General features: G+C 42.2%; 51 protein-coding genes and 4 pseudogenes (1 of these 55 running past the window's edge). 28 read left to right on the top strand and 27 right to left on the bottom strand.

Going from position 1 to position 57,671, the window contains the following annotated elements:
• Positions 1–961, bottom strand: the 5' portion of a protein-coding gene (gene bchI / locus V7K36_RS17510) for a magnesium chelatase ATPase subunit I (RefSeq protein ID WP_334830691.1). The gene continues 164 nt to the left of window position 1, outside the view; only the first 961 of its 1,125 coding nucleotides appear in the window; the start codon lies at positions 959–961; the stop codon falls past the left edge of the window.
• A 334-nt stretch (positions 962–1,295) separates the two neighbouring features.
• Here bchI and V7K36_RS17505 point away from each other — a divergent pair, with 334 nt between their 5' ends.
• The 3 genes from V7K36_RS17505 to V7K36_RS34160 all read left to right on the top strand — a co-directional run bounded on the left by V7K36_RS17505 (position 1,296) and on the right by V7K36_RS34160 (position 4,611).
• Positions 1,296–2,255, top strand: a complete 960-nt coding sequence (locus V7K36_RS17505) for a DNA cytosine methyltransferase (protein WP_335117766.1) — start codon at positions 1,296–1,298, stop codon at positions 2,253–2,255.
• Between the two features lie 526 nt (positions 2,256–2,781).
• Positions 2,782–4,005 carry a glycoside hydrolase family 10 protein gene (locus V7K36_RS17500; protein ID WP_335117765.1) on the top strand — a complete coding sequence of 408 codons (1,224 nt, stop codon included), beginning with the start codon at positions 2,782–2,784 and terminating at the stop codon, positions 4,003–4,005.
• A gap of 408 nt (positions 4,006–4,413) precedes the next feature.
• The gene (locus V7K36_RS34160) at positions 4,414–4,611 is read left to right on the top strand and encodes a hypothetical protein (RefSeq protein ID WP_442948478.1); all 198 of its coding nucleotides are present in this window, start codon (positions 4,414–4,416) and stop codon (positions 4,609–4,611) included.
• A gap of 16 nt (positions 4,612–4,627) precedes the next feature.
• Here the strand turns inward: V7K36_RS34160 and V7K36_RS17490 are convergent, their stop codons facing one another.
• The 6 genes and pseudogenes from V7K36_RS17490 to V7K36_RS17465 form a co-directional block, all read right to left on the bottom strand.
• Positions 4,628–5,692, bottom strand: a complete 1,065-nt coding sequence (locus V7K36_RS17490) for an RNA-directed DNA polymerase (RefSeq protein WP_335117763.1) — start codon at positions 5,690–5,692, stop codon at positions 4,628–4,630.
• 59 nt (positions 5,693–5,751) lie between these two features.
• Positions 5,752–6,105: pseudogene (avd, locus tag V7K36_RS17485) on the bottom strand (diversity-generating retroelement protein Avd).
• A 98-nt stretch (positions 6,106–6,203) separates the two neighbouring features.
• Positions 6,204–8,312 carry a caspase, EACC1-associated type gene (locus V7K36_RS17480; protein ID WP_335117760.1) on the bottom strand — a complete coding sequence of 703 codons (2,109 nt, stop codon included), beginning with the start codon at positions 8,310–8,312 and terminating at the stop codon, positions 6,204–6,206.
• Positions 8,313–8,705, bottom strand: coding sequence for a sugar ABC transporter permease (locus V7K36_RS17475; protein WP_335117758.1), 393 nt, complete (start codon positions 8,703–8,705; stop codon positions 8,313–8,315).
• A gap of 250 nt (positions 8,706–8,955) precedes the next feature.
• Positions 8,956–9,363: a type II toxin-antitoxin system VapC family toxin gene (locus V7K36_RS17470; RefSeq protein ID WP_335117756.1), complete on the bottom strand. Its 408-nt coding sequence runs from the start codon at positions 9,361–9,363 to the stop codon at positions 8,956–8,958.
• Positions 9,344–9,607 carry a hypothetical protein gene (locus tag V7K36_RS17465; protein ID WP_335117755.1) on the bottom strand — a complete coding sequence of 88 codons (264 nt, stop codon included), beginning with the start codon at positions 9,605–9,607 and terminating at the stop codon, positions 9,344–9,346. The genes V7K36_RS17470 and V7K36_RS17465 overlap by 20 nt, the downstream gene beginning before the upstream one ends.
• 54 nt (positions 9,608–9,661) lie before the next feature.
• On the opposite strand from V7K36_RS17465, the gene V7K36_RS17460 reads away from it, so the two are divergent.
• The 3 genes from V7K36_RS17460 to V7K36_RS17450 all read left to right on the top strand — a co-directional run bounded on the left by V7K36_RS17460 (position 9,662) and on the right by V7K36_RS17450 (position 10,594).
• Positions 9,662–9,895 (top strand): hypothetical protein, encoded by a 234-nt coding sequence (locus V7K36_RS17460; protein WP_335117753.1) that lies wholly within the window; start codon positions 9,662–9,664, stop codon positions 9,893–9,895.
• A 68-nt stretch (positions 9,896–9,963) separates the two neighbouring features.
• Positions 9,964–10,182 (top strand): hypothetical protein, encoded by a 219-nt coding sequence (locus V7K36_RS17455; protein ID WP_335117751.1) that lies wholly within the window; start codon positions 9,964–9,966, stop codon positions 10,180–10,182.
• Positions 10,175–10,594: a hypothetical protein gene (locus tag V7K36_RS17450; protein ID WP_335117749.1), complete on the top strand. Its 420-nt coding sequence runs from the start codon at positions 10,175–10,177 to the stop codon at positions 10,592–10,594. Before V7K36_RS17455 ends, V7K36_RS17450 begins: the two co-directional genes overlap by 8 nt.
• 53 nt (positions 10,595–10,647) lie before the next feature.
• Here the strand turns inward: V7K36_RS17450 and V7K36_RS17445 are convergent, their stop codons facing one another.
• Positions 10,648–11,385 carry a Ycf66 family protein gene (locus V7K36_RS17445; protein ID WP_335117748.1) on the bottom strand — a complete coding sequence of 246 codons (738 nt, stop codon included), beginning with the start codon at positions 11,383–11,385 and terminating at the stop codon, positions 10,648–10,650.
• Positions 11,386–11,601: 216 nt separating this feature from the next.
• Between V7K36_RS17445 and gndA the strand changes: the two are divergent.
• A pseudogene (gene gndA / locus V7K36_RS17440) lies at positions 11,602–13,023 on the top strand (NADP-dependent phosphogluconate dehydrogenase); the annotation flags it as partial.
• Positions 13,024–13,263: 240 nt separating this feature from the next.
• Here the strand turns inward: gndA and V7K36_RS17435 are convergent.
• From V7K36_RS17435 to cax, 3 genes and pseudogenes are all read right to left on the bottom strand, one after another.
• Positions 13,264–14,436, bottom strand: a complete 1,173-nt coding sequence (locus tag V7K36_RS17435) for a DarT ssDNA thymidine ADP-ribosyltransferase family protein (protein WP_335117746.1) — start codon at positions 14,434–14,436, stop codon at positions 13,264–13,266.
• Positions 14,433–15,581 carry a serine/threonine-protein kinase gene (locus V7K36_RS17430; protein WP_335117744.1) on the bottom strand — a complete coding sequence of 383 codons (1,149 nt, stop codon included), beginning with the start codon at positions 15,579–15,581 and terminating at the stop codon, positions 14,433–14,435. The genes V7K36_RS17435 and V7K36_RS17430 overlap by 4 nt, the downstream gene beginning before the upstream one ends.
• Positions 15,582–15,669: 88 nt before the next feature.
• Positions 15,670–16,770 (bottom strand): annotated as a pseudogene (gene cax / locus V7K36_RS17425) (calcium/proton exchanger); the annotation flags it as partial.
• Between the two features lie 452 nt (positions 16,771–17,222).
• Here cax and V7K36_RS17420 point away from each other — a divergent pair.
• Both V7K36_RS17420 and V7K36_RS17415 read left to right on the top strand, forming a co-directional pair.
• Entirely contained in the window at positions 17,223–17,564 is a 342-nt protein-coding gene (locus V7K36_RS17420) for an RNA-guided endonuclease InsQ/TnpB family protein (protein WP_335117741.1), read from the top strand.
• 182 nt (positions 17,565–17,746) lie between these two features.
• Positions 17,747–20,482: a DUF3536 domain-containing protein gene (locus tag V7K36_RS17415; RefSeq protein WP_335117739.1), complete on the top strand. Its 2,736-nt coding sequence runs from the start codon at positions 17,747–17,749 to the stop codon at positions 20,480–20,482.
• 163 nt (positions 20,483–20,645) lie between these two features.
• Here the strand turns inward: V7K36_RS17415 and V7K36_RS17410 are convergent, their stop codons facing one another.
• From V7K36_RS17410 to V7K36_RS17400, 3 genes are all read right to left on the bottom strand, one after another.
• A complete protein-coding gene (locus tag V7K36_RS17410; protein ID WP_335117737.1) occupies positions 20,646–20,891 on the bottom strand; it encodes an HNH endonuclease in 246 nt (81 codons plus the stop codon).
• A 4-nt stretch (positions 20,892–20,895) separates the two neighbouring features.
• On the bottom strand, positions 20,896–21,993 hold the full coding sequence (locus V7K36_RS17405; RefSeq protein WP_335117735.1) for a Gfo/Idh/MocA family protein: 1,098 nt from the start codon (positions 21,991–21,993) through the stop codon (positions 20,896–20,898).
• A 97-nt stretch (positions 21,994–22,090) separates the two neighbouring features.
• Positions 22,091–22,534, bottom strand: a complete 444-nt coding sequence (locus V7K36_RS17400) for a DUF4870 domain-containing protein (protein WP_442948477.1) — start codon at positions 22,532–22,534, stop codon at positions 22,091–22,093.
• A 221-nt stretch (positions 22,535–22,755) separates the two neighbouring features.
• On the opposite strand from V7K36_RS17400, the gene V7K36_RS17395 reads away from it, so the two are divergent.
• The 5 genes from V7K36_RS17395 to V7K36_RS17375 all read left to right on the top strand — a co-directional run bounded on the left by V7K36_RS17395 (position 22,756) and on the right by V7K36_RS17375 (position 28,472).
• A complete protein-coding gene (locus tag V7K36_RS17395; protein ID WP_335117731.1) occupies positions 22,756–24,267 on the top strand; it encodes a BamA/TamA family outer membrane protein in 1,512 nt (503 codons plus the stop codon).
• Between the two features lie 254 nt (positions 24,268–24,521).
• The gene (locus V7K36_RS17390) at positions 24,522–25,793 is read left to right on the top strand and encodes a hypothetical protein (RefSeq protein WP_335117729.1); all 1,272 of its coding nucleotides are present in this window, start codon (positions 24,522–24,524) and stop codon (positions 25,791–25,793) included.
• A 298-nt stretch (positions 25,794–26,091) separates the two neighbouring features.
• Positions 26,092–26,430: a 2OG-Fe(II) oxygenase family protein gene (locus tag V7K36_RS17385; protein ID WP_335117777.1), complete on the top strand. Its 339-nt coding sequence runs from the start codon at positions 26,092–26,094 to the stop codon at positions 26,428–26,430.
• A 318-nt stretch (positions 26,431–26,748) separates the two neighbouring features.
• On the top strand, positions 26,749–27,636 hold the full coding sequence (locus V7K36_RS17380; RefSeq protein ID WP_335117727.1) for an NAD(P)-dependent oxidoreductase: 888 nt from the start codon (positions 26,749–26,751) through the stop codon (positions 27,634–27,636).
• 161 nt (positions 27,637–27,797) lie between these two features.
• A complete protein-coding gene (locus V7K36_RS17375; protein WP_335117725.1) occupies positions 27,798–28,472 on the top strand; it encodes an O-methyltransferase in 675 nt (224 codons plus the stop codon).
• A 204-nt stretch (positions 28,473–28,676) separates the two neighbouring features.
• Here V7K36_RS17375 and V7K36_RS17370 read toward each other — a convergent pair whose 3' ends face one another.
• Together V7K36_RS17370 and V7K36_RS17365 are read right to left on the bottom strand one after the other, a co-directional pair.
• Positions 28,677–29,285 (bottom strand): hypothetical protein, encoded by a 609-nt coding sequence (locus V7K36_RS17370; protein WP_335117723.1) that lies wholly within the window; start codon positions 29,283–29,285, stop codon positions 28,677–28,679.
• A gap of 190 nt (positions 29,286–29,475) precedes the next feature.
• Entirely contained in the window at positions 29,476–30,063 is a 588-nt protein-coding gene (locus tag V7K36_RS17365; RefSeq protein ID WP_334830732.1) for a thylakoid membrane photosystem I accumulation factor, read from the bottom strand.
• A 280-nt stretch (positions 30,064–30,343) separates the two neighbouring features.
• Here V7K36_RS17365 and V7K36_RS17360 point away from each other — a divergent pair, with 280 nt between their 5' ends.
• The 4 genes from V7K36_RS17360 (at position 30,344) to V7K36_RS17345 (ending at position 34,116) form a co-directional block, all read left to right on the top strand.
• Positions 30,344–31,681 (top strand): Mur ligase family protein, encoded by a 1,338-nt coding sequence (locus tag V7K36_RS17360; protein ID WP_335117721.1) that lies wholly within the window; start codon positions 30,344–30,346, stop codon positions 31,679–31,681.
• Between the two features lie 377 nt (positions 31,682–32,058).
• Positions 32,059–32,550 (top strand): DinB family protein, encoded by a 492-nt coding sequence (locus V7K36_RS17355; RefSeq protein WP_335117719.1) that lies wholly within the window; start codon positions 32,059–32,061, stop codon positions 32,548–32,550.
• 38 nt (positions 32,551–32,588) lie between these two features.
• Positions 32,589–33,407 carry a type 1 glutamine amidotransferase gene (locus tag V7K36_RS17350; protein ID WP_335117717.1) on the top strand — a complete coding sequence of 273 codons (819 nt, stop codon included), beginning with the start codon at positions 32,589–32,591 and terminating at the stop codon, positions 33,405–33,407.
• Positions 33,408–33,492: 85 nt separating this feature from the next.
• A complete protein-coding gene (locus V7K36_RS17345) occupies positions 33,493–34,116 on the top strand; it encodes a Uma2 family endonuclease (protein ID WP_335117715.1) in 624 nt (207 codons plus the stop codon).
• A gap of 434 nt (positions 34,117–34,550) precedes the next feature.
• Here the strand turns inward: V7K36_RS17345 and V7K36_RS17340 are convergent, their stop codons facing one another.
• On the bottom strand, positions 34,551–34,736 hold the full coding sequence (locus V7K36_RS17340; protein ID WP_335117713.1) for a hypothetical protein: 186 nt from the start codon (positions 34,734–34,736) through the stop codon (positions 34,551–34,553).
• Between the two features lie 113 nt (positions 34,737–34,849).
• Here V7K36_RS17340 and V7K36_RS17335 point away from each other — a divergent pair, with 113 nt between their 5' ends.
• Positions 34,850–37,531 carry a COR domain-containing protein gene (locus tag V7K36_RS17335; protein WP_335117711.1) on the top strand — a complete coding sequence of 894 codons (2,682 nt, stop codon included), beginning with the start codon at positions 34,850–34,852 and terminating at the stop codon, positions 37,529–37,531.
• A 188-nt stretch (positions 37,532–37,719) separates the two neighbouring features.
• Here the strand turns inward: V7K36_RS17335 and hetF are convergent, their stop codons facing one another.
• Complete coding sequence (gene hetF, locus V7K36_RS17330; protein WP_335117709.1) at positions 37,720–40,242, bottom strand: cell division protein HetF; 2,523 nt, start codon at positions 40,240–40,242, stop codon at positions 37,720–37,722.
• Between the two features lie 1,563 nt (positions 40,243–41,805).
• On the opposite strand from hetF, the pseudogene V7K36_RS17325 reads away from it, so the two are divergent.
• The 4 genes and pseudogenes from V7K36_RS17325 to V7K36_RS17310 all read left to right on the top strand — a co-directional run bounded on the left by V7K36_RS17325 (position 41,806) and on the right by V7K36_RS17310 (position 46,975).
• Positions 41,806–42,424 (top strand): annotated as a pseudogene (locus V7K36_RS17325) (Uma2 family endonuclease).
• Positions 42,425–43,273: 849 nt separating this feature from the next.
• Entirely contained in the window at positions 43,274–45,913 is a 2,640-nt protein-coding gene (leuS, locus tag V7K36_RS17320; RefSeq protein WP_335117707.1) for a leucine--tRNA ligase, read from the top strand.
• A 390-nt stretch (positions 45,914–46,303) separates the two neighbouring features.
• Positions 46,304–46,567 carry a DUF433 domain-containing protein gene (locus V7K36_RS17315; RefSeq protein WP_442948476.1) on the top strand — a complete coding sequence of 88 codons (264 nt, stop codon included), beginning with the start codon at positions 46,304–46,306 and terminating at the stop codon, positions 46,565–46,567.
• A gap of 66 nt (positions 46,568–46,633) precedes the next feature.
• Positions 46,634–46,975 (top strand): DUF5615 family PIN-like protein, encoded by a 342-nt coding sequence (locus V7K36_RS17310; protein ID WP_335117705.1) that lies wholly within the window; start codon positions 46,634–46,636, stop codon positions 46,973–46,975.
• Between the two features lie 469 nt (positions 46,976–47,444).
• On the opposite strand, the gene V7K36_RS17305 is transcribed toward V7K36_RS17310, so the two are convergent.
• A complete protein-coding gene (locus V7K36_RS17305) occupies positions 47,445–47,621 on the bottom strand; it encodes a hypothetical protein (protein ID WP_335117703.1) in 177 nt (58 codons plus the stop codon).
• Positions 47,622–48,224: 603 nt separating this feature from the next.
• Here V7K36_RS17305 and V7K36_RS17300 point away from each other — a divergent pair.
• Complete coding sequence (locus V7K36_RS17300) at positions 48,225–49,379, top strand: pyridoxal-phosphate-dependent aminotransferase family protein (RefSeq protein WP_335117701.1); 1,155 nt, start codon at positions 48,225–48,227, stop codon at positions 49,377–49,379.
• A gap of 151 nt (positions 49,380–49,530) precedes the next feature.
• Here V7K36_RS17300 and V7K36_RS17295 read toward each other — a convergent pair whose 3' ends face one another.
• The 7 genes from V7K36_RS17295 to petM all read right to left on the bottom strand — a co-directional run bounded on the left by V7K36_RS17295 (position 49,531) and on the right by petM (position 54,342).
• Positions 49,531–49,758, bottom strand: a complete 228-nt coding sequence (locus V7K36_RS17295; RefSeq protein ID WP_334830755.1) for a DUF2949 domain-containing protein — start codon at positions 49,756–49,758, stop codon at positions 49,531–49,533.
• A gap of 516 nt (positions 49,759–50,274) precedes the next feature.
• Positions 50,275–50,775: a DUF192 domain-containing protein gene (locus tag V7K36_RS17290; protein WP_335117699.1), complete on the bottom strand. Its 501-nt coding sequence runs from the start codon at positions 50,773–50,775 to the stop codon at positions 50,275–50,277.
• Positions 50,776–50,874: 99 nt separating this feature from the next.
• On the bottom strand, positions 50,875–51,561 hold the full coding sequence (nblR, locus tag V7K36_RS17285) for a response regulator transcription factor NblR (RefSeq protein ID WP_334830759.1): 687 nt from the start codon (positions 51,559–51,561) through the stop codon (positions 50,875–50,877).
• A 137-nt stretch (positions 51,562–51,698) separates the two neighbouring features.
• A complete protein-coding gene (locus V7K36_RS17280) occupies positions 51,699–51,875 on the bottom strand; it encodes a hypothetical protein (protein ID WP_335117697.1) in 177 nt (58 codons plus the stop codon).
• A gap of 9 nt (positions 51,876–51,884) precedes the next feature.
• On the bottom strand, positions 51,885–52,802 hold the full coding sequence (locus tag V7K36_RS17275) for an NAD(+) kinase (RefSeq protein ID WP_335100100.1): 918 nt from the start codon (positions 52,800–52,802) through the stop codon (positions 51,885–51,887).
• 130 nt (positions 52,803–52,932) lie between these two features.
• Complete coding sequence (locus tag V7K36_RS17270; protein ID WP_334830764.1) at positions 52,933–53,931, bottom strand: SDR family oxidoreductase; 999 nt, start codon at positions 53,929–53,931, stop codon at positions 52,933–52,935.
• A gap of 306 nt (positions 53,932–54,237) precedes the next feature.
• Positions 54,238–54,342 (bottom strand): cytochrome b6-f complex subunit PetM, encoded by a 105-nt coding sequence (gene petM, locus V7K36_RS17265; RefSeq protein ID WP_334830765.1) that lies wholly within the window; start codon positions 54,340–54,342, stop codon positions 54,238–54,240.
• A 207-nt stretch (positions 54,343–54,549) separates the two neighbouring features.
• Between petM and pdxA the strand changes: the two genes are divergently transcribed.
• The 4 genes from pdxA (at position 54,550) to V7K36_RS17245 (ending at position 57,235) form a co-directional block, all read left to right on the top strand.
• Positions 54,550–55,641: a 4-hydroxythreonine-4-phosphate dehydrogenase PdxA gene (gene pdxA / locus V7K36_RS17260; protein ID WP_335117695.1), complete on the top strand. Its 1,092-nt coding sequence runs from the start codon at positions 54,550–54,552 to the stop codon at positions 55,639–55,641.
• Between the two features lie 39 nt (positions 55,642–55,680).
• Positions 55,681–55,911, top strand: coding sequence for a hypothetical protein (locus V7K36_RS17255; RefSeq protein ID WP_335117693.1), 231 nt, complete (start codon positions 55,681–55,683; stop codon positions 55,909–55,911).
• 8 nt (positions 55,912–55,919) lie between these two features.
• Positions 55,920–56,153 (top strand): hypothetical protein, encoded by a 234-nt coding sequence (locus V7K36_RS17250; RefSeq protein WP_335117691.1) that lies wholly within the window; start codon positions 55,920–55,922, stop codon positions 56,151–56,153.
• A gap of 578 nt (positions 56,154–56,731) precedes the next feature.
• Entirely contained in the window at positions 56,732–57,235 is a 504-nt protein-coding gene (locus V7K36_RS17245) for a hypothetical protein (protein WP_335117688.1), read from the top strand.
• A gap of 55 nt (positions 57,236–57,290) precedes the next feature.
• Here V7K36_RS17245 and V7K36_RS17240 read toward each other — a convergent pair whose 3' ends face one another.
• Complete coding sequence (locus tag V7K36_RS17240; RefSeq protein ID WP_335117775.1) at positions 57,291–57,572, bottom strand: protein rep; 282 nt, start codon at positions 57,570–57,572, stop codon at positions 57,291–57,293.
• Positions 57,573–57,671 lie beyond the last annotated feature (99 nt).

The following is a 57,671-nucleotide window of genomic DNA, read 5'->3' as shown; positions in this document are numbered from 1 at the left end:
TTACGCGATGGATATCATCAACTGTAACTTCAGTGCGTCCTTCATAAGCTGTTAAGGCTTTGGCAGCACGGTTACTAACGATGTCACCCCGCAAACCATCTACATCCAGTTCTGAGCAGACTTCAGAAATTTTTACCCGTAGATCATAGTCAATTTTCACTTCTGGCAAAAGCTGTTGAGCATTGACAATTTGCTCTTGCAATGCTTCCTGCTGGGGTTTGTAGTTTTCGAGAAATACTGGCGGATTTTGGTCAAAATCTGCCCGTTGTTCCACAATTTGCACCCGCAAGGCTGGTTCTTTGACTGTGTGAATTTCTGCGTGCATCCCAAAGCGATCGAGCAGTTGGGGGCGTAGTTCGCCTTCTTCAGGGTTTCCAGAACCCACAAGAACGAAACGCGCTGGATGACGGATAGAAATACCTTCCCGTTCTACAGTGTTCCATCCACTGGCAGCCGAGTCGAGTAGCACGTCTACAAGGTGGTCATCTAGTAAGTTGACTTCATCCACATAGAGAATGCCCCGATTAGCCTTTGCCAGCAGTCCCGGTTCAAAGGCTTTGACGCCTTCGGATAAAGCTTTCTCGATGTCGATTGTGCCACAAACTCGGTCTTCTGTAGCTCCTAGCGGCAGGTCTACCATTTGGACTTTTTTCTGAGTTACAGGAATTTCCGCCCCTTGTTCTAACAGTTGGCGGACTTCATCGCTCATCAAGTCGGGGTCGCTAGGATCACTACTGAAGGGGTCATTGGCAACCACAGAAATTTCTGGCAGCAGATCCGCCAGCGCCCGGATAGTTGTGGATTTCCCAGTGCCGCGATCGCCCATAATCATTACACCACCAATTTTGGGGTCAATCACGTTCAATAGCAGCGCCAGTTTCATTTCTTCCTGGCCCACAATTGCCGTAAAAGGAAATACTATGCGACGCACACTTGCCGTGGATTGAGCAGTTGGACTCACTAAATTACCTTAACAATATGTTTCTTATTACAATTCTTTATTGTGACACAGGTAGGGCATGGAATAGTTTAGTAAATTTAAAAGTCTTATTAAACACATATCATTATAAGTATATATATTAAAATGATAATCATTTAGTTAAGTATATAACCGAGAAACTAATGAATCAAAATAGAGTACAACCTGGTCTTTTTGGATTAGCTATATCTAATATAAATTTCTCTCGATCTAATACTTGGGGATAAAATTAATCAAGTATTGAGATAATATTTGATGGTATTATAAGTAATCTAGAGAGATTGGATTAAAAATTAAAATCCATATAAAATAAAGTATGAAAGAAAAATATAGAGATGAGATAAAAAACTCTTCAATTAGAGTTTTAGACCTTTTCGCAGGTTGTGGAGGGTTATCTTTAGGGTTTCAAAATGCTGGATTTAATATTCTAGCAGCATTTGATAATTGGAAACCAGCTATAGATGTTTATCAAAAAAACTTTAGTCATGAAATTTTTGATTACGATCTTAGTAATTTGAGGACAAACTATGAAATTTTTAGAGAAATGAGTCCTGAAATTATTATTGGTGGACCCCCATGCCAAGACTTTTCTAGTGCTGGTAAACGTGATGAAGATTTAGGAAGAGGGGATTTAAGTATTAAATTTTCTGAGATAGTTACAAGTGTTCTTCCTCAGTGGTTTGTGATAGAAAATGTAGAACTATTTCGTAAAAGCAATAAATATAAAGAGGCTAGACAAATTTTGAAAGCTGCTGGATATGGTTTAAGTGAAATAATTTTGGATGCTAGTCTGTGCGGTGTACCTCAAAAGCGAAAAAGATTTTTTTGCTTTGGAGAGTTACAAGGAAAAGACGAAAGTCTAGAACCTTACCTGAAAAAAAGTTTAGCAGATAAACCAATGACCATTAGAGATTATCTGGAAAATAAATTAGAAATTCAATATTACTACAGACATCCAAGAAGTTACCAAAGAAGAGGAATTTTTAGTATTGATGAACCTAGCCCAACAGTAAGAGGAGTTAATCGTCCTATTCCTAAAACCTATAATAAACACCCTAAAGATCCAGTCCCCGTTACAGAAAACTTGCGCCCCTTGACTACAATTGAAAGAAGCTACTTGCAGACTTTCCCTGAAACATTTATTTTTGAAGGGACAAAAACAGACCTGGAACAAATGATCGGAAATGCTGTCCCAGTCAAGCTTGCAGAGTATGTTGCTCAAAGTATCCTTGAATATATTAAAGATAATTTAAATAAATCTATAAGAATTACATAAAAAAATTATACTTCAGAATTCAGTTCCAACAAACTGAACACCTATATCTTTTCTAATAGTTGATTGAAGGTGATATCTAATATGCTAAAAAAATTAGATGTCAGTTATTAATATAAAATGGGAGATTCCATTAAGGAGTTTAAATCTCCCAAGGTGTTTTTACTTTAGTCATTAGTTTAACTCATACTTATTAAAGTGTACATCTAGTTATTAGCGGAACTTGATGCTTGAATGATTATCATTACTATATACTGGTGATTTTATTTTTTGAAAGTCCAATGGAGTATAAAATCCCTAATGCCAATGTCTGTTGGGCACTAATGACTACTAACTACGTCAAGCATCTTATAGTTTGCTAGGTCTGCTTTAGTTTTTATGGTGCAAAAGTTTCATAAGCAGGGAACGAACAACTACCAACTGATTAATCCTGTAGTAAGCATAAATACTTGTAAACTATATGGTTAGTAGATTGAATTATAAAAGCAAGCAATGACGTGTGTGGGTAGCTAATGCATCATTCAAATCTATGAAATTATCTTTTATTATTCAAAATTGGCGGCGTAGATGTACAGCAGCTTGTCGTCAGACATCGTTCAAGTATCTTTTTCCAATTCTCATTTTAATATCCTTTGTTACGGTATTGCTGGTAGACAGTTTCACCCCTGCGATCGCACAGTTACCTCGTCAGGAAATTCGCGGGGTTTGGATGACCACCAATGATTTTGACACCCTTAAGGATCGCGCCAAAGTGCAGGATGCCGTGAGTCAACTGCGGCAGATGAACTTCAATACAATCTATCCTGTGGTGTGGAATTCTGGCTATGTGATGTATCCCAGTGCCCTAGCACAACGAGCAGGTATTCAACCTTTTGTCTACAAAGGTTTAGATGGGCATGATATTCTAGCAGACCTCATTACCCAAGCCCATCGCCAAGGATTGTTGGTAATTCCCTGGTTTGAATTTGGTTTCATGGCTCCCCCAACCTCAGAACTGGCATTGAATTACCCAGATTGGTTCACACAAAAGCGGGATGGTAGCCAAACTTCGATCAGTGCTGGGGGTGAGGTTATGTGGCTTAATCCGTTCCATCCACAAGTGCAACAGTTCATCACCAATCTCGTGCTAGAAACTGTTACCCAATATAATGCCGATGGCATTCAGTTTGACGATCACATGAGTTTGCCCTACGAATTTGGCTACGATCAATATACAGTTGCCTTGTACACTCAAGAAACCAATAATGCTCCCCCAAGTAATCCCCAAGATCCGGCATGGGTACAGTGGCGGGCAGATAAAATTACGGCGTTCATGGTACAACTTAACCAAGCTGTGAAGCAGAGAAAACCCCAGGCAATTTTCTCCATTGCTCCCAATTACTATGATTTTGCTTACAAGTTTCACTTGCAAGATTGGCTTACTTGGATGCGGCAAAATATTGTAGATGAGTTAATTGTGCAAATTTATCGTCCGAATCTGCAAAGTTTTGTGGCAAATCTTTCTCGCCCAGAAATTCAAGAAGCGCAACAAATAATTCCAACTGGAGTTGGGATTATGACAGGGTTAAGAAATAATCCAGTTCCCCTGCAACAAATTAAGTCTCAGGTGCGGGCTGCTCAAGAACGCGGTCTAGGCATAAGCTTCTTTTATTATGAAAGTCTTTGGAACGAGGCCCCAGAACCTTTAAGCGAGCGACAAGCTGGATTTGAAACTCTCTTTCCATCTCCTGCACTCCGCGCCAGAAGTGAATAACTTTTCTGTTTAAGATGATGTCTATAAACAAGATTACCGACTTTTAAAATAAGTCGGTAATCTTGTTGTAACCGGGAGCATATCACTTTCGTAGAAAGCCTGTAAAACCTCACCCCAACCCTCTCCTTAGTAAGGAGAGGGAGCAGAAATCTTGTTTCCCCCCTTAACAAGGGGGGATTAAGGGGGGTCGATTTAGGATACATTTGCAAAACTGAGATGCTCCCGTTGTAACCACTTCAGATTAATGCTTCTACCGTTCTGAATTAGCTTTTGAAATTAGCCCTAAAATTGCATGAATCGGACAACTGTTCGACCTTGCAGCCTACCAAGCTATCCGACTCAGTTTGATATTCAGAGGTCGTCATCAACCTCACTGGATTAGGCTTGGACTCTTTTTTGGTACGCCCGATGAATTCCCATTCACCAGTTCTCACACAAAAGAGTACTGCCCCAAACCACCACAACCCGAAAACCCACGTTGTTGTTCCTGTTGTCACGCGCGTTATAGTTGCGATTCGCCGAGCGGCAATTCCTGGGATTGTTGTTCCACGAACCACCACGCAGCAGCCGGTGTTGCCTACCCTATTGTTCAGATTAACACGATAGACTCGAAATTAGAGAATTAACCAACAACATCTTCTAATTGCCAAGTAATAAATATTTGCTGGCGCAGCTGCCATGTATTACCATGCATTAAGTGGGCAACCCAACTCTGCATTGATTGACACATTTTTTCATATTCAACTTTTCCTTGATGATAGTCCCAGAGCATTTGTCGTAATCTTTTTTTTGCCAGACGCAGATTATCACTGCGTATCCTAATTCGGTCTGGTAAAATGCGAAACCCGACAAAATTAGCTCCGTATTTTGTTTCAAATAATTGGCTTTTTATGGGATGAATTTTAACTCTTAAACCAGCAAGGTATTCCTCTATTTCGATTCTGGCGTTTTCCAAAAACAGTTTGTCATCTGAAAATAGGGCAAAGTCGTCTACATAACGAATATATTGAGATGCTTTGATTTGTTCTTTAACAAAATGGTCAAAGTTGTTTAGATATACATTAGCAAAAAATTGGCTGGTTAGATTACCAATTGGTAAACCATGTCTTCTTTCAAGAGGTGTCAGTAAATCATCTCCAATAAAATAATTAAGTACTGGCTCTTGATGATTGCTGCTATCAATAATGGTATTAATTAGCCCAAGTGTATCAGAACATTTGATTTTACGTTGTACAAGGGACTTTAAAATTTCATGGTCGATACTAGGAAAATATTTACGAATATCAGCTTGCAAAACATAACGGTTTGAACGAGCAAATTTAGTAAAGCGACGTAAAGCGCGATGGGAGCCAAAACCAACACGATTGGCGTAGGAATCACTGATAAATGTACGTTCAAATATGGGAACAATTACGTTACAGAGAGCATGATGCACAACTCTATCACGATAGGGAGCCGCTGAAATCATTCGCGGTTTGGGTTCAAAAATTTGAAATGTGGTGTAGTTCCCAGGAGAGTATGTTTTTGAATGTAATTCTTCTTGCAGTTGAAATAACTCTTGCTCTAAATTGTAGTTAAACTCTAAAACATTTTCTCGGAAACGTTTACCCCGTTGTGCTTGCTGGGCGGCTGATAGCAAATTTCCAAATGCTATAATTTGATTCCAAAGATTTCCATATCGTTTCATTTAAATTAACCCGCGCAGGCAACTTTTGTCTGTGTAGCCGCGATTTCTAATCGCCTGGTTTAATTGGAAGTACTTGGTTTAATTTTTTGCTGTTTTATCCATCCACCCAAATCGATGCCAATATCATTTAAAAGTTTTTGAGCATATTCATAACGCTCTGTTTTAATTAAGTTAAACTCTAAAAGTAACCGAGTTTGATAACGTAAAATATCTAGCTAACTATTTAATTCTTCTAATTGAGCTAATTTTTGCCTCGCATACCGTGCTACAATTAAACTATCTAATAAGTCATATAGTTCTGTAATAATCCGATTTCCTAGCAAAAATTTATGATCTCTAGGCAGACGGTTTAAAATTGGCACATACCACTTGATTAAATCGTATGTTTTCTGTATTATAGGTAAATCATTCATCCGAGAACTAAGAAAAAATCATCGCGCAGAGCGCGAGACATTAAGAAGGGTAAAGAAATAAAGAGCAGAGCGCTAAAGGGCAAGAGTGTAAAGGGCTACTAAGTCCTGCCCCAAACCACCACAACCCGAAAACCCACGTGGCTGAACCAGCTGTCACGCGCGCGATAGCCGCGAATCGCCGAGCGGCAATTCCAGGGATTGAAGTCCCACGAACCACCACGCAGCAGCCGGCTTTGATTATCATTATCAACAATCCAAGCGCTTCCGTCTCTTGGCGCTCCGTTATAATTTTCGTGCCACTCATCCAGACACCATTCCCATATACTACCATGCATATCAAATAAACCAAAGGGGTTGGCAGGACATTTTCCCACATCTGTTGTTTGCCCACGATACTCACCCTTTGGCCCCTGAGCATAATTACCTGGGTATACTGTTCCGTTATAATCCCAGTCTGTCCCCCGATAATTCGCTAAATCCGTTGTAATCGTTTCGCCAAAATAAAACGGCGTAGTCGTTCCCGCCCGACAAGCATATTCCCATTCGGCTTCACTGGGTAAGCGATAGGTTTTCTCAGTCTTTTTAGATAGTCGAGCGCAAAACTCAATTGCATCATCCCAAGAAACCCTTTCAACAGGTCGATTAGCACCTTTAAAATTGGATGGGTCGGGATTTAAATCAACATCAACCTTGGGTAAGGCGGCAACAGATTTCCATTGACTCTGAGTTACCGGAAATTTCCCCATGAAAAAGGGTTGAATGGTGACACGATGCTGTGGACTTTCAGAGTCATATCGTTCTGGCTCATTGTCTGGCGAACCCATAAGAAATTTACCGCCCGGAATTGCAACCATATCCAGAACTACACCATTACCCAAGTTTTCTGTAAAAAACTCGGCGCGTCCACGACTGCGGTTAATTTCATAGGTTTTTTTCCCCATACCCAAAAATCCTGCTGATTTGGGGGTTAGGGTGGCGGTGTCAAACTCAAACGGCTGAGTTTGAATAGTTGGGGGAGATGATTCTTTTTCCCGTTCTTTTTTTAATTCTGCTTGCCGTCTTTGATTTTCGGCTGTTTCTTGTTCTTGGCGTAATCTTTGGGCTTCCTGCTGCTGGCGCTCATATTCTACTTGTTTTAGCGCAAACACTCGTTGTTCAATTGGTTCTATATCTTCATCCCGAAGATTCAAGATATTTTGTAAGCGTTTTAAGCCATTGCGGTCTTTGTTACTGAGTGGATATTGTTTTATCTGAGATAAAGCTTGCTGATAACGCAGCAATTTTTGCTGACGCTGGCGATAAGGTTCCAAAACCTCAAACTCAATTGCATCAGCCTCATCAGCAGATAACCTCAGATTATTCCGCAACTCATCCAGATAAAAGCGGCTTCCTACAGAAATCTCTCCTTCATCCTCAAGGGCAATATTATCAAATTCCTTGCGATATTTCAGGCTGGGGTCATCTTTGGGCGACTTTGCCAGAAAAATCCGAGAACCACCGTCCTTAAATGGATAAAATTCTGGTGTCATAGCGGGGGATGCTTCTTGCACTTTACTTTTCGCATACAAATGCAACTCTTCTACCGCAATCCAGCCATCCCCGTCTATATCGGCTGCACCTTTCTCAATCCCTTCTACCAGATAGTGAGTGTAAATCGAAAGCTCTAAGCCATTGGACTCAAAAGCATATTGCATCGATGTGGAAGCAGTAAGAATTGCCCTTCCCTCGCCCCCTAAATGCTGTTCCAGGTCAATAGTACCAATATCTTTAGCTGTCAAACCCTTGGCAAAAGCACCACTAAAGCAGCAATCTAAAATTACCACCAGTCGCCTCGACTTGCTCAGGTTCATATAATGATGCACATCTCTCGCTGCTACGGCTGTAGTTGGCACCAATTTCTCCTGATTTTTCTCGGTGTTGCGAGTTGAGAAGTAAAAGTCCCCGTCATCTACTTTCACACCATGACCAGAAAAATACAAAAGCAGTAAGTCATTTTTCTGACGATGGTCATACAAGTTATAAATAGCATTCTCCATGTCCTGCCGTTGGGGATTTTTCAGCATTGTGACATCCGCCTCAGCAAAATCACCCATTTCTGGGTTTACCAAAACTCGCCGCATCGCCTCGACATCTTTAACAGCATTTGGTAGCGGTGCTAATCCTGGCTCATATTCACTAATCCCTATCAGCAGTGCGACTTTTGCCATTTAGCTGTTTGATTTATTGTTCAAAAAATCTTGTGCTTTCTGGAGGGCAAATTCAAACTCTTCTCGACCGCTAGCTTCGATATTGAGTTCTCTGCCGTCAGGGGCTTTCACCCCAATTTTAATTGGTTTGTTGCCAAAGCGATCGCTCAGAAATTTAAACAAACTCTTAATATTAGAAGCGTTAATTTGTGCTTTTAACAATCCCCAGACAAAGCCGCTGATACTCTTTGTCCCCTTGGGTGCGTTTTCCACTGCAACTAAATCTGCATTTTCTACCCCATCCACTTCTCTTAACTGAGGTAATAAATTTTCTACTTCTGTTTGCAACTCCTCATCGTCTAAACCCAGTTCAGCTAGAGAAATCGTCACCTGAACGTTAGATGTCGCTGTCATGTGAATCGCTTAAGTATTTTTTGGGTCTTTTTTAATGATTGTATCGTTCATTCTAGCTAATTTAGTAAATATTCGGGAAGCGATGCCTATGGTAAAGACTTCTCCTGACGCTATTTTTGTGCCGTAACGCACTTACGCAACTAAAATATTTGAAGCTGGGGATATGGCATTGCAATCGCTATTCCATTTTGATGCTACTGCGATCGTTGCATAAAATCGACATGGTAACTTTAATTGCAATCAAACAACGTCAAGCTTGACTCCAATCTTCTAACTCTAGTGCTTCAATTCTACCAAAATGATGCTGATTATGAGTAATCATAACTCGATTATTGGCGATCGCAACCCCAGCAATGAGCAAGTCAATATCGTCGATGGGAATCCCTTGGAGCCGCAAATTGGCGTAGATATCTGCGGATAGGATGACTGATTGTTCAGTAAGGGGCAAGACAGTATTTTGGGCAACAAACTCCAAAAACAAAGCGAGTTGATTTTGGGCATCACGGTGCTTTAAGCCGCTGAGAATTTCGTAATAAGTGATGATACTAATGTTGATTTGACTATAGGTTATCAAGTAAGTCTGAAACTGAGCTACTACATTGGTATTGCCCCGGAAGAACAAGGACAGGATATCAGTATCAATCAATGCTGGTTTCACGGTTTCGTCTGTAAGAAAATGCTTGTTGACGACGGATAGCAATCTCATCTGAGAATTCGCCGTATGCTTCATCTGACATATCACTCCAGCAACCTGCGAACTGCATGATAGCAGCAGCGTTGTGGTTGTTAGTTTCTGAGCTAAGTCGAAATCCGTGAATCATCTCATAGAGTTGTACTAACTTAGCATCTGGGATTTGCTGCACTTCTTCTAAGACTTTAACTCTCCATTCAGAATGCTTCATTACCTAATCTCTCCTGATTTTCTAATTTTTAATTCTAATACAAGAAAGAGACTTATGACCCTAACCTTGAACTTGCCACCAGAATTAGAACAGTATCTTACACAAGAAGCGAAACAGCAAGGACTTTCTGTTGAAACATATACTTTGCAGATTTTGCAAGAATATCTTCTGCCAAAAGAGAAACAGTCTAAGGTGGTTAATGTACTTCAGTCTTGGATTGATGAAGGTGACACTGATGAGCAGCGAGAAACAGGAGAGTACTTAATTCATGCCTTAAAGGATATCTGAGAAGTTAGTTAAGAGCGTTTCCTAAACTATGCTCTAAAATTTATTTAAATTCATTAAAGCCTTAACTTATGCTTATTACCGAACTCATACCACTACTTAAAGAATTATCCGACACTGATAAACTCTTACTAATACATTTCCTGGCAACCGAATTGTTGAAGGAATCAAGTTTAGTCCCATTGGATGCTCAGGATAAAGTAGCAAGCCATGGCTTATATGATTCTTTTGAAGCTGCTGCTGTTTTAGCGAAGGCACTAGCAGAAGAAAAAACCGCAACACATGGTTGATAAAGTTAGACTTGCATTTACTGAGGTAAATCCAGAACTCGGTGCATTAAGTACCCTGCCTTATCTACCGCTAATTCTCACTTATCAGAATCCTTCTGTAAGTGTATCAGGCTTACTAGATACTGGTTCTAGTGTCAAGGTATTGCCCTACGAAATCGGGTTAAGGCTGGGAGCAGTTTGGGAGCGTCAAAGGCTCTCCGTTCCATTGGGTGGTAATTTGGCTAGTTTTGAGGCGAGGGCATTGGTGTTGATGGCAAATGTTGAGCAATTTCCGACAGTGGAGCTAGTTTTTGCTTGGACAAGAGATAGAAATGCTCCATTGATTTTAGGACACATGAATTTCTTTTTAGCGTTTGATGTGTGCTTCTATCGTTCTGAATTAGCGTTTGAAATTAGCCCTAAAATAGCTTGATAGAAATAGTGAAACCCAACATTATATTAGGTTAACGCTGGGTTTCACTGCATTCAACTAGCTTGATTCGGCGGTATTTGTTCCGGTGGCGTTTCTGCTGGGGGAGCGAGTACCGTATCCGGCACAATTTCTTCTACGGGAATCGGTTGTTTGTCCTCAGTCTCTACATTAGCTTGCGCTGCTTCCACCAATTCAGGAGATGGGGGATGTGGTGGAATCGCTTCCGGTACACTCTCGATTTTGGCTTCGGTGTCGGTAGTAACTGTCTCCTTTGCTGGTTGTTCTGGTATGACAATAGTTTTGTTGATAATCTCAACAGCAGGTTGCTCAGTCAGAACAGAGGTAATGTTTTCAGGTTTGGGAGTTGTGGGTGTCTTTTTACTCACAGTCTGTTGCACTTTGCCTTTCACGCCACTGAAGGTGCTACCAAGACCTTTTTGCAACTGGCCCAGCCGTTCCTGAAGGGACAACTTATTTACCTGTTCCTGAATGCCAGTTTTCACCGTCTCAGGACTGGGTACTTGGGTTTGTTGTGCCTGTGGGGTTAGTTGCCGACGTAATGATAGAGTTTGCCAGCCAAACCAGACCAAAAGAGCCACACTAGCTACATGACCCAGCAACAAACCCCCGGAAATGCGTGGTGCAAATACCCATAAGACTAAGGCGTAGAACAGTCCTACACCACTCCAGATAAAGTCATTCTTGCGGTGGATTTCTGGGAAAAAGAAAGCTGCTATATAAATGGCTAAACTACCAAAACCGACCACCAAAGCTAGGACATATGCCAGCATTATTTGGTTACTCCTTACTACGTCCTTTAATTATTTCAATTTTGCAAATTTTGCAAGTCAATTGTTGATTTAGATACAATTTAAAATTAATTATCCATGTTAGTTGTGGATTTTTGTCATTTATATCAACTCTTAAGGTCTTCTTTAGGGGAGAAGGGAAAATCTCAGACTACGCTTAGAGTAAAAGGATCTGCAAGAGTTAGCCAGAAATTTTTTATGACACTACAAAGCTTTGGTGTGATTGGATTAGCCGTTATGGGTGAGAACATCGCTCTAAACGTGGAGCGCAATGGCTTCCCGATCGCAGTATACAACCGCTCGCGCGATAAAACTGACAGATTCATGGTGGAGCGTGCGCCAGGACGGAACGTTAAAGCCGCCTTTACCTTGGAAGAATTTGTCGCTGCATTGGAACGTCCTCGCAAAATCCTAGTGATGGTGCAAGCTGGTAAGCCAGTAGATGCAGTAATTTCTCAACTCAAACCCTTGTTAGACGAAGGCGATATCATTATCGACGGTGGCAACTCTTGGTTTGAAGATACAGAACGACGCACTCAGGAATTAGAACCCGCTGGACTTCGGTTTATCGGTATGGGTGTTAGTGGTGGTGAAGAAGGTGCGCTAAATGGCCCCTCATTGATGCCTGGAGGTACAGAAAGTTCCTACGAGTATCTCTCACCAATTTTTAATAAAATTGCTGCCCAAGTTGACGATGGTCCTTGCGTAACCTATTGCGGTCCTGGTGGTGCCGGTCACTACGTCAAAATGGTACACAACGGCATCGAGTACGGCGATATGCAGTTAATTGCAGAAGCATACGACTTGCTGAAAAATGTTGCTGGACTAGACCATAATCAGCTACACGAAGTTTTTACCGAATGGAACACCACCGACGAACTCAATTCGTTTTTGATTGAAATTACAGCAAAGATTTTCCCCTACATTGACCCAGATACAAATCTACCCTTAGTCGATTTGATTGTTGATGCCGCAGGGCAAAAGGGAACTGGACGCTGGACAGTCCAAACTGCAATGGATTTGGGAGTTGCTGTACCAACAATGATTGCAGCGGTGAACGCCCGGATAATGTCTTCTTTCAAAAAAGAGCGGGTAGCAGCATCCAAGATACTCACAGGTCCTTCTGGCAAGTATGAGGGAGATACTAAAGCCTTTATCAACATGGTGCGAGATGCCCTGTATTGCTCGAAAATCTGTTCTTACGCTCAGGGCATGGCATTGTTGGCTACAGCTTCAAAAACCTACAATTTTAACTTGCATTTAGGTGAACTGGCGCGGATTTGGAAGGGTGGCTGTATTATTCGGGCTGGATTTTTGAATAAGATTAAGAACGCATTTAACGAAAATCCCGCGCCACCTAACCTGCTATTGGCTCCTGAATTCAGGCAGACAATTCTCGACAGACAAACAGCTTGGCGCGAAGTGTTGGCAACGGCAGCAAAACTGGGAATTCCAGTGCCAGCATTCAGTGCGTCATTAGATTATTTTGACAGCTATCGACGCGATCGCTTACCCCAAAACCTCACTCAAGCCCAACGCGACTACTTCGGGGCGCACACCTACGAGCGGCTTGATAAACCTGGAGCCTTCCACACCGAATGGACACCGATTTCTGAAGCATCCGTGCAAACTTCCACACCAGAACCGATGCAAGCTTCACAACCTACAACACCTACAACACCTACAACTTCTCCAAAAATTTAGAGAGTTTTAGTTTGTAAATTTGAAAGTGGCTCTGTTAGAGTCACTTTTTTTTGTCAATTATCACTGTTAATTGTTAATTATTCATTGTTAAGCTAATGCACATTTAATTTGCAGCTTTTTCATTTTAGAGAAAAGGCATCTAGGGCAACGTGCGAATCAAGAGCGATTTAGCAAGTAATCATTAGTTAAGTATTTGGAATCAATTTGGTGTTCCCGTGGAAGATAAATCGCAACCGGAATTCCTATATTATGCAAATAACGACACATTAGGGGTCCTACTTCAGCCCAATTTAAGTTGCCTAAACCACAACCCAAAGCTGGCATTGCCAAAGACTGAATACCAATATCATGACAATTTTTTCTAACCCAGTCTAAGCCACCTTCAATGTCTTCTAAACGAGAGTTTTCTCGCCATTGTCTTTTAGTAGCAAACGACAAGAACCACTTTACAGCATTGGAGTACACAAGCGGAAGACTAAGATCAGCTAGTTCTTGATCTAAAGAAGCTTCCCGTTTATAGAGATAGGGTTTTGTGGCAGTAAGCTGTTGATTCCGGCAAGCATCTTGATAAACTACATATACGTCAGGAAACTGATATTTTGCCCGTGACGCTAATCCTTTGCCCATTATCCCTTGAAGATTAACACTAATCGTCAGCGTTTGCATATTTGAAAAAAACATATCCCCATCAATCAAAGAAATATTAGTCCCGATACGGGCAGCAGATATGGGTTGGAAGAACATATTTGGTTCAGGAACAACAGGTATTTTAGCTGAACCTATAATTGTTTCGACTCGCTCTTTAGCCTTATAGTCTGCTACAAAAACTGAATGAACAAGTTCTGGGCTGATTTGCTCAGGAACCAGGCACTCAGCCATTATCTTTCGTTTGGAGCCATCAAGCTCATTCCACCACTCATTTTGAATAATTTTCCATTGTTTATGAAGTATTTCTATTCCTTCCTTAATAGCAAAAAATTGAGTTGGATCATTGGCAGCATTTCCATCTGTAATTAGTCCTCCTGCTGCTGCAAGTACATCCGGTTTGACTCCAACAACAGCAATATCTCTTTTATCCTTTTCATGAACCACCCGATACATCATTGGGTTACGTGGCTGAAAGTATAAGTTAGCGTATTCCCACAAACTATTCCTTGCAGACGTAGACTTATCTTTATGCTTGCTAACAATCCCACTATCGTAGATTGGTGTATATGAAACACCTAACTCCTCAACTGCTTTGTGAGATAAAATACCTCTTTGAAGTATTGAGGGCAGATTTTCAATGTGTGTGATGTAATAGAGGCTTTTTATATCTGGTTTTCTCATTGATTTGGCGTGTTATTATTCCCAAGGTATTTGGCTTTTAATTCTTCTAATTCTGCATCTATTTGGCTTTTGCTAGAAGGCTGGATTGATTGTGTTTTCGGTTGATTTTGATTGTTATTTTGGGGTTGAGCTTTGCCAAGAAATAGAGTTTTCATTTGCTCTAATTCTAAATCAATTTGGCTGTGAGTTTTCGGGACAACCGCAGGTGGAGAAGTCGGTTGTGTAGTCAAGGGTTTTGCTGATATCGCTGGGGTGGCTGCTGCTTGCGACTGTTGATTTAAGTCGTTGAGAAGTTCATCTACTGTTTGATAACGCCGAATTGGAATACTTTCTAACATCTTGTTGAGAATGCGACTCAACTGATTACTGACGGGAGTTTTCAAGTATTGCTGCCAAACCCATGTACCGTTATTGGTATCATAGGAATCGAAGGGCGATCGCACTGTTAATAAATTAATACAAGTAGCACCCAAACTATAAATATCGCTAGCGAAAACAGCCCTACCTCGCATTTGTTCAGGTGCAACATATTCTGGACTACCAATACTAGTACCAGTTTGATTTAAGGCAGTGCCAGTAGCAGATTTAGCAGCACCAAAATCTACTAATACTAGTTTGCGATCGCTCTCGCGTAAAATAATATTTTCTGGCTTAATATCGCGGTGAATTATATGTCTGGCGTGGCAAAATTGCAATACTGATAATAAATCATTTAGTAATTGCCAGATTTGCGTTTCACTAAAAGCACCTCTATGTGCCAATTCCTGGGCTAAGTTTTGCCCGTCGATAAATTCTTGTACAAGATACTGCCGATCTTCTTGGGTAAAATATGCCAATAGTTCGGGAATTTGGGGATGTTTGCCCAATTCATCTAACTGCACCGCTTCTTGGTTAAATAACTCTACGGCTTTTGCAATAGTGTTGGTACCTTGGGCTTGGGGATAAAATTGCTTAATTACGCAACGTGGTTTTGAGGGTTTATCCTCATCCACAGCTAAGAAGGTTTTGCCAAAACCACCTTGTCCGATTGGTTTGATAGCACGGTAACGTTCTTTGAGGAGTAACTTGGAACCGCAAGTCCGGCAAAACTTGACATCATCAGGATTTTTAGGCTTGGGACAGTGGGGATTAAGGCAGTAGCTCATATAGGCGATCGCTCTTATATCTCTTTATTTTCTCCTGTCCCAGGCAAAAGGGTGTAATCAAGTGCGGGCTACGTCTACGCGCTGCTAACTACCCCACAGCTTCCATAACTGGATGGAAGTAGAAGGCGAACCCCAACACTGTATAGGCAGCTAATAATAAAGTGCCTTCCAGCCAATTGGATCTACCATCGGAACTAATACTGTTTGCAATCAACACTGACACAACCACAGCTACTAATTCAAAAGGTTTGAAATCTAAATCCATTGGTTTACCCAATATCCGCCCTGCTATAACTAACACGGGCGCGACAAATAGTGCAATCTGCATACTTGATCCCACAGCCACAGAAAGGGAAAGATCCATCTTATCTTTCATCGCCACGGTGACTGCTGTGGCGTGTTCAGCCGCGTTACCGACGATAGGAACCAAAATCACCCCTGTAAACAGCGTCGTCAAACCTAGCTGAGATGTGGCCACCTGCAGAGAATCAACTAGCATTTCTGACTCAATTGCCACTAGCAAGGTACACACTAGCAACACGCCAACCCACAACGCCATATTTGGTTTAGCATGAGATATTTCCTCTGCTTCTGCTTCTGCCTCCGCTAAACCCACATCATATAGATAGGAGTGGGTTTTCATCGAAAATAGCAGTGTTAAGGCATAAACCAGGATTAATACTACGGCAACAGCAATAGAAAGATTTTGCAGTGTTTCTTCGTTAATTCCTTGAGAGGTGTAATTCATCGCCGTGGGCATTAAAATGGCAATCACTGCCAAATTCATCGAAGCCGCATTCACCCGCGCCACAATTGGCTGAAATGTCTGTTCTTTGTAGCGCAGTCCTCCCAAAAGCATGGAAAAACCCATCACCAGTAGTAAGTTGCTAATAATCGATCCCGTGATACTGGCTTTGACTACATCTATTAACCCAGCGTTCAGCGCTATTAGGGCGATGATTAGTTCTGTAGCATTGCCAAAGGTGGCGTTTAACAAGCCCCCCAATGATGGCCCCACTACGACAGCAATTTCTTCTGTGGCTGTACCCATCCAAGCTGCTAAGGGCAGAATTGCTAATCCAGCTGTAATGAAAACTATCAATTCTCCCCACTCCAGAAAGTGGGCTGCTAGAGAAACCGGGATAAACAGTAGTAAAACAAGAAGAATAATGTTTTTAGTTGACATTTGTTGTCTTGAGTTGAGGGTATCTTATCGGAGTTATGAATTAGGAGTTATGAGTTAGGAGGTATGAGTTATAAGGTGGTTATAAGTTATGAGTAAAACTTTTAATCAATTTTTGGGGTTTAAGTCCCCTGCTTCTACAAGCAGCGCGTTTGCTGTCGGGGTCTAAATCCCCCTCACCAAACGTAATTGCGAATTAGTTTAATCACTCTTCACTTCTAACTCCTCACTCCTAACTCCTCACTCTTAACTTCTGACTCAGCACTCCCATAGGATACTCTCAACCGTCTGTAGACCAATTCAGAAATTGTACTGTTTTCAGTTTACTGCTGCGGATGTTGTGTAAAATAATATTGCGATATAATGAGTTTTTGTAATCTTTTGTTGCAAAAGTATGAATTTGACCCAAAATTTTACACCAGAAATGGGGTTTAATTAATTAAAAGACAGTATCTGGAATGTTGGCTAACGATAAATTGGCTAAAGCTATTGCTGATATGGGTTTTTATGAGTTCCGCAGACAGTTGGAATACAAAACCCAACTCTACGGCAGCTTCTTAGTAGTTGTGGATAGGTTTTATCCCAGTAGTAAAACTTGCTCTCACTGCGGAATCAAAAAAGAATCTCTATCACTGGCTGAACGTGTGTTCAAGTGCGAACACTGCGGCTTTGAGTGCGACAGAGATTTAAACGCTTCAATTAATTTGAAGCAGGCGGCCAGATCGGTCGTGTCAGCTTGTGGATTGGAGAGTGCCGACACTTCCAAGTTGAAGCAAGAAAGAAATGTGAGCAATTATTAGCATTTTTGGATCGGCTATGCGATAACGCAGATTTCCCACTACAATAAAACCGCTTTGTCGAAAATTTGCTTGGATTCCATAGTTGTTGTTTATAGCGGATTTTGTGTGAAAACCATTGTAGAAAAGGTTACACACAACATTTTCAGTGCAACTGCAAGTTTTTTGTTTTTGGATAAATATACATGACTTCTGCTGACCAAATGCCAGCTAGCTCTGGCTCAACGTTAATATTACATTCAGATCCCAATAACACCAAAGAAACCGATCCCCTGAGAAAGGCCAATGGTGTTTATGTGACGGTGCATGGTCATTTTTACCAGCCACCAAGGGAAAACCCTTATCTGGACGCAATTGAACGCCAACCGAGCGCTGCACCTTTCCATGATTGGAATGAGCGGATTCATTGGGAATGCTATCGCCCGAATGCCTTTGCCAGAGTCTTAAATGACCAAGGTGAAGTGGTGAAGATCGTCAATAATTATGAGTATTTCAGTTTTAATATTGGGCCAACGCTGATGTCGTGGCTAGAACGCTACGATGTGGAGGTTTATCAGCGAATTTTAGAGGCGGATACGAAGAGTAGCGATCGCTTGCATGGTCACGGCAATGCGATCGCGCAAGTATACAATCACATCATCATGCCTCTGGCGAACGAACGCGACAAACATACCCAAATTCGCTGGGGTAAAGAAGATTTCCGCTCCCGCTTTGGACGCGATCCCGAAGGGATGTGGCTAGCGGAAACTGCTGTAGACTACGCCACCCTAGAAGCTCTTGTGGCTGAGGGTATTCGCTTCATTATCCTTGCACCGTCTCAAGCGCTGCGTTGTCGTCCCCTTCCCACTCAAGATCATCCCCATCCTGAATGGCACGAAGTTGGTGGTAGTCAGATTGATTCCACCCGTCCCTATCGTTGTTATTTGAAGCCCACACTAGACACTTCATCTTCACCTCTGAGTGCGATCAAGGAAGGGAGTAGGGATAGTAACCACTCCCCACTCCCCACTCCCCACTCCCCCCCTTATATTGATATCTTCTTCTACGATGGTCCGATATCGCGGGATATGGGTTTTAGTGATGTCGTTTATAATTCGACTCGCTTTGCCGGACGTATCGGTTCAGCCGTGCGTGGGGATCATCGGCCAACACAGTTAATCTCTGTGGCGACGGATGGGGAAACCTTCGGACATCATAAGAAGGGAACTGAGAAAACTTTAGCCTACGCCTTTACCAAAGAGTTTCCTCAACAGGGTTGGACGGTGACAAACTTCGCCCACTACCTGAGCTTAAATTCTCCCGGTTGGGAAGTGGAATTGAAGTCAGTCACAGCCTGGAGTTGCGCCCACGGTGTCGGCAGATGGGAAGATGATTGTGGTTGCGGTGGAGAAGGCGGTGTTTGGCATCAAAAATGGCGTCGTCCCTTGCGGGATGCCCTAAATTGGCTGCGGGATCAGCTAACTGATGTGTTTGAAGAACATGGCAGGCAGTTGTTTCGTGATCCCTGGCTAGCACGAGATGAATATATCCAAGTAATGCGCGATCGCTCTGCTGGCAATGTCAACCGTTTTCTTTCCCGTCATCAAACCCACAAACTAACAGCAGCCGAACAAGTAGACGCTCTGCGCCTGTTAGAAATGCAGCGTCACGCTTTGTTGATGTTCACTAGTTGCGGTTGGTTTTTTGAAGAAATTTCCCGTCCAGAGGGGACGCAAATTCTGCGCTACGCCGCCCGTGCTTTGGAATTAGCAGGGGATGTGGCAGGTGTGCAGTTGGAAAAAGGCTTCGTCAAACGTCTTGGTTTAGCCCCCAGTAATGTCGATGAATTCAAACACGGTGCGGAAATTTATCGGCAACTCGTGTTAACTGCCCAGCTTGGCTTTAAGCAAGTAGCAGCCCATTACGCCATTACTTCCCTGTTTAGCAATCAGAAACTAGTAGAGACGCGCAATTCTCTGCCGAGAAAAGATGCTGCGGACAAACAGTCTCAGCGTTACCACAAAAAGGTTTATTGCTATGCGGCCAATGAGCTAGATTACCAACTGCAACGCATGGGATCGCTAACTCTGGCTGTCGGAAATTTAAAGCTGGTATCAGAGATTACTTGGGAAAGTGAGCATTTGGTATTTGCGGTTCTGCATTTGGGAGGCTGGGATTTCCACTGCTGCATTCAACAATTTACCGGGCGGCGTGACTACAGCCAATTCAAAGAAAAGCTGTTTGGGGCGCTACAACAAGCTAGTGCGGCTCATACTATCTTGGTGATGACACAGCTATTTGGGGAAGAAGCTTTCAACTTGCAAAATCTATTTGCTGAAGAACGCCACCGGATTATGCGGCTGCTTAGTGAGGAAACACTGACACGTTTAGGACAGTTGTATACCCAAGCCTATCGTGATAATTATGGGGTGCTGATGGCGTTTCATCGAGATGAAATAGCAGTACCGCAAGAATTGCAGGTTGCAGCAGATATTGCTTTAGGGCATCGCTGTCTGATGACATTGCGATCGCTTGAGCAAGATATCGCTGATCCCCAAAAGAGTTGGAATCACATATTAGAATTGGAGGCGATCGCTACTGAAGCAAAACATCTGCGTTGTCGGCTGAATATTCCCGACGGGAAGCAGATGTTAGAACAGTTAATTGCGCGATCGCTTTGGCAATTGTTGCACGATGCCAATGGTAGTTTTAATGCAGATATCCAACTATTGGAGAGGTTGATTGATGTCGGGGATCAACTAAATATTGACATTTCCCTACAGCGATCGCAAGAACTATATTTTAGTTGTCTGCAAAGTCAGATAGCGCCGGTGTGTATTACTAGCATTGGAAATGAAGGAGAGAATCAGTGTCTTCAGTTGCTCAAGTTGGGCAAAAAGTTAGCCGTTGATGTCAGCATGATCTCAAATCAGTTGGGATAAATGTAGGGGCGCACAGCCGTGCATTGGTGCCAACTTCAGCTCAAAAACCTCGTTTCTAGCCTCTGGCTGGAAATGCTCCTCATTGCGGCTCTGCCGCGAGTAAGGGAGGCGGAGCCTGATAGAAAGCGTTCCTAGTCGGAGACTAGGAACGAGGTTTGAACCGTTATAAATCAAAATGCCGTCGGAAGCGGGGATCAATGTTGTCTGTTTTCTGCTGATTGCAGGTAAAGCAGAGAGTTTGGAGATTGCTGATATCGTTTTGACCGCCACGGGCGAGGGGAATGATATGGTCAATGCTGAGGTTAGTTTCTCCAGTGATTTTACCGCAGCTTTGGCATTGGTATTTGTCACGTTGAAAGACATATTTCTTTACTTCCGGCGGAATCTGAATGCGGGGAGTTTTGCTCATTTCCTTAGTTGCTAAGAAATCCTTCCAAGCTGGGTACATCTACCCAACTTGCTTTTGTATGAGATTCATGGGATAAATCCATCAACAACTGAGAATAAATTCCTTCTCGCAGCGATGGTATAATTTCCTGATTGCGCTCAATTCCTTGCACCCATTCGTCTACTACGCGGATAAATGCACAAATGCGCCCATCAGCATAATTTTTGGCAAAAATTAACCGATTCGGTATTTCTATTTCCGTTAAAGGTTTACCTGGCTGGGAACCCCAAACACGAAAACCATGTATATAATCTTTTTGATTTTCACTGCCTACTATTAATGTACCCCGATCGCCATATACTTCTACCCAATGGGTTCTTGATGCATGAACAACTGCACTGATAGAAAGTTGGCAAGGTGTACCATCTGCTAATTCCAGGGTTAATATACAGTTGTCATCGCTATCCACTGGCTTAGATTCCCCACTAACAGGGTCAACTCGTGTGGGAATAGCAGTAGTCAAATGGGCGCTTAATTTGCCGACTGGCCCGAATAACCAGTGAATGTAATCGAAAGCGTGAGAACCCAAAGACCCTAATGCACCGCCTCCTTTATCCTTGTCAGAATACCAATTCCAAGGGCGTGAAGTATCAGCACGAGAAGAACCTAACCAATCAATTTTAATTAAGCGCAACTTACCCACATAGTCTTCTGACAATAATTCAGCAAATAACTGCCATGTTGGTACAAAGCGAAATTCAAAATCTACAGTCGCAATCACGCCTTTTGCTTTAGCTAACTGATAAAGTTCTTTAGCTTCAACTGCATTTAAAGTTGTCGGTTTTTCTAGTAATAAATGTTTCCCAGCTTGCAGTACAGTTTTTGCCATTTCATAGTGCAAAAATGGCGGCGTAGAGATGCTGACTGCTTGCACTGCTGGTAATGCCACAATATCTCTAAGTGAGTCGGAAGCGTGGGGAATATTATGGGATTCTGCTATGGCTTTGGCTTTCTTGATATCTCGGTGATAAACAGCAACTATCTCGGTTTGAGGATGTGCTTGGAATCCAGGGATGTGGACTTTTTGACCAAATCCAGTGCCGGCGATCGCAATTCCAATCATATGATCTTTATTCCCTTATGCAACTTCTTATTTGCTCAATATCATTTTATTAATCATATCTAATATCTCTGCGTTTTTAGTATAGTTTCACATAGTCTTATCGTAGAACTCTAATTGTCCAAGGATAACGATAATGCTCACCATTGTAGGCTTTGATAGCGGCAAAAGTCACTATAAATGATTGTACTATTAGGATTAATAATATTAATGACATGAAGACAATTAGTAAACTGTCTAGAGTTATTTTTACTTGATTAACTGAACTCTTGGTAGTCACTGCCAAGCTAAAACTAGTTAATACTAGAAACAATGAGATTACCATGATAATTAAGGTATATAATGTCCAAGTAATTTGAAAATTTAAGGATTCCTTTCCTTGGAAATCAATCCAGGGATATTGTGCTTTTTTAAATCGCCAAATCAGGAGCGGAGCCAAAAGATTTAAAGGTAAATATAAAGGGATGCCAATAAATACTAAAAGAAACAATAATATCCACCCTAACAAAGCTGAGAAATGACACAACATCGCCCAGATACGCATTTTTTGTTTAGGTTTTTCTCTCACGGCTTTTTATATGTAAGTGGATTTACTAAATAATTCTCCACTGTAATTATCTATAAAAAAGCCAAACAAGAGCTTAAAATCTGAGTATTTCTGGGTCATAATTTTCGGGAAGAGGTTCTATTTCCTAGACTATGCCTTCTCCTGGCTCCAAAGCAACTTCTATGTCGTAAGCTTAATAAGACTAACGGATTTTCAATATGCTAGTTCAAATAACTGTAGTTGCGATCGCAGTAATGTTAGTGGGTACGGAAAATCGGGAAGCCCTTGCAGACTTGCAATCTTCTACTCAGGATGGGGCTAGTGGTATTGTGACACCAGAAGCTACGATCCAGATAGAGGGAGGGTATGCCAAATATGGTGATTATGTACGAGCCACTTCAGTAGATACCCAGGCGCTGGAATTTTCCAAAAAAGTTGTCAAAGATATCCAGATTCGTTTTATTAATCAAAAAGGTGAATTGCTTGATGACAAAGGTCAGCCGATCAAAGGGCGGACTCAGAAAAATTTTATCATGGGTCTGCTGAGACTCAAACCTGGTCAGGTATTTCGTGAGGATTTACTTGAAGCAGACTTGCAACGATTGAGGAGATTAGAGTCATTTAATCAAGTTAATGTTTACCGAGAAGAAGATACCTCCAGCGTTAATATCATCTATGAAATCAAAGAGCGTAGCTTCCCTTCTCTAATCTTAGGAGGCGGTAATAACGATGATATTGGGCTATACGGTCGGGTGGGTTATAAAGATGCAAATATCAGTGGTCTTAACGATAAATTAGATACAATTGTGCAGATAAGCACTAAAGATGTCCAGTTTAATGGTCAATTCACTAGCCCTTATCGTCGTGAAGAACCAAACCGTTTAGGCTATAGCATTAGAGCTTTTCGTCGTCGAGATATATCGGGAACCTTCAACGAAGATATCAGATTAGCTAACGGCGACAAAGTGCGGGAGGGAAGATTTGGCGGTTCTGTGGGAGTTTTAGGAGCTTTTGATGACTGGGATACATCAGTGTCACTCAACTATACCAGAATTAGCCTACGCGATCACGAATATAACGTTGCACAGGTCGATAGCTTAGGGAGTCCTCTATCTGTGAGCGGTACTGGGATTGATGACCTATTTACAGTATTATTTGCTGTATCCAGAGATCAACGCGATCGCAAAGACAATCCAACTCAAGGATCAATCCTCACCCTCAGCACAGAACAAGCGATTCCCATTGGACTGGGCAATATTTCCAGCAACCGCCTACGCGGAGACTATATTCAGTATTTACCAGTCAATTGGATAGGTAAGGGTAGACCAAGCGATAATCCCGAAATGTTGGCGATTAATTTACAAATTGGCACGACTCTTGGAGACTTTCCACCAGCTGATGCCTTTAATATTGGTGGGCTAGATTCTGTCAGAGGTTATGGTTATGGTAAAGTTGCCAGTGGTCGGAGTTATGGTTTAGCTTCGGTGGAATATCGTTTCCCAATTTTTCAGTCAATAGGAGGAGTTTTCTTTACTGACTTCGCCTCAGATTTCGGGTCTAGCGACAGCGTGCTAGGAGAACCAGGAGTGCTGCGAGACAAACCTGGAAGTGGCTTTGGTTACGGCTTAGGATTGCGAGTCAATTCATCCTTTGGGTTGATTCGAGGCGACTTAGGAATTAGCGACCAAGGAGAAGTTAGATTTGAAGTTACCACAGGTCAGCGATTTTAATCTCATTAGTTTTTACTCTGCGTTCCTACCCTGCGGGAAGGCGAAGCGCTTATACGTTTAAATCTTCTCATCGTCTAGAGAATCAGTCGCAAAATCATCGCCTTTCGATCCCAATTTCGATCTAGAAGTGAAACCGATTAAATTAGATGATTTTGCACTATCTGCTAACTTTTCAAACATTCAGAAGTGACATGAATAGAAAAATTTTAAAAAAAATTAAATTTGTTATTTCTACCACTGTCTTGACTTTAACAATGATCGGAATTAACTCTGCATATGCAGCGCTAATTGGCAATCCTATTAAACTATCACAAGGTAGTTCAAACGCGGTATCTGAACCATCCTTAGCATATAACAGTGTTGATCAAGAATATATAGCTGTATGGAGAAATGTCACAACAGACTTCCAAAGTTTGACATTACAGAGGTTCACGACTACAGGTTCTTTAATTGAGGGAAACATCAACTTATCTCGAAAGCCAGGTGTTATTTTTGGGCCAGTTATTGCTTATAACAGCACTGATAATCAATACTTAGTGAGTTTTGGAGTTCAAGGAAACGCAATTTTTCCTTATAATAGCTCTGTTGGTCAACTAATAACAGCAGACAGCAAGTTGATTGGAGACAATTTTTCAATCAGTAGTGCAGCGCAAGAAACTAGTCTACTTTATAATCCTCAAGTTAACGAATACTTCCAGACAGCTAGAGCCTTCGACCCAGATAGCATCTATCCATCTGACAGAATCTTGGGGCAGCGAATTAAATCGGATGGAACCTTAATTAATTCTAACATTCGTCTTGATACTTCTGGTGACAGCGCTCCCAATGGGCAGGTTGCATTGGATAGTGTTCACAACCGATATTTAGCAACCTGGGGGGATCAAGAAAGTTATCCCAACTTCACGGTACAAGGTAGTTTTATTAATGCAGACAGTGGACTTATAAGCAAACAATTTCAAATTGTACCGCCGCCAGACTTTAAATCAAATCCAACGCCTCAACCACCCATCACAACAACTTTTGACTCTATTAGTCAAAAATTCTTTGTTGCTTATGGACTTATGAATGATACACAACTCCGTGGTGACTTTGTTGATCAAAATGGAACATCAATTGGCAGTAAGATTATTTTAGATAAAAAAGATAATTATTTCACTTACGATAACTTTTCTATTGCTTTTAATAAAACATTACAAACTTATCTAGTTGCATCGACAAGCAACTCTGGTTTAATTGGGCAGTTTTTCGATACATCAGGCAATCTAATCGGCGATCGCTTCACTATTGCTTCAGGAATTAAGTCGCCAGTTATTGCTAATATTGCTAATAATGATTTAGGAGAATTTGTAATCGCTTGGGAAACACCAGGTAGGCAAGAAGGTATCTTTGCTCAACGTATTAATACATCTTCTTCCTCCATTCCTGAACCGTCTACTATCTTTGGTATAGGTGTAATCCTTGCTGCTCTACCAGTGCTGAAAAAGGAGTATGCTACAAGAAACAAGAAGGCTTTGGAAAAAGTTTGATTTCTGAGGTTTTTTGTCCAGAATAGGACTTACGCAAAATATCTCTGAAACTCTGATTTCTCCGTGTACTCTGCGCCTCTGCGGTTCGTTATTCCGTAACTCGTGCGTAAGTCCTACAGAAGATCGCGTCAGCACCCCAAAAGCTTAATTCTCTGTTCGTCCCAGAAACCGCGCTGCAAAGTATTGCGAATGCTTATCTATTCTGAGGAGTCCAGACGAAGGCTCTAACCCGCATAATCAGAAGTTAGTCAAAATCCAAAATCGGTATGTCAACCAATCGGGCGATTACCAGGATTGACTGCATGAATATATTTGGGTTGCTGCGCCTCCCGTTCCGGGTTCCTTTGTGTGCAACATTGGCGATATGCTAGAGAAGATGACGGCAGGTTTGTATCGTTCTACACCTCACCGTGTACAAAACCAGTCCCAAAATCATCGCCTTTCCTTCCCCTTCTTTTTCGATCCCAATTTCGATGTAGAAGTGAAGCCGATTGAATTAGATAATATACTAGCGAATGATCATATAGGCGATCGCTGGGATCAAGCTAACCTTCATGATTTTCGCGGAACCTATGGTGATTATGTGTTGAGTAAGGTGTCTAAGGTTTTTCCAGAGTTGCGGCGATCGATATTATAGGCTTTCAAAATCCCTATCATAATCATGTCCGCATAATTAGTTACGATTCCCACAGTCATTGCACCCCACCCCCAACCCCTCCCCGCAGGCGGGGAGGGGAGACAAAGCACAGCTTTGGCGGGGTGGGGTTCTTGGGGTTTAATAAGTAATGAAGCGGACATCATATCAGGGATTGAAACTCTCTCAGCAGATAGCTTGCTTGTTAAGCTGATCCGTGGTTTGATTTAAATACGGCATCTCTATCAATTTAACGTATTTTGTTGATAACTCAACTACCTGAATTAACTTGTCAGCCACAAAGTAAATATAAAACTTTCCATGCCTATCCAAACTATTGGTATTTTAAGTCCAGGTGATATGGGACAGGCGATCGCAGCTGTTCTGAATCAACATGGATTGAAAACTATTGCTGCTCTAGACGATCGCAGTGAACGAACTCGGCAATTAGCAGCCGCAGTCAACATCCAAGATGTGGGTTCCCTTACACAACTAGTAATTGAATCTGATGTAGTCTTGTCAGTTCTAGTCCCCGCAGCCGCTACCCAAGCAGCAAAGCAAGTAGCTGAAACGATCAGTAATGTTGGTAAACCCATTCTCTACGTTGACTGTAATGCGATCGCACCCCAAAAAGTTATAAATATCAGCCAACTTATCGAATCAGTTGGGGGAACATTCGTAGATGCATCAATTATTGGCCCACCACCGCGAGTTCCCAATCGCACCCGCATTTATACTTCGGGAAAACAGGCCAGTCAACTCCAACAACTGCGAGATCATGGCTTGGATGTGCGGCTGATTGGCGATGAAATTGGTCAGGCTTCCGGGTTGAAAATGTCCTACGCAGCCCTGACAAAAGGACTGACAGCAATCGGCACAGAATTACTAATTGCAGCCCATCGTTTAGGGTTAGATAAGGAACTATGGGATGAAGTGTCTAGTAGTCAACAGGAACTTGCTAGCATCTTAACCCGTTCCATTCCATCGATGACACCGAAAGCGCATCGTTGGATAGGAGAAATGGAAGAGATTGCAGAAACCTTTAAAGAGTTGGGTCTGACTGAGCGCATTTTTTACGGAGCAGCCGATGTTTACCGCTTAGTGAAAGAAACCTCCTTGGGTAAGGAAACACCAGAAGAGTCTAATCGCGATCGTCCACTGAATGAAATCATTACAATCCTTTCTAACCAAGCAATATCTGACACCTAATCTTGAGTATTTTATAGCGGTTCCCAGGTGCATGAAGTAGATCATAAAACCTCACCCCCAACCCCTCTCCTTACTAAGGAGAGGGGAGATAAAGCGGGGTGAGGTTAGCTGTATGTCACTAGATTAGGAAACACTATAGATGGGGAAAAAAGCGAGAATCTATGACTCAAGAGCAATGGACTGCGGTTGATCGTTATTTTACCGATCTGCTTGTGCCGCCCGACCCCGCGCTGGATGCGGCACTCCAGACCAGTGCTGCCGCCGGACTGCCACCACACAACGTTTCGCCAAACCAGGGTAAACTGCTGCTGCTGTTGGCGCAAATCCAAAGAGCGCGAACCATCCTGGAGATTGGCACGCTGGGGGGCTACAGTACTATCTGGCTGGCGCGGGCGCTACCTAGCGACGGGCGTCTGATCACGTTGGAGGCTAACCCAAAGCACGCCGAAGTCGCCCGCGCCAACATCGCCCACGCGGGTCTGTCCGACATCGTTGACCTCCGCCTCGGACAGGCACTCTCTACGCTGCCACAGATTGCCGCCGAGGGTAACAGCCCATTTGACCTGATCTTCATTGACGCTGACAAGCCAAACAATCCGCATTACTTCGCGTGGGCGCTCAAGCTTTCTCGTCGCGGCAGCCTGATCATCGCCGATAATGTTGTGCGTAACGGAGCAGTGATTGATCAAAGCAGCAACGATCCTAGCGTTCAGGGAGTGCGCCGCTTCAACGAACTGCTTGCCTCTGAGACGCGTGTCAGCGCCACCGCAATCCAAACCGTGGGCAGCAAAGGATACGACGGCTTTGCGATCGCGATCGTCACCACTGACCAATAAGGCATCGAGCTAACAATTCAAAATTAAACCTCTTGCAAAAGTCCTAAACACCCCAGCCTTAATCCCCTTTCGAAGATCGGGGAACTCGGGGCCCCCTCTGGGGATTAGGGGCAGGGAGACAAAGCGTAGCTTTGGCGGGGTGGGGTTCTTATTTCTGATTTATGCAAGAAGTCTATTGAAAATTCAAAATCCAAAATCGGTACGTCAACCAATCGGGCGATTACCAGGATTGACCGCATGAATATATTCACTACCCGCTCGCGGTCTTCCTCGTTTATAACAAGCTTCTTCTGGTTTACCCCATCCTAGCTGCAAAATCATTTCCAAAAAGCTAGAATTTTCCCACTTACACAAACTTGCCCATTCTGTTCTTTGAACAATTCTCTCGACATCAGATGTGACAATTTGTTGGTATTGTTTACTATTATTGAAACTCAAGTATAAATCCATCCCCATAGAGACTTCATACCAAAATTCTACGATGGAATTTTTAGCAGCTTTTAATATCTCTAAGTCACTGATGAGGGCTATTAACTCGGTGTTTACTTGGGGATAGTTCAAGTTTTTACCTTTGACTGTTACCTCCCGCCAGATAATACCTGAAACTTGATTTTCCCTCTGATAGTCATGAATTGCAGTTTTGAAATCTTGATAGGCAGTGAACTGTTGCAGCCCATCAGTTCTGAGAAACTGGTCAATTAGAGGATTGCCAGAGACTGTTATTTCTAATTTTAGGCGTTTTCCATTGAGGCAGGCTTGGCGTTCAGCTGCCAAAATTTGAATTAGCTCCTGGGTCGTGTAAACCTTTGACATCAGAATACACTCTATTTAGTCATTGGTCATTGGTCATTAGTCATTAGTCATTTGTTAGAGACTATAGACTAGAGATTAATTTTCTAAATGGTTAACACAGATATTTAAATATTATCCTTTGGTATCGGCAGAAATGTAGTAACAGATAGCACTAAAAATTAGGGCAGACCAATTTGGTCTACCCCATAAGTTATCTAGCTAACTCACTACTGAACTCATTGAAGGCTCGCCGCTTTAGCTTTGCTGTTTCCGTGCGTGGTAACAAATCAAAGATTTTGCGAAATTCATCGTCTATCTCTTCAAAAGCTACTTGACCCTTCTTATTCAAAACTACCTGACCGGATTTATTAAACACCACGACTTGAGGAACACCCCCAGAATAGTAATATCCTGGTTCTGTAGGGTCGTAGCTCTGTTTAGGCGGGATAGTATCTACATTAATCGGCATAATCTCTGCTACCCGACCATAGAATTCCTGTACCCGTGAAATCGAAATGGCGTATCTTTTGGAATCGCTGCTGTCATCCACATAAAAAGCCAAAAATACGGGTTTATGTTGCGCTAAAGTCTGAGCCAATGTCTGTCTGGGAGGAACCAATGAACCATTGCCAGCATAAACGACAAAGATGTTGCCATCATATAAATCATTATTAAGACCAGCATATGCAGGTTGCATACTGATAATGAACAGACTTGCAAGCAACAACAGGCATTTGGACAACCACCTTCGCCAGCCAGTAATTTGTTTATGTAAAAAAAGAAACTTTGTGCTATTCATCAAAAGGAACCTTGCAAGCTACTACTTGTCGTGAGTTTGTGCTGAATTCAGCAAACTGGGCTGGATATGTAATTACGCCCGCGTATTATTTTTTAAGATAACGCCTACTGAGATTATCTCTCGTAACTGGCTGGTATCGCTACGCTGAACTAAAATCCAAAATCTCAAATTCAAAATTGGTATGGCTGGCTTTTTCAGCCAGGATTCGCTAAACTCACGCATATTAAATTTGCAAGTTCAAGACTTCAATTAGCAACCGCCAGAAGACTAGGGTACAGATGTGGGAAACAAAATACAATTCATAGATAGGCTGCGATTGGCTTTCGCAGTGTCAGTGGCAAAAAGTGTGACGTTTATTGTGCAATTTTTGCGTCTGGGTGCTGCTAGTGTATTACCAGGCTCGATTGCTCGTCGTATTGAACCCCAACTTTTACAATTATTGAGTCAGCAAGTTAAAAACGGGGTGATTTTAATTGCTGGTACTAACGGCAAAACCACTACAGCGCTGCTTTTATGCACGATTTTAGAACGCAAGGGTTATCGCATCGCTCATAATTCTACAGGTGCAAATCTGGAAAATGGCTTGATCAGTGCGTTGTTGGAAAGTACCAACTTACTAGGTACACTAGATGTTGATTACGCCATTTTGGAAGTTGATGAAAATATTGTACCAAGAGTGTTAACGCCACTCCAGCCGCGAATTATTCTCTGTTTAAACTTGTTCCGCGACCAACTCGATAGGTACGGCGAAGTAGACACAATTAGTAAGCGTTGGACAAAAGTTATTTCTACCCTACCAATAGAAACGGTGGTAATTCCCAATGCTGATGACCCAACTTTATCTAATCTTGGTCAGCAGTTACCCCAACGGGTGTTATTCTTTGGCTTGAATGAACCAGAACATTATCTAGAAGCTATTCCTCACGCTGTTGATTCTATCTATTGTCCCAGATGTGGACATTCCCTAGATTACAAAGGTGTTTATTTGTCTCATTTGGGAGATTTTACTTGTCCCAAGTGTGGTTTTAGTAAAAGTAAACCGACTCTCGAAAGTAGTGAATGGTCGCAAATTCTGGTTGGTTTGTACAACAAATATAATACTTTAGCGGCTGCTACTGCGGCTATTGAGTTAGGAGTTGATGAAGTAACAATCAGAGATACTATTAACAATTTTCAAGCGGCGTTCGGTCGTGCTGAAGATTTAGTAATTAACGGTAAACGGGTGCGGATATTATTATCAAAAAATCCTGTAGGAACCAATGAAACCATTCGCGTAGTTACTCAAAGTACAGATAAAACCACACTGCTGGTATTGAACGATCGCACGCCCGATGGTACTGATGTATCCTGGATTTGGGACGTCGATACGGAAAAATTAGTCGAACGCGGCGGGACTTTAGTAGTGAGTGGCGATCGCGTCTACGATCTGGCTCTACGTCTACGTTACAGTCAAAAGTCCCCTGAGAGTACGTTAAATTTAATTGTGGAAGAAGATTTGCGACAAGCGATCGCTACTGCATTAGAGCATACACCAGACAATGAAACTTTGCATATTCTGCCTACCTATTCAGCCATGTTAGAAGTGCGAGAAGTTTTGACTGGGCGGAAAATTCTTTAAATTGGGGAGTGGGAAGTAGAGAAATTTTTCCCTATGCCCCATATTCCCTTGTCTAAAGACATAGTTAACAATTCAAAATTAAAAAATAATATCATGTCGGCCAAATTACCCATAATAAAAGAACCCCTCCCCGCCTGCGAGGAACTCGGTACCCCCTGTGGGGATTAGGGGCAGGGAGACAAAGCACAGCTTTGGCGGGGTGGGGTTCTCCGGGTTTAATAAGTAATCAAGCAGACATGATATAGGACTCGTATTTTATTTTTGAAAAAACTCACCTCTACCCCCTTCTTTCCAGTTAAGAGTTCCCTGTTCCCTGCCTACACAAGTAATTTCAGGAATCAAATCTGATTGTTATATAAATCACTTAAATTTGCCACATGCTCATTCAACACTTCCAGATGCTCTCACGCTACAATTCTCTGGCAAATCGTCGGTTATATGACGTTTGTTCACTACTTTCAGATGTAGAACTCAAGCAGACTCGACCAGCATTTTTCAAAAGTATTTATGGGACGTTGAATCATATTATGATCGGCGATCGCATTTGGATGGGACGCTTTACAGGTGAAGAGATGTCATCTCAAGGACTTGATGCCATTCTCTATGATAAATTTGAGGAATTGCGTGCAGCCCGTATTTTAGAAGATGAGCGGATCACAGCATTTATTGATGATCTAAATGATGACTTATTGAAGGGAATAATTACTTATACAAGTAATCAAGGTAAAATCTATAACGATCCCGTGAATCTATTGCTAGCCCATTTTTTCAACCACCAAACACATCACCGAGGACAAATTCACGATATGCTAACCCAAACGGAAATTGCTCCTCCAAGTCTGGATATGCATAGAGTGATTTCACCATAAGTTGATTAAAACTATTAGTTATTAATGAAGAGTTATTTATGAGTTCTCAAAATTTGGAATTAACAATTGGTTGGTTGTACCCGACGCTGATGAGTACCTATGGCGATCGCGGTAATGTAATTACTATAGAACGTCGCGCTCAGTGGCGGGGATACGATGTTAAAGTGTTACCCCTGGATCAAAATACCACAGCCGCAGATATTAAAACTGTAGATGTCATAGTTGGTGGTGGCGCACAAGATCGTCAGCAAGAAATTGTCATGCGTGATTTGCAAGGTGCGAAAGCTGACGCTATGCGCGAGAAAATTGAAAATGGGACACCGGGAGTATTTACTTGTGGTTCACCCCAATTACTGGGACATTATTATGAACCAGGATTAGGACAACGGATTGAAGGTTTGGGAATACTCGATTTAGTTTCCGTCCATCCTGGTGAAAATACTAAGCGTTGTATTGGCAACTTGGTAATTGAAGTGACAGCTTCACGTTTGGCGCGAGATTTGCAAGAGATGACGGGTAGTACACCATATTTGGTAGGCTTTGAAAATCACGGCGGACGTACCAAGTTGGGGAAAGTGGAAGCTTTGGGGCGAGTGGTGTACGGTTTGGGAAATAATGGAGAAGATGGGACAGAAGGAGCATTTTATCAGAATGCGATCGCTACTTATTCCCACGGGCCTTTATTACCAAAAAATCCTTTTGTCGCTGATTGGTTAATTCAAACAGCGCTGCGGCTAAAGTATCAGCAGGAAATTACCTTGCAACCTTTAGATGATAATCTTGCTGTACAAGCGCGGGAAGCGATGTTTAAGCGATTGAAAGTGAGTTTACCAAGTGTTGCTGCGGCGAAAGTTTAACCTCAGTTCGCTTATTAACCCTCTTCCCAACACGGGGAGAGGTTTGGAGAGGGGTCAAATTTGACATCAAGCAAGGGGGAAAAGTATGACTCAAGCCTTAGCTAAACAAGTAACATTTGATGAATTTGTCGCCTGGTATCCCGAATCTTTAGACAGGCATTATGAACTACATGATGGGGTAATTGTTGAAATGCCTAAGCCAAGAGGGAAGCACTCAGAGATAGCTGGGTTTATCAATGGTTTTTTGTTTATTGAAATCACCCGTTTGTCTATTCCTTGCTTTATTCCTAAAGAATGCATCATCAAGTCAATTAACACTGATTCAGGTTATGAACCAGATGTCATCGTTCTGGATAGACAAGCTGTTAGGGATGAACCACGCTGGAATAAAGAATCTATCATCACGCGGGGTAATTCCGTCAAGTTGGTTGTAGAAGTTGTTTCTACCAATTGGAGTGATGATTATGCCTTGAAGCTAGAAGATTATGAGTCTTTGGGCATTCTTGAATATTGGATTGTAGACTATCTAGGTTTAGGTGGTAGGCGCTTTATTGGCAATCCTAAACAACCAACTATCTCGATTTACCAACTAATTGAAGGTGAGTATCAAGTTAGGCAATTTAGAGGAAGCGATCGCATTCAGTCGCTAGCTTTCCCAGAGTTGAATTTAACTGCTGAACAGATTTTTCGGGCTGGAGAAGTCGCGTAAAAAACGGCTAAAAAAGTAAAAGAGTCATTACAACTCATTAATGAGTTACAAACACTTGTGCGCGAGTCTGAAATATTCATCCACAAGGCTCAAATACTAATTTACAAGTTCTAAGTTTTCGTGAGTGAGTCTCAAAGACTCGTCCCTGAGTATTTTGAGATTTATCGACGAATTACAAAGACTCGTGAACCGGCAAAATATACTCGTGAACTGGCAAAATATACTCGTGAACTGGCAAAATATACTCGTGAACCGGCAAAATATCCTCGTTCACGAGTATCAAAGACTCATTAACGGAGTTCATAGCTCCATTCACGAGTATTAAAGACTCATTGACGGAGTTCGTAGCTCCATTTACGAGTATCAAGGACTAGTTTACAAGCCAATCTGAACCATTATTAATGATAAATTATTTTGAGATTTCGTAAAAATTATTAGCGATCGCCTAGTGTTACACAGGATAGTAGATTGCTTTGATCACTTGCAGCATTGTCAATTAGCACCCGCGATCGCCTGAAACTCGAAGTTCTAGGAACCAATAGCCAAAGCCACTCAAGTAGACTAAAACCTAAGTCTGGAAATAATTTAGTCCTCTTAAGAAGAGTTTCGCTATCAGCCATAGGTTTCTAACCTGTGGCGGTTGTTGAGATTAGTGCAAAATATTAGTAGTTGCGAGATTGTCCAGCGAATCAGGGGCATTAAATATAATTTTAGTTGACAGGTGAACCTCAGTATGGAAAATACGCCTCAACGTTACCTTGAAAAAATCCGCGAAGCAAAAGAGAAAAAGCTTACAGAATTAGATTTAAGCAATGATTGGCGTACTAATGACGAGGAAAAATTAATAGAGATTCCTGCTGAGGTGTTTGAACTGAAATGGTTAGAGGTTTTGAATTTAAGCTACAACCAATTAACAACACTGCCAGAAGCGATCGCCCGCCTGCCACAACTCACTTCCCTGTATTTAAGCTACAACCAATTAACAACACTGCCAGAAGCGATCGCCCGCCTGCCACAACTCACTTCCCTGTATTTAAGCCACAACCAATTAACGACACTGCCAGAAGCGATCGCCCGCCTGCAACAACTCACTTCCCTGTATTTAAGCCACAACCAATTAACGACACTGCCAGAAGCGATCGCCCGCCTGCCACAACTCATCTCCCTGTATTTAAGCTACAACCAATTAACGACACTGCCAGAAGCGATCGCCCGCCTGCAACAACTCACCTCTCTGGATTTAAAAGGCAACAAATTAAGGACACTACCAGAAGCGATCACCCGCCTGCAACAACTCACTATCCTGGATTTAAGCGGAAACCAATTAAGGACGCTGCCAGAAGCGATCGCCCGCTTGCAACAAATCACCACCCTGGATTTAGACGGAAACCAATTAAGGACGCTGCCAGAAGCGATCGCCCGCCTGCAACAACTCACTTTCCTGGATTTAAGCGACAACCTCATCGAAAAGCCGCCGCCAGAAATTGTTGCAAAAGGTATTGCGGCGATTAGGGATTATTTTCGACAACTGAAAATGGAAGGCCCAGATTATCTGTGTGAGGCAAAGTTACTAATTGTTGGCGAAGGAGGAGCAGGGAAGACAACACTGGCGAAGAAAATTAAAGACCAAAATTATCAACTCCGAGAGGAAGACTCTACAAAGGGAATTGAGGTTATTCAGTGGAGTTTACCAATGGAAAATGGGGGAGAGTTTCGAGTCAACATCTGGGACTTTGGGGGGCAAGAGATTTACCATGCTACTCACCAGTTTTTCCTCACCAAGCGTTCCCTCTACGTTTTAGTGGCAGATACCCGCAAGGAAGACACAGATTTTTATTACTGGCTGAATGTGGTGGAACTGTTGAGCGATAACAGTCCGCTACTAATCATCAAAAATGAGAAGCAAAACCGCCACCGGGAAATTAATGAACTCCAGTTACGGGGGCAGTTTACTAATTTGAAGGAGACTTTAGCAACAAACCTTGCTGACAACAGAGGTTTAGAACAAGTTTTAGAACAAATCAAGCATTACGTTAAAAACCTACCCCATATTGGTAGTCCGCTGCCAAAAACCTGGGTTAGAGTCCGGGAAGCTTTGGAGAGTGACGTACGCAATTACATAGGCTTGGATGAATACCTGAATATCTGCCAGCAAAATAGGTTCACCCAAAGAAATGACAAGTTGCAGTTGAGCAGCTATCTACACGATTTGGGAGTATGCTTGCACTTCCAGGAAGACCCACTTTTGAACAAAACCGTCATCCTCAAACCCAAGTGGGGAACTGATGCAGTCTACAAGGTGCTGGATAATGAAAAGGTGATTCGCAACCTGGGCAGTTTCACGCGGTCTGATTTGGCAAACATCTGGTGTGAAGACGAATACGCCACGATGCATGATGAACTCTTGCGCCTGATGATCAACTTCAAGCTGTGCTACGAAATTCCTAGAAGCCAAGGAAAGTATATTGCCCCACAATTGCTATCTGCTAATCAACCATCCTATAACTGGGATGAAACCAACAACCTGATTCTGCGTTACACTTATGAGTTCATGCCCAAAGGCATCATCACCCAGTTCATCGTCGCCATGCATGAGTTGATGAATGAACAACAATGTGTTTGGAAAAGCGGCGTTGTTCTCAGCAAAGACCATACTAAAGCAGAGGTGATTGAATATTACGGCAAGCGGGAGATTAAGATTCGAGTCTTAGGTCGTCACAAAAGAGATTTGATGACCATAGTTACACATGAACTTGATAAAATTCATGACTCGTACAAGCGACTCAAGTACAACAAATTAATCCCTTGTAATTGCCACACCTGCAAAGATAGCCAAGAACCACACTTTTATCCCTTTGAGATATTGCGACAGTTTGTAGCTGATAAGCAAGAAGGCATTCAATGTCAAAAAAGCTATCAAATGGTTGATGTCTTACGCTTAATTGATGATGTAATGGACAGAAGGGAGTTACTGAAAGCAGAACAGCAAAAGAGTGGCGAATTTCTGTCTAATTCCTCTGAGACAAGAAGGGAAAATGTCGTTGTCATAATTAATAATGTAATTCAGCCATCAAAGCAAGAGAATAATTTTATGACAGAACCATCTAAACAGGAAGAAAATTCTAAACCAGAAGCACAGGTTACGCTTCCCTGGGCTTATCGAAATGGAATGTTCTATTTACTCGTATTCGCAATAGTCTTTAATACAGTTGGGATATTTGCAGGTATCTTACCAATTTATTCCCTAGCCCTAGTCATTATTGGTACTGTTTTATTTATAGTCATAATTGGAGTCTTACAACTGCGTGGAGATGATCGCCTTTCTGAGAAATCTTTTGTAGATTTGATAAAAATGGTACTGGAACAATTGCCTTTAATTGGCAATATTATTAAAAAGTTTCAAGGCAACAAATAACAGTATACAAAAAACCTATTTGAATTGTGAAAATTGCAAAACCTCTTGCCAAGAGCCAGGGCGAATGCAATTCGCGGCTATACAAACAAAGCCCACCTGCGTGGGCTAAGGAAAAATTGAGAGATTGAAACCTACGGAGGTGGTAAAGCCTTGTATAGGCGTGGTTTCTAACCGCCCTTTTCACTCTATTACTGTTCTTGACCTTTTTCCTGAAGGAGCGATCGCCAATCTGCGATCGCTTTCTCCGTCCACAGCCAATTTTTAGCTAATTTATCTACCTGGAAATTTACTGGATCAGACTCGATTACCGTTTGTCGCAACTTGATCGCTTCATTCAGATACTGTGTCTGCTTGCCATTAGGTTGACTAAGAGCAGATTTATACAGTCCAAGAGCTAAACCAGCATAGGAAGTTAAAGCATCTTCAGGTACTGCTGTCTTTGAATTTTTGTTCTGTTCTTTGAGAGCTAAATTCAAAGCCTTGAACCAAGAATCATTGGCTCGATTTAGATTGCCTTCTGTGTAATAGGCAAATCCCAAAGCATTATTATATAAAAGCGATTCTGGTTTAGCTTTTGTAGCAGTTTCCCAGTAACGGCGGGCATCATCGACACTATAGTTATTGTCTCCAGTTTGGATAGATTGCCAAGCTAATCGTCCCTTGTAAAAGTTCACAGATGCGTCATCAGCTTGTTTATTTGGAATCAGTTTCAGGGCAGTGTCAGCCGCAGCCAGTGCGCCACGATTAAGTAGTTCTTCTACAGTTAACAACCCACCTTGCAAGTCGCCCTGGCTCAATTTTTCTGTAGCGGTGGCGGCGACAATTCCAGTTGGTGCTGTCTGTAAATCGATATTTTGCTGCTTTTGAATGGGTAGAGACTGAGTGGGAATTACTGGTATGTTAGGCATTGCTTGGGGTCGATTTTGCCACCAATTTAAAGCGATCGCAGCTGCTAAGGCACTAATTCCCACAATACCCACAATCGGCCACAGCTTGCGGCGACGGGTACGATTTCTTGGTGGGGCTGGTTGCGATGCCTGGGTTGGGCTACGCCTACGCAAAAAATCAGCCGAATTTTGCCAATTTCCTTCAAGGTTCCCAGCAGCTTGAGGTGGCGGTGCTGGGGCTTCTCCCCACAAATCTACTTCCTTTTGCAAAGAAGTAATTTCTTCTGAAACCTGCCTTTGCTGAAGACTATTTTCGTGAATTTGTTGATCCAGTTCAGTTGGAGCTTTTTGGTTATCTAGCTGACGAAACAAATCCGAAACTATCGCAGAATCTTCTTCATAGCTTGGGTCATCATACTCAATTTCATCAACAAGATCGCCCCAAGTATCTTCACCTAGCCAGTCCAACCCAGAAAAGTCACGCGCCAAACCAGAAGGATTCATTTCCTCCATTCCTAAAGGTATCTCGGAATCATCTGCCATAGCAGAGTACATCGTAGAAGTTGACCCTAAAGGCGAACTATACTGATTCCGCGACTCTGCACTTTCGGATACCTCAGTTTCCTGGCTCAAGAAACCGTCAAATTCTGGCTGGAGATATAAAATCGGTAATGCCCAGTACATCTGGTGAGAACCATAGGCAGAAATTAATCCTTGGCGCACCCGACTTACGCACAAATCTACTGGATATCCCTGACTCAAGTTGCGATAAAATAATTGTGTGAGCGTCAGCGCCACTTCATCAGGAATCCGTTCTGACATCGCCAAAACGCTTCTAATTCCGCGCTTCACCAGACTTTCTGCCAAGTTTCGTTCACCAGTATCTCCAGAGGCATCAGACGCAGCTGTGTATGCCCCCAAGCAGGAGTTAAACACTGCCATTTGGATGTTATTGTTGACGAGCAAACCTGCCAGATCGTCCCCAGTTAAGATTTCCGTTAAGCCAGTTCTGCGACTAGCAAGATAAATTTCTCCGCCATTAGAGCCGAAGTTACTATGACCAGAGTAGTGGAGAACGTGGAATCTGCCTTGTTCTAGAGCTTGCGTCAGTTCTTCCCGTCCTGGTTGGTCTAAGACAGTGAGTTCAATTTCTGGAAAACGATTGCTACCTTCAGCAAGTCGTGGTACACGGTGAAGTTCTGCTTGCAGTTTGATCGCTTCCTGTTTCAGTAAGTCCAGACGGACTTGATCGGAGGGAGAAGCAATTACCATCAATACTTTTACACCACCTTCTTCTCGTGGTGTGGGCATATTTGGCGTAGGCGTAGCCCCCCGCAGGGATCGCAAAGGCGAAGCCCCTAAAATTCCACTTTGGAAGCGAGAAAAAGCCACATAAGGACCAGTAGCCAGAGGGCGATCGCCTGCGTGCATCACTTCCCAAGGCAGACGAGCTAACCTAGTGTCTTTTAGCCCCAAACGCAAGCGTAGTACTTGTTGATGGTTCTGGGCAATACCTTGGGCAGTAATCCAACTATCTCTAAGGGTGCCTTGAAATAGGGCGTTATAAAATTGTTGACCCAACGCCACCAAATTCACAGAGTTTCTGGCGATATCGCTTTCATTCCCGCCAGAAGCGAATATATCTCCCTCCAACACCGACTTCAACGGGTCATTCATCAAATGCCCAGCAGCCATCAACCAATCAGCTACAGGCCAACTCACCAATTCTTCTGCCAATGGTACCCCAGGCGCAACTTGTTCCGTCCGCACCAAGTAGTCATTTTGCCCTACAGGAGTTACCGAAATGTGGAATTCCTGAGTCACAGTTTCTCCTGTCCGCCTCCTAAATCTGGTTTGAAACGCGAAAGTTTCAAGTCGATTTTTCGCTCCCTCTGATAGCTTAGATGCATCCCACCCCTGAATGTTTCTGATTCTAGTTGTTTTGCTTTTTCTGCCTTTACAACTTTATCCGGATCGGATTACTTGAGACTAGAACATTTAATTGGTAGATGCACCTTGATCTTCAACTCCCCTAGTTGGCTAACACCACTGGGGGTTTTTTTCAATTTTGGCAAACAACAGCAACTTCTGACGCAGATATTCTCTACCTAAAAATAGTGCTTAACCTAGAATACTTGATTAATAGATGGATGTACCTTGATCTTTAGCTCCCCTAGTTCAGTTAATATCCACTCTTGTTTTTTTGACACACGACAACAATCAACTTTCTAATAAATTTATCCGGGGCATGGTGGTTAAACCTAGAACATTTAATTGGTAGATGCACCCTGATAACTAGCTCCCCTGGTTGGCTAAAACCCACTGGGGGTTTTTTATTACTCAATAAGTACAAAACTTACGCACTGAAAACCGGAAATCTATATCTGAATAAGTCCACGCCAGTTGCTTCTCCTGTTCAAAGACGCTCTTGCTAGGAAGCTTTAAGAGTGGGGAAATCCTTTAAGTAATTCCTACCCTGCGCGTTCCTATGTTGCTACCGCTACGCTAACAGCAAGGCACTGGCTCCCCTCAAAAAGGGAACTCTAACGAACTTTTTCAGGGGTTTAGGGGATCTCTTCTGCATAAGAAAGAAAGCAGTAATCATCTCTGACACACACATTTTGGCAGCGCACCGGTCATTTAATTGGTAGGTCTGTCCTGATAACTAACCCCTCTGAGGTTTTTCTCTGATAAACAATAACAACTTCAATCTTTGCTAGTTTATCCGGTAGCTACCCATTTGCCTGAGAAAAGATTATTGGTAGATGCACCCTGATAACTCACTCCCCTGGTTGCCTAACACCCACTGGGGTTTTTTATTAAAAATAATAACTGACCATTGTACAAATTTATCCGGACTATGGTCTTCAACCTGAGAACATTTAATTGGTAGATGCACCCTGATAACTAGCTCCCCTGGTTGGCTAACACCCACTGGGGGTTTTTTTATGCGATCGGCCACATAACTGGAATGCACCACTACTATTCTTACTACTGGTGGTAGACTTTGAGTCTCCTCCTGTTGCCAGGATAGAGCATAACCTGCTCACTCAGTCCCTGAATCCCTTTCTTTTTATTGTGAGCTAGAGATGCCACTTCAGAATGATTGTTTTGATATTTAATCACATTCTTAATTTTTTTTCTATATTTTCACCTTTACCCCTTTGTCTACAAGCAATCCTGCTGTCAACCTCAGATCAGAGCTTCCTCGCCAACTAGATCATATTTCTCGTTCCCAGGTTCAGCACATGGGTGACAAGTAAAGATTATAAACTATTTGTCAATAAGCAATAATACTAAAAAAAATTATAATGATTTTGACAGCTTATGAACACTTAGAAAGAAAAGGCTTTGAAGTACGGAAACGACTACTGGGGGCGATAAATTGTGACTCAAGCTATACCTAAACTAGTAACCTTTGAAGATTTTGCAGCTTGGCGGCCCGAAGGCGGAAGATACGAATTATATGATGGCGTGATTGTTGAAATGGCACAACCAGTGGGGGACCATGAAGACGTCGTTGGTTTATAGCAAGAAAACTAACAGTAGAATTTGACCGATTAAATTTACCTTATACAATCCCCAAAACTGCGCTTATTAAACCAACTAAGTCGGAATCTGGCTACTCCCCAGATGTGCTGATATTAAATCGTCCTAATTTAGTGAATGAGCCGCTATGAAAAAAGAATCAACTGTAAGCCTTACAGCATCAATTCCTTTAGTAGTTGAGGTAGTTAGCATCAATTGGGATGACGACTACTACACAAAACAGGGTAAGTATGAGGGTATTGGAATTCCTGAATACTGGGTTGTAGATTATCTCGGTCTAGGCGCTAAAAAGTTTACTGGCAACCCCAAACAGCCTACTATATCTATTTATCAATTAATCGATGGTGAATACCAAGTTGCTAAATTTAGAGGCGATGCCCGTATCGTCTCGCCTACTTTCCCAGAATTGAATTTAACCGCCGAACAGATTTTTCAAGCTGGAGGTCTGCCAACGTAGCCACCGACCGCGCAAGGTCAATCTTTGTGAAGACAGGCGATCGTATTTCTTAACACTTAGGGATTAAGAGATGACTAATGTTAAGAATTTGCAAATGATGTCCGAGCAGGAAAATAACCTTATATTTCGTGTTTAGCTAAAAAAGTAAAAATACCGGAAAGTTTTATGAAGAAAACTCTAAAAGCTTCCTAAAGCTTGACAAGTATTCTATAGACTTCTTGCATAAATCAAAAATTAAGAACCCCACCCCGCATTTGAGTAAAGCAAACGCTCCCCTCCCGAAGAGCGGGGAGGGGGGTGGGGTGTTAGGGACTTTTGCAAGAGGTCTTATTTTTTTTATATTCAACAAACATAACAACAGAATTTTCCACTACTTCTGCTTCAATCATCTCATTTCTATTTTTATTATTAATTAATTTTTCTAAACATGAGTATTTTTCTCTTTTTGTCCCTATTGGTTCTTAATTACAAAACTCCCCCTTCTCCTCGGTCACTACACTTAATACTAATTATTAACATTAAGCCTCTTTAAATATTCGTTCTTACTAGTTATTCTGTACTATTTGATTGATATTTTTTTGATGTGTGACAGTTGGGGTGGGGAATGTGGGCTAAAATGCCCTGGAAGCAGCTAATGATAAGGGAATGAGAATAGTGAGAATGGATACATTCTAGAGGAAAATGGCTAGGATGCTTATAGTATAGGACTTGTGCTAGATTTAAAGTATTATTTCAATAACTTTAGGCAACTAAGGGAGATCGGAAGATAATAAGAAGTTGTAGTTCGTACTCAAATGCTGACAACAAGTGTTTCGAGTATTATCTGAGCATTCATTTATAGAGATAAAGATGGCTGAAAGTACTAATTTTAATTTATCTAGATATAACCCAGAAGCGATTGAGGAAAAATGGCAAAAAACATGGCTAGAACTTGGCTTAGATAAGACACCTATAGCTAGCAACAAGCCAAAATTTTACGCTTTATCTATGTTCCCTTATCCATCGGGCAGCCTACACATGGGTCACGTCCGTAATTATACGATTACAGATGTGATTGCCCGCCTCAAGCGAATGCAAGGGTATCGAGTAATACACCCAATGGGTTGGGATGCCTTTGGCTTGCCAGCAGAAAATGCCGCCATTGACCGTGGTGTACCTCCAGCAAAGTGGACTTATGAAAATATGGCCCAGATGCGGCAGCAATTGCAGCGTCTTGGTTTATCCATCGATTGGGAATGCGAACTTGCCACCTGTTCACCTGATTATTACAAATGGACACAATGGATTTTCTTGCAGTTTTTGCAAGCGGGGTTAGCTTATCAAAAAGAAGCAGCTGTAAACTGGGACCCCATTGACCAAACTGTATTGGCAAATGAGCAAGTTGATAACGAAGGACGTTCTTGGCGCAGTGGGGCAATAGTTGAGCGCAAATTATTGCGGCAGTGGTTTTTTAAGATTACTGATTACGCCGAAGAATTGCTCAATGACTTGGATAAGTTGACAGGTTGGCCGGAACGCGTCAAATTGATGCAGGCAAACTGGATTGGTAAATCTACAGGCGCTTACCTAGAATTTCCCATCGTTGGGATAGATGAAAAAATCGGCGTATACACCACACGTCCAGATACAGTTTATGGTGTCAGCTACTTAGTATTAGCACCAGAACATCCCTTAACAAAGCGCGTCACCACAAAAGAACAACAAGCGGCAGTAGAAGTCTTTATAAAAGAGGTTTCCAATCAAAGTGAGTTGGAACGTACCGCAGAAGACAAACCTAAGCGGGGTATCCCCACAGGTGGTAAGGCAATTAACCCGTTTACAGGGGAAGAAGTGCCTATTTGGATTGCTGACTATGTACTGTATGAGTATGGTACTGGGGCAGTGATGGGTGTACCAGCACACGATGTCCGAGATTTTAAGTTTGCTAAAAATTACGATTTGCCAATTGATTTTGTCATCGCTTCCCCAGATGATGTTGCAGGTTTTAACTTAACTCCAACATCAGAGATTGATCAAGTCTCACAACTCATTCAAATTGACTATAACGGGGCATACACTGAACCAGGAATTTTAATTAATTCTGGGGCTTTTACTGGTATTGCTTCCACAGATGCGAAACAAGCAATAATTGAATACGCCGAACAACAAGGTTTTGGTAAAGTGCGGGTGCAATATCGCTTGCGGGATTGGTTAATTTCGCGGCAGCGTTACTGGGGCGCACCGATACCTGTAATTCACTGTCCCAACTGTGGGATAGTGCCAGTTCCTGATAAAGATTTGCCAGTACAGTTGCCGGAAGAGGTGGAATTTACTGGACGTGGCGGTTCACCTTTGGCTCAGTTAGAAAGCTGGGTAAATGTGCCTTGTCCAACTTGTGGCACTCCGGCGAAGCGGGAAACTGATACGATGGATACTTTTATTGATTCCTCGTGGTATTTCTTGCGTTTCCCTGACGCTAAGAATGAACAACAGGTTTTTGATTCGAGTAAAATTAACGACTGGATGCCAGTTGATCAGTACGTAGGTGGGATTGAACACGCGATTTTACATTTGTTGTATTCGCGGTTCTTTACTAAGGTTCTGCGGGACAGAGGGTTACTGAACTTTGACGAACCGTTCCAACGCCTGTTAACTCAAGGTATGGTACAGGGTTTAACTTACCTAAATCCCAACAAGGGCGGTAAAGATAAATGGATTCCTTCTAATCTGGTAAATTCTGCTGACCCCCGTGACCCTCAGACAGGCGAACCATTACAACGTCTCTACGCTACCATGTCTAAGTCAAAGGGTAACGGTGTCGCACCAGAAGATGTAATTTCCAAATACGGTGTAGATACAGCGCGGATGTTCATCTTGTTCAAAGCGCCGCCAGAAAAAGACCTGGAATGGGATGAAGCCGATGTGGAAGGACAATTCCGCTTTTTAAATCGGGTTTGGCGTTTGGTGACAGATTATATTGCGGCTGGGGTATCTCGTAAGAAAGCCCAATCTGATTTAACTAAGACAGAAAAGGAATTGCGGCGAGCGATTCACACGGCTATTCAAGCGGTGACGGAAGACGTGGAAGACGAATATCAATTCAACACAGCTATTTCAGAATTGATGAAGTTGAGTAATGCCTTAACTGATGCTGACGCGAAAAATTCACTAATTTATGCAGAAGGTATTCGGACTTTGGTGGTATTACTAGCACCCTTTGCACCACACATTGCTGATGAATTGTGGCATTTGTTGGGTAAAAGTGATTCAGTTCACACTCAAACTTGGCCATCATTTGACCCTGTTGCTTTGATAGCTGATGAAATCACTTTAGTGATTCAAATTATGGGTAAAACTCGCGGCTCGATTCAAGTACCAGCACAAGCAGATAAAGCAGCGTTGGAGAAATATGCCCGTGAATCAGAAATTGCCCAGCGTTACATTGAGGGTAAAGAGATCAAAAAGGTCATTGTGGTGCCTGGAAAGTTGGTGAATTTTGTAATCAGCTAAGTACAGCTTTGCCTAAAATCGTGGCGAATTGAGGGTTGAAATTTAAACGCAAAGGGAAGGCAGCGCAGTCTTGGGGGTTTCCACGCCACTTGCTTTATGCCGGGGAACTCGTCCACCGCAGTGGCTCCCCATGAGCGACTGCCGTCGCAGAGGGAAGCGCAGAGGGACGCTGAGAATTGAGTTGAAGCGATCGCGGTTATCGTTTTTGGTTGAGACTCGGCTAGTAGTCTGTCAAGCGTTTATTTAGGTTGCAGCTATGCGATCGCTCGAAGAAAGCGCTTCACGCAAAATGGTAGCATTTGTGTTTGTGCGATCGCTTTGCTGGTACTACTTATGGCCGAAAATAAAATTGTAAATGTAGCTTGACAAAACATCAGAGGATTTACATGCGTGACATTCAAAGAGTTAGAACAACAACTTCTTGCCCTCAGTCATGGTGAAAAATTGCAGGCTATACAGTTACTTGCTCAAAGTCTCGGCAACAATTGGCAAGGAATTGAGAAAACTCCTAGAGTCTGTGGTGGAGAGGCTCGCATCACTAAAACTCGTATTCCCGTCTGGGTATTTGTGGAAGCTCGCCGTCTTGGATATAGTGATGCTGACCTTTTGACGAGCTATCCAACTATTACAGCTATAGATTTAGCTAATGCTTGAGTATATGCAGAAGCTCATCCCGATGAAATCGAATTAGCAATTGAGCGTAATCAGGTAGCCTAGTCGATGGTACGGTTTTATGCAGATGAACAGTTTCCCTTTCCAGTTGTGGAATTATTACGCGCTTTGGGGCATGATGTTTTGACAGTTCAAGAAGCAGAAAATGCAGACCAAGGTATACCTGATGAGGAAGTGCTAGCATTTGCCATAAGTCAAGAACGCTCAATATTAACTATCAATAGAGTTGATTTTATCCCTTTGCATCGTCGTGATTATAAGCACTTCGATATTATTGTTTGCACGAACAATCGTAATTGGGAACAGTTTGCAGCACGCATAGATACGGCTGTGACAGCAGAAGAACCGTTACAAGGAAAACTAATTCGTGTGGTACGTCCAGTCACTTAAAAAGGTTTTGATGGAACACACGTATACTAAAGTCATAAAGCATCTGTTGCAAGAAGTATTGTAACAGTAGTTTCCTTCTCTGGTTGATGTGTATTTAAAAACATCTGTATGATCATCCAGTGAGTATGACTGTTTTATTTATACACGAAAATGCGCTTGAGAGTTTTGCTCACTCAAGCGCTTTCCCGTAAAAGCTTATACCAGCTCACTCGTTTGATGTAACATTTGAAATCTGCAACACTCCCTTAGGAGAGAGCATTGCGGGGATAACTTGTGACAAACATGTGGTGAAATGGTATCACTCCTTGCACTAACTAAGAATATCTCTTTTGCAAGAATACCGGGGATCTGGTGAGTGACAGTTTATGAACTGAACACTAGTTAAAAACGACTCATCGTGAATGGTAACTAACAAAACTAAGCACGATTGTAGCAATTTTGTAAGTATAGTATAAAAAATTATAGTTTCTTAGCGTAGGCATCGCCGACCTCTAAGTGTAGTTTCACAATGTGCAGCAATTAGTAGCATAAATATCTCAACTTCGGCGGCAAATAAACCATAAACCATCAATAGAGAATCGCCATCTAGTAAGCCAGAGAAGTCTTGAGTATTAGCATTGAAGCGATTTTGACTGAAATAAATCATCACCGACTCCATAGATGGAGGTATTCTTTAGAGAATGGCAACCCAATCACCAATCTTCGACCCAAACAGATTGAAAACTTTGGTTTGGGTATCTTCTATCTCTTAACAAACGGTGTCATCTTACTCTTGGGCATAATGTAGGCCGTTACTTCCTTCGTTGAAGCAAAACGCAGCTTTCTCACCGACGATTCCCGCGATATTGAAAAGGATTTCGCGTGTTTCTATAAAAAAAACAGAAGCAGATTATGGGTAAGATTTAAGAATTCATCATACCAGTACCTAAAATTGCGAGAGTCTAGATAGACGCTTCACCATTAGCTAAAATAGTCACTTCCCTACGAGCAGACACCCTAACCTGGTATCTAAGTATGTGGTAAGATTGCCTAGAACAGAGGTTTCATCTGAGTTCGAGTCTCGTATAAATTGCAAAGGTCAAGCTGACCGATGATTAACTCCCACGATACTTTTCCTATAGATTTGGAAAATATACAACAAGGCTGGTGACAAACTGAGTGGAATTTGTAGATGAATATCTAAGATTTTCTACCAGACTTAACCAACTTCCCACAATTTTGACTTTTATTTGACTTTTAGGATACACACATGAACGATAAGCTGATGCTGATGATTCCAGGCCCAACCCCGGTGCCAGAAGCTGCGTTACTGGCATTAGCCAAGCATCCGATTGGACACCGTACTAGTGAATTTAGCAACATATTGGCAGAGGTGACGGAAAACCTCAAGTGGCTGCACCAAACCCAAAGTGATGTGCTGACGCTGAATGTCAGTGGTACGGGTGCTGTAGAAGCCGCAATAATTAATTTTCTCTCTCGGGGCGATCGCATTTTAGTTGGTTCTAATGGTAAATTTGGCGAACGCTGGGTAGAAGTTGGTCAAGCCTACGGTTTAAATGTAGAAGAAGTTAAGGTGGAATGGGGAAAACCCTTAGACCCCGCAGTATTTGCCGAAAAACTCCAAGCAGATACTCAAAAGCAAATCAAAGCCGTAATCATTACCCACAGCGAAACCTCGACGGGTGTGTTGAATGACCTAGAAGCCATCAACCGCCACGTCAAAGAACACGGTGAAGCTTTAATTATCGTTGATGCCGTGACGAGCTTGGGTGCGTTCAATCTACCCGTGGATGCTTGGGGTTTGGATGTAGTCGCCTCCGGTTCCCAAAAAGGTTATATGATTCCGCCAGGATTGGGTTTTGTCTCTGTCAGCCCCAAAGCTTGGGAAGCTTACAAAACTGCGAAGCTACCAAAATATTATTTGGACTTAGGCAAATATCGCAAAGCCACAGCCAAAAATACAACTCCATTTACTCCGCCTGTGAACCTGATTGTAGCGTTGCACACCACGTTACGAATCATGAAAGAGGAAGGTTTGGAGTCAATATTTGATCGACACGAACGGCTCAAGAATGCTACCCGCGCAGGTATTCAAGGGTTAAATTTACCCTTGTTTGCAGCAGATAGTTCCGCTAGTCCGGCGATTACAGCTGTAGCACCACAGGGAATTGAACCGGATAAGATTCGGTCATTGATGAAAAAACGCTTTGATATTGCCCTTGCAGGTGGTCAAGACCATTTGAGTAATAAGATTTTCCGCATTGGTCACTTGGGTTTTGTGAGCGATCGCGATATCCTCAGCTGTATAGCATCCTTAGAAGTTACCCTAACAGAACTTGGCTACGAAGGCTTTACCCCTGGATCTGGTATAGCAGCAGCAGTTAGAGTGTTTAGTCAGTCCTGAGTACCGAGTGCTCAGTATTGTTATTTATACTCAGCACTAAATCAAAAGTGCGAGTTGATAAGCTAATCTTATTAATTTGCATACAATCAATAGCTAAGAGGCTAGCACGATTGGGTTTCCCCATTTTGAATTTTGAATTTTGAATGCTTACCTATGCTGTCTCTAGCCAATCATAAATTTTTTCTAACTGCTCTAGAGTAATCAACCCATACTGCCAAAGAATCATTGCCAAAGGGCCTGGATCTTGCTCCCGATGGCGAAGCGCCACCGCCAGTGATGCTGTGGAAATTGCCAAATCTTCTTGTAAAAAATGAATCATTCGAGAATATTTTGATGGTGACATTTGTATCTCACCTCCTTGTAGAGAATGTATTGTCATATATCAGTTCACCATTGCTCGGTAGCCAGTAGCCAGTAGTCAGTATTTCATCTGTCACTGTGCCGTTATCGGCTATACAGCTTAGCACAGTTTTTTTGATCGGCCTTTAGTAAAGGCTTTTGATAAAGGGTCTGAGAAATAGAAATTTTCGTACAAATCATCTGCTCGCTTCTTAAGCAGTATTTTTATTTAGTTAAGCTGGCTTCATCTTGTTTACTTTTGTGCCTTATTTAATTACACATGTAGTAACAAAGATTCCATAGCCTATACTCTCTTATTGGCGACTATTTACACTTGCGCCCAAGGGAATATTTTTGCAACCAAACCTTAAGACCGCGATTTCAGGTTGGAGACAGTAGAATTTTAGATTATTACCACAGTTTTTAAATGGTAGCGTTACAGATGACTTTTTACCACAATACGTGATATTTTTTACAAAAAAAATATAGATTTCGATAGTACAGGCTCTCAACAGAGAAACCACCCAAATCTTTATCCCCGCAAAGGTCCGAAGTCTCAAAACTCAATTTTGACAATATCACCCACTTTCAACTTCAATTCGGCAGCTCTTCCAGAGCGAAGTTCAATCACCTTATCGATTGGTGTATTGGAACCATAGGTAGGACAAGGCTCACTTGCACAAGGAGGTGCAGCAGCCTGAATATATTTAACTACACCGTTATGTAAAAATACCATATCCAAGGACACAGGTACATTCTTCATCCAGAAACTGACTGATTGTGCTGAAGGGAAGCCAAACAGCATCCCTCGGTCATCAGGCAAAGCTGGTCGATACATCAACCCCATCGCTTGCTGTTCTGGGGTCTGCGCGACCTCTAATTGAATCTTTGTGCCATTAGGAACAATAGCTTTAGCAGAAATTGGTAGTGTTTGACCTAAAGGTGCTGGAGTTTGAGAAGCAGAGGTGGGGGTGGGAGGTTTAGCTGTTGTTGGCGCAGAACAGCCCATCAGAAATATACTCAGCAACATCGAGAGCAAACTTAGCCGACAAGTCATATAGTTTTTTGATTTTGTAATTTAGATTTCAATTTTACAGAATTTACGCCGATTTGTATTTGAATAGACCAGCTTGTAGAGACGTTTGATGAAATGTCTCTAAGATTCTCTTAAAACGTAGCCGACACCGCGCACTGTCTGAATAAGGCGCTTTTGACCTTCATCTTCAATTTTTAACCGCAAGTAACGGATGTACACCTCAATTACATTCGACTCACCCAGAAAGTCGTAACCCCAAACATTTTCTAGAATTTGTTCGCGGGTTAACACCTCACGAGGATGTTCCATGAGGAATTTTAATAGTTCAAATTCCTTCATTGTCAAATCAATTGTCCGTCCGTTGTGTATAGCACGGCGAGTTGCTATGTCTAAAATTAAATCCCCAAAGCGTAACTGCTCCGTGGTATCTAAATCGGGTTTTAAGTAGAGGCGAATCAACTTCAAAAAGTCTTCTGAGCGGTAAGGCTTGAGGATGTAATCATCGGCTCCAGCTTCTAGACAAGCTACCCGATCATCAACTGTATCCCTTGCCATTAAAATCAACACAGGCGATCGCAGGCCAGTGCTTCTCAGATTTTTGCACAATGAGAGTCCTGATTCTCCTGCTAGCATCCGGTCTAAAACAATTAAAGCAGGCTGGCGATCGCGACAGTGTTGTAAGCCACTGGTCGCATCATGAGCCAAAATTGATTCATAGCCGGCTTCTTGCAAATCGCAAGAAAGCTGATTTGCTAGGCTCTCATCGGTTTCAATCACCAAAACACATGGACTTTGAGCAACTGTCATAACAATTTGAGATATTGGATTTGGGGTTGTAAAGATATTCCAGAGAAAATCTTTACATCAGTTAAAAGTGCAATTACGAGTTTTTAGTGATGGAGCAATCCTGATTTGACTACGCTGCTAAGAATCTTTTAGCACGTTCAGGTGTCAGCCATCGAATTCTCCAATGCAATCTTAATAACTACCTCCAAATACCATCCATACAGCAGTAGTTGTGGAAGGAAATCACCAAACTGGGCATTTGGCATTGTTAAAAAGGCAAGTGAACAAACAGAAAATTCTTTCCCATGCCCCATGCCCCATGCCCCATGCCCCATGCCCAATACCTACGGCAATTCTACCGAAGTTGGTTTGGCGATATGCGGTAAACCCCAACCTAATTTTTCTCGCAAAATTCGGAAAAACTCAGGCGGTTGCAAGCGGATAAATCGCACACTATATTGCGATCGCTCCATATAAACTCTATCCTCTGGTAGGATATAGCACCCGCCATTACCATCTACCACCATCACCAGCCGAGGAATATTTACTGGGTAGATATTCACCGATTCGGTATCTGGAAATACCAATGCTCTAGAAGCTAGGGAATGAGGACAAATGGGTACTAGCTGTAAAACAGGTACGCCAGGAGTTACCACTGGACCACCAGCACTCAATGAGTAAGCTGTAGAACCAGTAGGCGTAGAAACAATCACACCATCCGCCGCAATATCTACTGGCGCATGACGCCCTATGGCAATTTCAAAATGGCACATAGAGGTCAAAGGTTCCCGGTGCAGCACCATTTCATTCAAGCAGAGGGCTTCCCACAGTACTGAATCTCCCCGAAACACTTTGACGGTGAGCATAGCTCGTTCTTCAATTTCATACTCACCCGCCATCGCCTGTTCTAGTGCTTGGGGCAATTGATTCAAGAAAGTTTCTGTCAAAAATCCCATGTGGCCGGTATTCACTGTGAGCAGTGGAATACCACAGGGGGCTACTTGACGAGACGCTGCTAAAACAGTGCCGTCTCCCCCTAATACCACTGCAAACTTCATATCTGAATCAAAACCAGGAGGCGTCAGACCGTCAATGGGAGTGTGGCACACAGGACTCTCAGGCGTAGAGTAGCCCAGTATTCCACCGATACTAGATGTGATACATACATTCCAACCGGCTGCGGTTAGCTTGTCTTTCAACTCGATAGCGACGCGACCCGCTATCGGTTTAATGTCATTGTAGATAATGCCTGCTTTCGGCACACTCAAATATCCAAATTTAGGCGATGCTCTGTATTATGTAATCCTTACACATTTTTGGTCATCTAGTCATAAATCTAGAGTCAAATGTCCAGAATCTAGAGTTTAATGACTAATGGCTGTTTTGTAATGACTATTGACTATTGACTTTTGAAGACTGTTTAAAAGGAGTTTTTTTAGGTTTCTGCTTCTTGCTTTTATTTTTCTGGTAGTCTAACTCTTTGAGCTTCTTCATGATTCGGCTGAAGTACTCTTGTAGATAGCTTTCTAGGGTTGTGGTTTGTTGCTGATCTAAGCCAAAAACTGTGTATACTTCATCCATTGAGGCATTTAATTGTTTACCACTAGCCAAAACTTCTGTAAACGCTAGCCTGTCCGCAACGTTCCATCCCCACTGAAAGAACCGCATTAAGCCCCGCACAGCACGCAGTAAGTTTATTGGCATCCGCGTTACCCTGGCATCTTTTCCAGATAAGCGTTCGCACAGGTTGATAATTTCTTCTGCACTCCATGCACGAGTACCGACTACAGGAAAAGCTTGATTTTCCGTTTCCGGCACACTCAATGCACGGATTGCAAACTTCGCAACGTCCTGAGTATCCATATAGGCGATGGGAGAAGAATTACCAGTTACCCAAACTGGCTGTGCTTCCAAAATCGGAATCCCATACTGACCGATTAACCCTTGCATAAAACCAGCTAGCCGCAAAATGGTATAATTCAAGCCTGACTCAGCTAAGAATAGTTCTGTACATCGCTTAATTTCCATTAGCGGTACTTCTGGGTATTTATCGGCATCCAAAATTGAAAAGAAGATAAAACGCTCTACACCTGCTGCAATTGCTGCTTGAATTAATGCTACTTTGCCGTCCCAGTCCACTTGTTTGATACTCAGTGAATCTGTAGGGCGAGATGTTGATGCATCAATAACTTGGGTTACACCAACTAAAGCTTCCGCTAGGCTTTCGGGATAACGCAAATTTCCTGGTACCAGTTCTGCACCCCATTCTTTGAGAAAAGCTGCTTTTTTGCTACTCCGCACGAGGCAGCGTACTTTATATCCTTCATCGATTGCACGACGAGCCACTTGTCTTCCTAATGTGCCAGTGGCACCGATGATTAATAATGTCATGAGGGTTGTAATAAATTTTAATGTTTTATGAAAAGAATGTTATCAGGATAACCTATGCAAACAAAACTTTACATCTTTTCTCAGAAAATCTATTTATTTGGATAGACTCATGGGAAAATCACTGTCCGGTTAACGGACAAGCTTTTTTCCCAGTTAGCGAAAAGTATGAACGCCGACTTGGGGCGAACAGAACTTTTCCATCAAAAAAGGGAGTGGGGATTAGGGGCAATGGGGAATGGGGAGAATAATAATTCTTAACTCCTGTACAGACGCGATTAATCGCGTCTCTCCTAACTCAGCACTCAATTATTCTTCTGAGCCTTGAATTTTCAGTAACAACGCGCCTAAAGCCCAGCCCACGAAGATTAAACCGAAGGATAATAGAGCTGCATTCAAAATTTCGCCGCCCATTGGTGTGATTCTCCTTATGCAAAGTGGTGTGTAAACTAGGTCTACCAGAAGCTTTTCAATAGTTGCTGTAGGATTAGACCTGTGTAAATAATTTTAAACTAGTTTAGCAGGTAATCCCTACTGGTTTGGGAGGCAATCCCTACTGTTGAGAGAAGCGAAGATGGGGAAATTAGGAAAATTTGATGATAATAATTATGAAGAAATTTTATGTACCAAAAGAATCAAGGTAATTTAATAAATTTTAGCAAAGAGAATCGTCCGCGTTTGGCGCTGACGCTGGGAGATCCGGCGGGGATTGGGCCGGAGGTGATTTTGAAAGCTTTAGCAGATGCAGAAATTAGTAAAAAATATGACGTTACACTGGTGGGTAATGGGGATTTGCTGGTACAAATTTATCGCAAATTGAATTTAACTGAGAATTTAGCACCTTTGGCAAATCCAGACGAGTTATCAGTCATCGATGTGGAGTTGGATGGGAAAATTAAAGCTGAAATTATCCCAGGAATAGGTAATGCGGCGAGTGGTGCGGCTAGTTTTGCGTATATGGAATCTGCGATCGCTCAAGCACTCGCTGGTAAATTTGATGCTATTGTCACCGGGCCGATCGCTAAATCTGCTTGGAAAACCGCCGGGTATAATTATCCAGGGCAAACTGAACTTTTGGCACAAAAATCAGGTGTTGACCGTTTTGGGATGTTATTTGTAGCGCGATCGCCCCATACTAATTGGACATTCCGCACCTTACTAGCCACCACACATATTCCCCTACGTCAAGTAGCCGATACATTGACACCGCAGTTGTTGACACAGAAATTAGATTTGCTGGTGGAGTGTTTGGAGAAAGATTTTGGTATAGAAAATGGGAGAATTGCGATCGCCGGGTTGAATCCCCACAGTGGCGAACAGGGACAACTTGGACATGAAGAACAGGATTGGTTAATTCCCTGGTTAGAGCAAGAGCGGGAAAAACGACCACAATTGCAGCTAGATGGGCCGATACCGCCAGATACGATGTGGGTTAAACCTGGTCAAGCTTGGTATGGAAATTCTTTAGTACAAAATCCTGCTGATGCTTATCTAGCACTTTACCACGACCAAGGCTTAATTCCTGTGAAGTTGATGGCGTTTGATCGGGCAGTTAATACTTCTATAGGTCTTCCTTTCGTTCGGACTTCACCAGATCATGGAACAGCGTTTGATATTGCAGGTAAGGGAATTGCTGATGCTACGAGTATGAAGGCAGCAATACATTTAGCAGCTGAGTTGGTTAGTCGAAGATTGGCGGTGGGTTGTGGTTAAAAGTTCTTTGTTGCAATATTTACTCGGAGTAATGCTTACTTGAATTTTGAAATTATCGGAGACATCACCAATATTGAAATAATTGCTGTTGGTAACTCCATTCGTGAACTAGAACGCTTGCGTAAAACTTATGGTTCAGTACGGTGGCGGAAACTTAAAGGCTTTGCAACCATTAGCTTAGACGACGGAAGCATTTATGAAACTGAGTTACACTGGTATGAAGCCCACGGAATTGGTAAGAAAGAAATTAAAATAAAACGCTTTCTATAGGAGTCGTTATGCAGTCAGCGAACACAGAAACTCAATATGTTGTTTGCATTAGCAACAAAGATTATCATGCTTCTTTAGAAATTCGGAAAGTTTACCAGACTGTTCCTGATTCTGATGCTGTTAAGCACCGAATGATTAGAGTTATTGATGAATCAGGTGAAGACTATTTATATCCTAGCAATTATTTTGTATTGATTGAATTACCAAAAGCGGTTGCAGAAGCTTTTTCTCTAGCTAGTTAAATAATTCGTAATTCGTAATTAAGTTTTGCATTAGCGAGTCCGCGTTCGCTTCTAGCGTCTCGTAGAGAGCTTCTGGGGATTTGAACCCCAAACTTTGTTAAAATTTAATTATTCGTTGCAATGACTCTAAAATCTATTTCAAAAAATAGCTGCTACTCATCACCAAAGCTGCCTTGAATTATTATAACTTTATCATCGAAGCTATTTATTAGCTTCAAGTAAAGGCAATTTATAAATACCAGTCATCTGTTTTTCAGGCGACTGGTATTTATTTTTTTGTGCTTTTGTGCTTAGAGAAAAAAGAGGCTAACACCTAAAGTAAATGAGGAAAAGAAATAAAGAGTTGTACTCCAATAGTCGTGGAGTGGAATAGACTTTAAATATTTTTTCTGAACGCTTCGCGCTGAAGAAATAAAGAATAGGCTAACGCCTAGAGGGAATGAGGAAAAGAAATAAAGAGTTGTACTCCAATAGTCGTGGAGTGGAATAGATTTTAAATATTTTTTTCTGAACGCTTCGCGTGGATAGGGAGGTGTAATTAGTTTGATTTGCAGAGTTAAAATTTTCAGGAGTTAATAATGGATTTAGCTGAAATTAAAACTATTGAAGACTTTGGTTGCGATCTTAAAAGTCTTGATGACTTGCCCAACAATCATCAATCTGACATGAATTCAATGCGTTCTAGTAAGATTGCTTTTGATCGAACTCACAAATGGTTTGGAGATGGGGTAATACTAGTACACCCTGCCGTAATTAAGAAAGGACATTGGGATGAGACGGTTAATCGACTTGGCGATCGCATTTTTCCAGGATGGAATTCTGCCTTACTCTGCCATTATCCTCCAGGTGTTGGCATGAAACGACACCGTGACCACCCCGTTTTTGAACCTCTAGTAGCATTAGTCAATATTGGACGTGCTACTTTCCGCATTGATACTCAAGGGTATAGTAACGAATATCACCTTGAACATGGTCAGGTTATCAAGTTTTATTCTAATCTTCACCATGAACTACTTCCGGTTGTATCTGATCGCTGGTCTTTGTCCTTTCGCCGGATTAAACCACAGTCTCTACGGTTCTAAACTTATATAGTCCTTTTAATGTAAGGATTATGAGGCTGTTTTAGTATCGCTGATGTCACTCTATATTAAATCTTTGTAACTTGCGCTCCCATCGGAAATACAAACTTTCCCCATCCACCTCATCCATCTCTTCACTTTCATCAATGAGGTCTTGGTTTTTCTCTTCTAATTCGCGCATATACTGCCTGAGTATACCCCCAACAGCGATCGCTCTGGTTTTATGCAGTTGACGGGTTAGCTCTAAAAACCATTCTCTATCACCCACTAAATCTGACTCTTTCACCTGATACTTGAGAATTTCTGAGATGAGTAGTGAAGGGTTATGATGCTTTGCGATCGCGCTAGTACAGCTTGGCGGAAATAAACAGACTATTAGATAGCCAGGACTTTACCCTTGTAAGTCCACTTAAAAGGTTTAGCCATTGTTTTATTAAAG

Origin of the sequence: Nostoc sp. (assembly GCF_036919555.1) — a bacterium.
In the GTDB taxonomy this organism is placed as follows: domain Bacteria; phylum Cyanobacteriota; class Cyanobacteriia; order Cyanobacteriales; family Nostocaceae; genus Nostoc.
Note: the sequence above shows the minus strand (reverse complement) of the source record. Positions and strands in the feature narration are given on the sequence as shown.

Coding starts and splice junctions, on each gene's coding strand:
- nblR (WP_334830759.1), bottom strand. CDS start 51,561: ATGACAGTTGCTCAAAGTCCATGTGTTTTGGTGATTGAAACCGATGAG.
- V7K36_RS17370 (WP_335117723.1), bottom strand. CDS start 29,285: ATGTCAAAGGTTTACACGACCCAGGAGCTAATTCAAATTTTGGCAGCT.
- V7K36_RS17350 (WP_335117717.1), top strand. CDS start 32,589: ATGAGTTCTCAAAATTTGGAATTAACAATTGGTTGGTTGTACCCGACG.
- V7K36_RS17395 (WP_335117731.1), top strand. CDS start 22,756: ATGCTAGTTCAAATAACTGTAGTTGCGATCGCAGTAATGTTAGTGGGT.
- V7K36_RS17335 (WP_335117711.1), top strand. CDS start 34,850: ATGGAAAATACGCCTCAACGTTACCTTGAAAAAATCCGCGAAGCAAAA.
- V7K36_RS17280 (WP_335117697.1), bottom strand. CDS start 51,875: ATGGGGCATGGGGCATGGGGCATGGGGCATGGGAAAGAATTTTCTGTT.
- V7K36_RS17390 (WP_335117729.1), top strand. CDS start 24,522: ATGATCGGAATTAACTCTGCATATGCAGCGCTAATTGGCAATCCTATT.
- V7K36_RS17445 (WP_335117748.1), bottom strand. CDS start 11,385: ATGCTGGCATATGTCCTAGCTTTGGTGGTCGGTTTTGGTAGTTTAGCC.
- V7K36_RS17355 (WP_335117719.1), top strand. CDS start 32,059: ATGCTCATTCAACACTTCCAGATGCTCTCACGCTACAATTCTCTGGCA.
- V7K36_RS17375 (WP_335117725.1), top strand. CDS start 27,798: ATGACTCAAGAGCAATGGACTGCGGTTGATCGTTATTTTACCGATCTG.
- V7K36_RS17460 (WP_335117753.1), top strand. CDS start 9,662: ATGACCCTAACCTTGAACTTGCCACCAGAATTAGAACAGTATCTTACA.
- V7K36_RS17410 (WP_335117737.1), bottom strand. CDS start 20,891: ATGAGCAAAACTCCCCGCATTCAGATTCCGCCGGAAGTAAAGAAATAT.
- V7K36_RS17475 (WP_335117758.1), bottom strand. CDS start 8,705: ATGACAGCGACATCTAACGTTCAGGTGACGATTTCTCTAGCTGAACTG.
- V7K36_RS17420 (WP_335117741.1), top strand. CDS start 17,223: ATGTTGGCTAACGATAAATTGGCTAAAGCTATTGCTGATATGGGTTTT.
- leuS (WP_335117707.1), top strand. CDS start 43,274: ATGGCTGAAAGTACTAATTTTAATTTATCTAGATATAACCCAGAAGCG.
- V7K36_RS17465 (WP_335117755.1), bottom strand. CDS start 9,607: ATGAAGCATTCTGAATGGAGAGTTAAAGTCTTAGAAGAAGTGCAGCAA.
- V7K36_RS17405 (WP_335117735.1), bottom strand. CDS start 21,993: ATGATTGGAATTGCGATCGCCGGCACTGGATTTGGTCAAAAAGTCCAC.
- petM (WP_334830765.1), bottom strand. CDS start 54,342: ATGGGCGGCGAAATTTTGAATGCAGCTCTATTATCCTTCGGTTTAATC.
- V7K36_RS17415 (WP_335117739.1), top strand. CDS start 17,747: ATGACTTCTGCTGACCAAATGCCAGCTAGCTCTGGCTCAACGTTAATA.
- V7K36_RS17250 (WP_335117691.1), top strand. CDS start 55,920: ATGCAGTCAGCGAACACAGAAACTCAATATGTTGTTTGCATTAGCAAC.
- V7K36_RS17430 (WP_335117744.1), bottom strand. CDS start 15,581: ATGAGCTACTGCCTTAATCCCCACTGTCCCAAGCCTAAAAATCCTGAT.
- V7K36_RS17300 (WP_335117701.1), top strand. CDS start 48,225: ATGAACGATAAGCTGATGCTGATGATTCCAGGCCCAACCCCGGTGCCA.
- V7K36_RS17400 (WP_442948477.1), bottom strand. CDS start 22,534: ATGCGTATCTGGGCGATGTTGTGTCATTTCTCAGCTTTGTTAGGGTGG.
- V7K36_RS17310 (WP_335117705.1), top strand. CDS start 46,634: ATGGTACGGTTTTATGCAGATGAACAGTTTCCCTTTCCAGTTGTGGAA.
- V7K36_RS17455 (WP_335117751.1), top strand. CDS start 9,964: ATGCTTATTACCGAACTCATACCACTACTTAAAGAATTATCCGACACT.
- V7K36_RS17270 (WP_334830764.1), bottom strand. CDS start 53,931: ATGACATTATTAATCATCGGTGCCACTGGCACATTAGGAAGACAAGTG.
- V7K36_RS17490 (WP_335117763.1), bottom strand. CDS start 5,692: ATGAAACGATATGGAAATCTTTGGAATCAAATTATAGCATTTGGAAAT.
- V7K36_RS17340 (WP_335117713.1), bottom strand. CDS start 34,736: ATGGCTGATAGCGAAACTCTTCTTAAGAGGACTAAATTATTTCCAGAC.
- V7K36_RS17435 (WP_335117746.1), bottom strand. CDS start 14,436: ATGAGAAAACCAGATATAAAAAGCCTCTATTACATCACACACATTGAA.
- V7K36_RS17450 (WP_335117749.1), top strand. CDS start 10,175: ATGGTTGATAAAGTTAGACTTGCATTTACTGAGGTAAATCCAGAACTC.
- V7K36_RS17290 (WP_335117699.1), bottom strand. CDS start 50,775: ATGACTTGTCGGCTAAGTTTGCTCTCGATGTTGCTGAGTATATTTCTG.
- V7K36_RS17480 (WP_335117760.1), bottom strand. CDS start 8,312: ATGGCAAAAGTCGCACTGCTGATAGGGATTAGTGAATATGAGCCAGGA.
- pdxA (WP_335117695.1), top strand. CDS start 54,550: ATGTACCAAAAGAATCAAGGTAATTTAATAAATTTTAGCAAAGAGAAT.
- V7K36_RS17305 (WP_335117703.1), bottom strand. CDS start 47,621: ATGATTTATTTCAGTCAAAATCGCTTCAATGCTAATACTCAAGACTTC.
- V7K36_RS17365 (WP_334830732.1), bottom strand. CDS start 30,063: ATGAATAGCACAAAGTTTCTTTTTTTACATAAACAAATTACTGGCTGG.
- V7K36_RS17295 (WP_334830755.1), bottom strand. CDS start 49,758: ATGACAATACATTCTCTACAAGGAGGTGAGATACAAATGTCACCATCA.
- V7K36_RS17500 (WP_335117765.1), top strand. CDS start 2,782: ATGAAATTATCTTTTATTATTCAAAATTGGCGGCGTAGATGTACAGCA.
- V7K36_RS34160 (WP_442948478.1), top strand. CDS start 4,414: ATGAATTCCCATTCACCAGTTCTCACACAAAAGAGTACTGCCCCAAAC.
- V7K36_RS17505 (WP_335117766.1), top strand. CDS start 1,296: ATGAAAGAAAAATATAGAGATGAGATAAAAAACTCTTCAATTAGAGTT.
- V7K36_RS17345 (WP_335117715.1), top strand. CDS start 33,493: ATGACTCAAGCCTTAGCTAAACAAGTAACATTTGATGAATTTGTCGCC.
- V7K36_RS17245 (WP_335117688.1), top strand. CDS start 56,732: ATGGATTTAGCTGAAATTAAAACTATTGAAGACTTTGGTTGCGATCTT.
- V7K36_RS17380 (WP_335117727.1), top strand. CDS start 26,749: ATGCCTATCCAAACTATTGGTATTTTAAGTCCAGGTGATATGGGACAG.